The sequence below is a fragment of the Pseudomonas sp. KBW05 genome (genome assembly GCF_003852405.1).
Classification (GTDB): domain Bacteria; phylum Pseudomonadota; class Gammaproteobacteria; order Pseudomonadales; family Pseudomonadaceae; genus Aquipseudomonas.
Window position 1 is genome coordinate 184,640 of the sequence record NZ_QAJM01000014.1, and the last position, 55,552, is coordinate 240,191.

Here is a 55,552-nt window from a genome sequence, read left to right on the forward strand (position 1 = left end):
CGGCCACAGTCACTGCGGGCAGCAACCAGAGCATCGCGCACCTGGGCTGGATCTACTTTTTATTCGGCTTGGGCTACATCATCCCCGCGACCTTTCTGTCGCAGATGGCCAATGCGCAATTCAAAGGCGCCTGGCAGGCCGATCTGTTCTGGCCGTGTTTTGGCTTGGCGGCAGCGCTGGGCGTAGTCGTCGCCAGCCTGCGCCGTAAGGACCCGAACACCACGCGGCGCTGGCTGATGACGACATTGTGGCTGCAAGCCGCTGGTGTGTTCGCCTGCCTGCTGGGCAATGCCTGGGGCCTGGCACTGGGCGTGCTGCTGTGTGGCGCGCCGTTCCTGGCATGCATGCAGTTGGTCATGACGCGACTGCGCGACATCGCCCCCCACGGCTATCAGCGCAGCACCGGTTTGCTCACCGCCAGTTTTGCCATCGGCCAGTTGAGCGGGCCGTTGCTGGCGTCGGTGAGTAGCCACCTGAGCGGCGGCCTGCACCCGGCATTGCTGATCGCCGGATGCGGCCTACTCGTGGCGGGTGTGTTGCTTAGCCAGCCACCAAGGGCACAGGCACGCGAAGCTGTTCACGGCGTGCCAGCACCAGGAAAAACAGCCCACCCAGGAAGCACCCGGTAAACCAGGCGAAGTTGGCCATGCCCTGCAACGCCGGGGTGAAGGTGATTGCGACACCCACCAAAGTGGCCGGCACCAACGCCTTGACCGCCGTCCAGTTCACGCCGCCGTCGAAGTAATAGCGCCCGCTGGGGCTGTCATCGAACAACGCGTCCACGTCGATCTTCTGCTTTTTGATCAGGTAGAAATCCACCAGCAGGATGCCGAACAACGGCCCGATGAATGCGGCGAGGATGTCCAGGGTGTAATGGATCATCAGCGGGTTGTTGAACAGGTTCCACGGAGTGATGAAGATCGACGCCACGGCGGCGATCATGCCGCCAGCGCGCCAGCTGATCTTGCTGGGGGCGACGTTGGCGAAATCAAACGCCGGGGAAACAAAGTTGGCGACGATATTGATGCCGATGGTGGCGGTCACAAAGGCAAAGGCGCCGAGCAGCACGGCCATGCTGTTGTCGATGCGCGACACCGTGGCAATCGGGTCATGGAGCATTTCGCCAAACACCGGCAAGGTGCCCGACACGATCACCACGGTGACCAGCGAGAACGCCAGGAAATTCACCGGCAGCCCCCAGAAATTGCCCCGTCGTACGTCGTGCATGCTGCGGCAATAACGGCTGAAGTCGCCGAAGTTCAGCGTCGGCCCGGAGAAGTAAGACACCACCAGCGCCGTCGCAACGATCACCTGACCGAACGCCTGCCAGCCTGACAGTGATTTTTCCGACAGGGTAAAGCTGATATTCGCCCAACCGGCTTTCCACACGATCCAACCGGCCAGGGCAAACATGACCGCATACACCACCGGCCCCGCCCAATCGATAAAACGCCGGATGGACTCCATGCCAGCCCAGAACACAGCCGCTTGCAGCACCCATAGGCTGAGGAAGCCGAACCAACCAAGGTAGGACAGGCCCGCGAAATGCGGTTCTGCGTATACCGCCATCTGTGGGAAAAAGCGCAGCACTACGATGATCAGCGCGCTGGAAGCCAGATAGGTCTGAATCCCATACCAGGCCACGGCGATCAGGCCGCGAATCACTGCGGGAATATTCGCGCCGAACACCCCAAACGCCAGCCGGCAAATCACCGGGTATGGCACCGCGGCTTGCTGGCTCGGCTTGGCCACCAGGTTGGCGATCAACTGCACGATGCAGATACCGGCAAGCAAGGCGATCAACACCTGCCAACTGGCCAGGCCCAGCGCGAACAGGCTGGCGGCAAACACGTAGCCGCCGACGCTGTGCACATCGCTCATCCAGAAGGCGAAGATGTTGTACCAAGTCCACTTTTGCGGCAGTGGGCCAAGGTCCTCGTTGTACAGGCGTGGGCTGTAGCCTTTGGGCAATTGTTCGGTCATCGCTGGGCTCCTCGTCATACCGGCCTGCGCTGCCGTAGCGGTGTGCATACGGGAGGCGGCATGGTTTGTATACGAAGCAGTCAGCAGAATGCGTGCCAATGGCACACAATCCCCTTGGAACGGCGCTCCAAAGGCAAGAGTCAGGGTTTGGGAGCTGGGTGCCGCTCAGCAACGGTGCATGAAAATCCTGTACACAATCATTGCCGCACCCGATGTGCACACAAATATCCAACCGTGCAGCAAGCCGCCGTCAGGCAGGTGCCCCAGGCCATATCCATTAAGGCCAACCCGGCAGACCAGCCGTGCAGCGTGGCCCAGTTGCTCAAGTCATAGGTGCCATAGGCCACCAGGCCCAACAAGGCGCCCAGACGCGCCGCGCGCTGCCAACTGACGCTGGGCAGGACGACGAGTACGACGCAACCGAGGACATACAGGAGATAGAAGAGTGTGGCGGGCAACAACTGTGGCTGATCAAGCATCAGCGGGCCCAGCAGGGTTTTGTAGGTCGGGCCCATGAGGACGCCGAGCCAGAGGCCGTCGAGCACCAGAAAGGCGAGCAAGGTACCGAGGTAGGCGAACAACGACTTTTTGGACATGACGCACCTCTGTAGGAGACGGCTTTATGTGGCGAGGGAGCTTGCTCCCGCTGGAGTGCGAAGCGCTCCCAAAATCGTGGGGCCGCTACGCAGCCCAGCGGGAGCAAGCTCCCTCGCCACAACTAGCCCGTTCCTACAGAGAGAAACTTCAATCAGCTTAGTTCAATGCGATCCGCGTGAATCACGATCTGGCCCTGCTTATATAGGGCGCCGATGGCCTTCTTGAAGTTGCCCTTGCTCACGCCGAACAAGTTGCTGATCACCGCCGGGTCGCTCTTGTCGCTGACCGGCAGGCTGCCGTTGTTTTCACGCAACTTGGCAAGGATCTTCGAGTTCAGGCTGGAGGCCGCTTCCTGGCCCACGGGCTGCAGGCTCAGGCTGATGTTGCCATCGGCGCGGATCTCTTTGATAAAGCCTTTCTCTTCCTTGCCCGGGCGCAGGAACTTGAACACTTCATTCTTGTGGATCAAGCCCCAGTGCTTGTTGTTGATGATCGCCTTGAAGCCCATGTCGGTGGCTTCGGCCACCAGCAGATTGACTTCCTGGCCCACCTGGTAATTCGCCGGGGTCTTGTCCAGGTAGCGATCCAGGCGCGCGGTCGCGGTGATGCGCTTGGTGTGCTTGTCGAGGTAGACGTGCACCACGCAATATTCACCAGCGGTCATCTGGCGCTTTTCTTCCGAATACGGCAGCAACAGGTCCTTGGGCAAACCCCAATCGAGGAATACACCGATACTGTTGACTTCCACCACTTTCAAACTGGCAAACTCGCCCACTTGAACTTTCGGCTTTTCAGTCGTGGCGATAAGTTTGTCATCGCTGTCCAGATAAATAAAAACGTTCAGCCAGTCTTCATCTTCACTGGGAATATCTTTGGGGATATACCGGTTGGGCAAGAGGATTTCACCGTCTTGCGCGCCGTCCAGATACAGACCAAAGTTAGTGTGTTTAACCACTTGCAAGCTGTTGTAGCGACCGACCAAAGCCATTTTTCAATACCCTCATTACGTGGGCGGCATTCTACCCGAGTTGCGCCCGCCACGCGCGCGCCCCTGAAAAATCGCGGGCTGGCGTGGCGTGCTGATGGCCCTGCCCCGCTCGTCCGATCGATCGCCTCAATTTTACCGCTACGTACGCCGCCACCAGCCCGATGGTTTTGAGTTAAAACAGTAAGTTAGAGGCTTATTTCAAAGATATACCTGGGTTGTTTCCAGGTGCACTGCTTATTCCCGGGGGATATTTGCCAAGCAATTGTCAAGTATTTCCTGTACGATGCCTGGCCAAGTTAATTTTCTACAGGTTAGTGGCCGCCATGCGCGTAAAAGCATCCAACAGCAAAGCAAAGCCAGCTCCCGCCGTTGAAACCAGCGAATCGATCAACAGCCAGATTGCTGCTTTCCTCAAGTCCGGCGGCGAAATCCAGCAAATTGCCAAGGGCGTGAGCGGCCAGACTTTCGGCCCGTCCAAGCAGATCAGCCTGGGCAAGAAGTAATACCGCGCAACACACCTGGTCCCTAAGCGCCTTGCCATCAAGGCGCTAGGACTAGAGCCCGCAACACCCTCCCGACACATTCAATCTCGCACCAATCGACGAACGGGGCTCAAACCCAGGCATTCGCCGGTATGCTTGCACACGTCTAGCACGGGCATCTTCCCGACTTTTTCAGTTATTGCTCCTCGCTTTTCATGGAGTGACGCATGTTCAAACCCTGCATTTTCCTGCTCACGGCCCTGGTCGCCAGCCCCCTTGCCGAAGCGCAGATCTTTCAGCGCGAACTGGGCGACTTCGACTTGAAGTTGGGTACCACCCCCAGCCGCAGCATGGCCCAGGGCCTGGTCAAGCCCACCTCGCCGGGCAGCGATTCATTCCATGGCGGGCTCGACCTGAGCCACGACAGCGGCCTGTATTTCGGCCAGTTCTCACCGAGCATGGGCCTGTCGCCGGACAGCACCCTCGAAGTCGACTCCTACCTGGGCTTCAAACACCCCTTCGACCAGACCCTGGGCTACGAAGTCGGCCTGATCCACTACAGCTACCCCAAGCTCAGCCCCCTCGACAGCCAGGAGTTCTACGGCGGCCTGAACCTGCTGGGCAACCGCTTCGGCGCGTCCTTCAGCAACGACCCGGGCCGCCAGGACAGCACCCTGTTTGCCGACCTCGGCGGCACGCAACCCTTCGGCATCGGCGTCAGCATGAAGTACACCACTCATCAGTTGGGCAGCCCGGTCGCGGTCGACGGGGGCTCCATCCGCAGCTTCAGCGATTGGTCGGTGCAATTCTCCCGAGCCTGGATGGGCGTTGACCTGAACCTGATCTACAGCGACTCCAGCCTCAGCGGCGGCGATTGCTCGGCCTACTCCGGACACAACTCGCAATGCGATGGCCTGTTGACGCTGAAGGCCGCGCGGTCGTTTTATTGATGGGCTGAACTGTCGCACCCCGCGCAGGTTCACATGCACACACCTTCTCTGCGCAAGGACCCGCCCATGCTGCGTCGGCTCAAACTCCTGGTGGTATTGCTGGCCCTCAGCCTGGTGCTCGCTGGCTGCAACCGTGTCGGCCTGGCCTATCGCAACCTCGATGTGATCATCCCCTGGACCCTCAGCGACTACCTGGACATGAATGCCGGGCAGAAGAGCTGGTTCAACGACAACCTCAAGGCACACCTGGCCTGGCACTGCACCACCCAACTGCCGGGCTACGTCGACTGGCTGGACCGCCTGCAACAGATGGCCGACAACCGCGAGGTCAGCGACGCCGCCCTGCAAGCCCGTACTGCCGAAGCCAAGCAGGCGATCGGTGAAATCGCCCGGCAAATCACCCCGTCGGCCATCGAACTGTTGCAAGGTCTCGACGACCAGCAGGTGCAGGACATGAACAACGCCCTGGCCAAGGACCTGCGCAAGCGCCAGGACGACTACCTCAAGCCATCATTGGCCGAGCAGATCAAGGCGCGCGCCGAGCGCATGAGCAAGCGCCTGGACGACTGGATCGGCCCGCTCAGTGCCAGCCAGCAGAGTCGGGTCAACGCCTGGTCCGTCGCGCTGGGCGAACAGAACCAGGCCTGGGTCGGCAACCGCGCCCGCTGGCAGGCGCATTTCATCGCGGCCGTGCAGCAACGCCACGACGCGGACTTCCCACAGAAAATCGAGCAACTGCTGGTGGACCGCGAAAGCCTGTGGACCCCGCAATACCGCAGCGCCTACGCACAAACGGAAACCGCAGCGCGCAGCCTGATTGTCGATCTGATGGCCGAAAGCACCCCGGCGCAACGCCAGAAACTCACCCGAAAAATCGACAAGGTACGCAGCGATTTCCAGTCGCTCAAATGCCTCAAGAGCACGCCGTCCTAGCTGGGCGCCAAAGTGCCCAACCACGCGACCAGCCCCAGGATCACCACCCCCGACGCCAACTCCAGGGCGATGCTGCGGCGCAACGCCTTGAGCGCCACCCCATGTTCGCCCGCTGCCAGGGACCGTTGCAGCGACGGCGCCAGGTGCACACGATTGAGCGCCGCCAACCCCAGCATCAGGCCGAACAATCCCAACTTGAAGCACAACAGCAGCCCATACAGCCCAGCCGTGATGCCATCCAGATTCGGCCCGACCACAAACACATAATTGGCCACACCGGTGATAATCAGCACCAGCACAAACCCGCTGCCGATACGCGCAAACCCTGCCAACGTGCGCGCCAGCGCCTGCACACGCCCGGCCTGCGGCAATGACCGCCTCACCAGCAACAGTCCGAACGCCGCCAACGCCCCGACCCAACCCGCCGCCGCCAGCAGGTGCGCGCTGTCGCTGAGCACATGCCAGAGCCGCAACGTGCCTTCGTGCATCGCGCCATGCCCGGTCCACGTCAGCGTGACCAGCGCGATACCGCCGCACAGCGTGGCCAGCCTCGTGTCCAGCACAACCAACACCAGCGCAACCACGCGCAACCACCACGTCCAGCCCAGTTCGGTCTGCCCCAGCATCATGTGCAGGTGCGCCCACAACGTCGGCCAATCCTCGGCGCCGCTCATGGCCTGGGTCATGGACAGCATCGACAGCACCGAAAACAGCACCCCCAGGCCCGCCAACACACGCAGCAAGGGCTGCGCACTCAACAGTCGGGGCTCGGCATAAAAGCCAAACAACCCCAGGCCAAACACCAGCATCAAGTCCGAATACAACGCAAAGCGCAGCAACACCGGGATCAGTTCACTCATGGCTGGACGCTGAACACCACATTGCCGAGGATCGGGTGTGTATCCGACGACACAGCACGCCAGTCCACCTGATAGGTGCCGGCCGTCAGTGCGGAGGCGGGCTTGATCAGCATCACTTTGGGGTCGGTACTGGCAGCGACGCTGGCCTTCACCGGCATTGGCGCGTGGGCCATGCCTTGCATGCCGGTCATGCTCAGCTTGGCGCCGGAAAACTGCGTCAGCAGGTTTTCCGAGAAGTGCAGTTCAATCACTGCGGGCGCAGGGCCCTGGGCGCCCGCTGCCGGAATGGATGAGAGCAGTTTGGGATGGGCTGTGACCGAAAGGCTGGTGAGCAACGCAACGCCCACCAGCGCGGTTTTCAACATCGACATGCAAGGCTCCAGGCCGCTCATGGCGGCGAGTTATAAGAAGAGTGAAACGTCAGAACCACAGGCGCACACCCGCGACCCAGCGCCATTGGCTGGCGTCTTCGCCTTCATCGCGGGCGTATTGCGCGGTCTGGCCATAGCTGCGATGCCAGGTGAAACCCACATAGGGCGCAAACTCGCGGCGCACCTCGTAGCGCAAGCGCAAGCCGACTTCACTGTCGGCCAGGCCGGAGCCGATGCCGCGCTGCGGGTCATTGCGCCCGTAGAAGTTGAGTTCGGCGGTCGGTTGCAGGATCAGGCGGTTGGTCAGCAGGATGTCGTAGTCACCTTCCAACCGTGCGGCGGTGCGCCCGGCTTCGCCGATGAACAGCGTCGCTTCGGCCTCGAAGTTGTAGAGCGCCATGCCCTGCGCGCCGAAGGCGGCCCAGGTCTGCCCATCACCCGGCTTGAAGTCCTGGCGCACGCCGCCGACCAGGTCCCACCAAGGGCTGATGGCATGCCCCCAGAGGGCCTGGGCCTCAGCGCTGTCTGTGCGGCCGGCGCTGCGCTCGCCCTCGGTACGCAGCCACAGGCGGTCGATGTCGCCGCCAAGCCAGCCCTTCATATCCCAGCTCAGCGCCCCTTCACCGCCGCCGCCCTGCCACTCCAACTGGTTGATCAACAGCATCGAATTGACGCCGCTGTCATGCACCCTGTGCCCGCCGGGCGCGGTGTACACCGCAGCGCGATCAGCATCGGTCAGCACTGGGATCGGTGTACGGCTCTCGGTGAGTGCCGGTGTCGCCGGGCTCATGCCTTGAAACTCATCCGCCAGCACCCACGGGCTGCACCCCAGCGCGATGACCACAGCAACCACACGACGGCTCATCCTCAGGTCCTTATTCATGCACGCGCACCTCACGGAACATGCCCATTTCCATGTGGTACAGCAGGTGGCAGTGATAGGCCCAGCGGCCCAGGGCATCGGCGGTCACACGGTAGCTGCGCCGGGAGCCGGGCGGCATGTCGATGGTGTGCTTGCGCACCTGGAACTGGCCGTTCTCGTCTTCCAGGTCGCTCCACAGGCCGTGCAGGTGAATCGGGTGGCTCATCATGGTGTCGTTGACCAACACCAGCCGCACCCGCTCGCCGTAAGTCAGTTGCAACGGCTCGGCAGCGGAGAACTTCACCCCATTGAATGACCAGGCGAACTTCTCCATATGCCCGGTGAGATGCAGCTCAATGGTGCGACTGGGGTCGCGGCCGTCGGGGTCTTCAAAAGTGCTGCGCAGGTCGGCGTAGGTGAGGACCCGGCGGCCATTGTTGCGCAGGCCGATGCCCGGGTCGTCGAGCTTGGGCACCGGGCTCATGGCTTGCATGTCCACCAGCGGGTTGTTCTGTTCGCTGGCCGGATGGCTTTGCATTGCCATGGTGCTGTGATCCATGCCTTCCATATCCGCCATGGCGCCGTGGTCCATGCCGCCCATGCCCATGTCGTCCATGGTGATCCACGGGCGCGGATCGACGGCCGGGACCGGCGCGGTCAAGCCGACTTGCCGGGCCAGCGTGCCCCGGGCAAAGCCGCTACGGTCCATGGCCTGGGCAAACAGCGTGTAGGCCGGCGCCGTAGGCTCGACCAGCACGTCAAACGTCTCTGCCACGGCAATGCGCAACTCATCGACGCTGACCGGTTGGACCGGCTGGCCATCGGCGGCCACCACGGTCATTTTCAGACCGGGGATGCGCACGTCGAAATAGCTCATCGCCGAGCCGTTGATAAAGCGCAGGCGAATCGTCTCCCCCGCCGCGAACAGCCCGGTCCAGTTGCGCTCGGGCGGCTGGCCGTTGAGCAGATAGGTGTAGGTCTCGCCGCTGACGTCCGCCAGGTCAGTGGGATTCATCTTCATTTGCGCCCACATCAGGCGGTCGGCAGCTGTGGCAGACCAGCCCTTTGCCCCCACATCACGCACAAAGTCGCCCACGGTGGGTTTGTGCAGGTTGTAGTAATCGGACTGTTTCTTCAGGGTCTTCATCAGTGCGACGGGGTCTTCATCCGTCCAATCCGACAGCATCACCACGTAGTCACGCTGGTAACTGAAGGGCTCGGGCTCTTTCGGATCGATCACCAGCGGGCCGTATACACCTTGCTGTTCCTGGAACCCGGAATGGCTGTGGTACCAGTAGGTGCCGTGCTGCTTGACGGTGAACTGGTAGACAAACACCCCGCCCGGCTCGATGCCCTTGAAGCTCAGGCCGGGCACGCCGTCCATGGTCGAGGGCAGCAAAATGCCGTGCCAGTGGATCGACGTGGGCTCGGCCAGGCGGTTTTTCACGCGCAGGGTCACGGTGTCGCCTTCGCGCCAGCGCAGCAACGGGCCGGGCAGGCTGCCGTTGATGGTCAGCGCGGTGCGGTGGCGGCCGGTGAGGTTGACCGGGGTCTGGTCGATAAACAGGTCAAATTCGCTGCCCGCCAACACGCTGGGTTGGCCAGGGCTGGTCAAGGCCCAGACCGGGCTGCGCCAAAGCCCGAGCCCGCCCAGCAGGCCGCCAACGGCGAGGCCTTTGACAAAGGTGCGTCTGGAGGGTGTGGAATGCATGCCGATTCACGTCCGTCGGGGGAATGGCAGCAGATTAGGGGTGGCCGGCTGTCAGCCACCTTAGCGGCAGATTACCGATCTGACAGGTTCGCCTGGCACCGCAGCGGGTGCCGGGCGCAGTTAAGGTCAGGCGATCTGGGCCTTGGACGCGACTTCGGCGAAGGTGGCTGGGTCCAGCGCATCGCCTTGCTCGTCCAGCACTTGACGCGGGTGGTCGTTGCCCGGGATCGAACTGTCGATCAACGCCAGCAACTGCGCGCCCAACGGCGTCAGGATGAAATTCTCGCCGGTGCCGCCCTCGGCCTCTGGCCGCGGCTCGATGAAACCGCGCTTGAGCAACAACGCTTCATAATCCGCAGCGGTCTTTTTCAACGCGTCCAGATTGCCCGTGGATTCACCTGCCGTGGCCTTTTCGGCCGCCTCCTGCTCGGCATACTGGCGCGGTGCAAAACTGCCTTCACCATTCTGCACTTCGTGCAGCAAGCGCTCGATCAGATCCCAATTGTAAGTCGTCATCCTGATTCCTCCTGCGGGCGAGTGGAAAGTAGCCCGTCTAAAGGTGTGACCGGGCACGTCACTGGCCGTTCAGCCCAATGGACGAGCGTCATTTTTGTGAACTTTCCAGGCGGCGGCGACCTCCACAGAGATATCCCTGCCAAGGAGGTCCACCCATGAAAACCCTGATGAACCTGGCCATCGCGGCCGCGTTGCTGGCCGCCCTGCCCGCCTGGGCCTGTACGCCGGAAGAGGCCACGGCGAAGCGCGAGCAACTGGGCCAGGAAGTGGCCAAGCTGACCGAACAGAACGCGACCCAAGCCAAGGAGATGAACGACGAGCTGCAGAAGATGGATCTGGATACGGAAAGTGCGCAGTTCCCTGACAAGTGCCAACTGATCGACGCCCGGCTCAAGGAACTCAAGGAAGCAGCGGCCAAAGCCAAGAACTGAAGGCATAAAAAAACCGGACATATGTCCGGTTTTTTCACATCAGCCCAACCTTACTCGGCAGCCGGTGCTTCTGGCTTGCGGCGCTTGAGCGGGGCCATGCCGTCCTTGCTGACGAGCGACAGGTTGTCGGTCTTCGGCCGGTTGGCGATCTTGCGCTTGGTCGGCGACTTGGCGCCGGTTTTCTTCTTGTCACCCTTGGCGTCAGTCTTTTTCTTCTTCACGCCAACAGCCTTGCCCGACGCCTTGACCTTCTTCGGCCCAGTGTAGGTGCCTTTGACTTCCTTGATGGTACGGCGCTCGAACGACTGCTTGAGGTAGCGTTCGATGCTCGACATCAGGTTCCAGTCGCCGTGGCAGATCAGCGAGATGGCCAGGCCATCGTTGCCGGCACGCCCGGTACGGCCGATACGGTGCACGTATTCGTCGCCGCTGCGGGGCATGTCGAAGTTGATCACCAGGTCCAGGCCATCCACGTCGAGGCCGCGGGCGGCAACGTCGGTAGCCACGAGGATTTTCACGCCGCCGGCCTTGAGGCGGTCGATGGCCAGCTTGCGGTCCTTCTGGTCTTTCTCGCCGTGCAGCACGAACGCCTTGTATTCCTGGGCAACCAGGCGGCCGTAGATACGGTCGGCGGCGGCACGGGTGTTGGTGAACACGATGGCCTTCTGATAGGTCTCGTTGGCCAACAGCCAGTTGAGGATCTGCTCTTTGTGCACGTTGTGGTCGGCGGTGATGATCTGCTGACGCGTGGTGGCGTTCAGGTCGCTGACGTTGTTGACCTGCAAGTGCTCAGGGTTGTTCAGGACCTTGGCGACCATCTCGCGCAGGGTCGAACCGCCGGTGGTGGCGGAGAACAGCATGGTCTGCTGGCGGTTGACGCACTCGGCCACCAGGCGCTGCACGTCGTCGGCAAAGCCCATGTCGAGCATGCGGTCGGCTTCGTCCAGCACCAGTACTTCGACTTCCTTGAGGTCAAGGTTGCCGGCGTTGAGTTGCTCGATCATGCGGCCCGGGGTGCCGATCAGGATGTCCGGGACCTTGCGCAGCATGGCGGCCTGGACCTTGAAGTCTTCACCGCCGGTGATGATGCCGGACTTGATGAAGGTGAACTGGGAGAAACGCTCCACTTCCTTCAGAGTCTGCTGGGCCAGCTCGCGGGTTGGCAGCAGGATCAGGGTCTTGATGCTGACGCGAACCTTGGCCGGGCCGATCAGGCGGTTCAGCACCGGCAGGACGAAAGCGGCAGTCTTGCCGCTACCGGTTTGAGCTGTCACCCGCAGGTCACGCCCTTCGAGCGCGAGCGGGATGGCCGCTGCTTGCACAGGCGTTGGCTCGACAAATTTAAGCTCGGCCACGGCTTTGAGCAGGCGTTCGTGCAGGGCGAATTGGGAAAACACGGGTGCTACCTCGAAGAAATACAAAATATCAGCGGCATAGGGTACCGGTTTCGGGCGGCCAAACCGAGTTTCTTTACGCGAACGGTGCTAATCAGCTGCTTTTTTGTGAGCACTTTTGTCTGTGAAGCCAACTTTGTAGCACTTCAATGCTCTAATCGCCCCGTCTTGTCTTACAGAAGAATCGGTTTCACCCATGGATATCAAACAGCTCTGGCTCAACGTCCAAGACCTTTGGGGCGCCCTCGATGAACACCCGCTGCTGCACGCCAGCCTCGGCTTTGTGGTGCTGCTGGTGGTGGCGCTGTTGCTCGGACGGGTGGCGCGCTACCTGATCCTGCACACCATCAAATTGCTCGGCCGGCAGCCGGCGCTGCACTGGCTCAATGACCTGCGGCACAACAAGGTCTTCCACCGCCTGGCGCAAATGACGCCATCGCTGGTGATCCAGTTCGGCCTGTATTTGGTGCCGGACCTGAGCAAAACCGCGATCCTGTTCATCGGCAACGTGGCCCTGGCAATCAGCATCCTGTTCCTGATGTTGGCCATGAGTGCCCTGCTCAACGCCCTGCTGGACATCTACGCCCGCACCGAACACGCCCGCACCCGCTCGATAAAGGGCTATGTGCAGCTGGCGAAGATGGTCTTGTACGTGTTTGGCGCAATCATCATCGTCGCCACCCTGATCGACCGTTCGCCACTGTTGTTGCTGTCGGGTCTGGGTGCGATGTCGGCGGTGATCCTGTTGGTGTACAAGGACACCCTGCTGTCGTTCGTCGCCAGCGTGCAACTGACCAGCAACGACATGCTGCGGGTTGGCGACTGGATCGAAATGCCCCAGGTCGGCGCCGATGGCGACGTGGTGGACATCACCTTGCATACGGTCAAGGTACAGAACTTCGACAAGACCATCGTCTCCATCCCCACCTGGCGCCTGATGTCCGAGTCGTTCAAGAACTGGCGCGGCATGCAGGCGTCGGGCGGGCGGCGAATCAAGCGTAGCCTGTTTATCGACGCCAGTGGCGTGCGCTTCCTGCGCGACGACGAAGAAGTGCGCATGACCCAGGTGCACCTGCTCACCGACTACATCGGGCGCAAGCAGGCCGAGCTCAAGGCCTGGAACGAAGCCCAGGGCCACAGCGCGCAACTGTCGGCGAACCGTCGGCGCATGACCAACCTCGGCACCTTTCGCGCCTACGCCCTGGCCTACCTGAAAAGCCACCCGGACATCCAGCCCAACATGACCTGCATGGTGCGCCAGATGCAAACCACGGCGCAGGGTGTGCCGCTGGAGATCTACTGCTTTACCCGCACCACGGCGTGGGCGGATTACGAGCGGATCCAGGGGGATATTTTTGATTATCTGCTGGCGGTGTTGCCGGAGTTTGGCCTGAGCCTGTATCAGCAGCCGAGTGGCAATGATTTGCGCGCGGGGGTGCTGCCGGCCTTGCTCGGCGCCAGTCATTTACCGCCCCTGGAAAACAAATCTGCCTAACACCACCAACCCACTGTGGGAGCGGGCTTGTGTGGGAGCGGGCTTGCTCGCGAAGGCGGTTTTTCAGAAAAGGATGTGCTGACTGATACACCGCTTTCGCGAGCAAGCCCGCTCCCACTGAAGCCCTCTCCAACAGGGGCTTCAATGGAGGATCGGCTGCTTGCGCACACCCAACCGACTGATCCACACCGCCGCCAAAATCACCAACCCGCCCAACGCCAACCTCCCCAGCGGCTCATGCTGGTTCCAGATCAGCAGGTTCAGCAACAACCCCACCGGCACGTGGAGATTGTTCATCACCGCCAACGTGCCGCCCTGCACCAGGCACGCGCCCTTGTTCCACCAGTACATGCCCAGCGCCGTGCTGACCAACCCAAGGAACACCAGCACGCCCCATTGCAGCGGCGCATCCGGCAGGAAGTTGGCCTTGCCGAACAGCAGGAACGCCGGCAGCACCACCAGCACTGCGCCCACATAGAAGAAGCCAAAACGCCGGTAATGCGGCAGGTCGCTCGGGTAGCGTTTCACCAGATGCTTGTACATCACCTGCCCGGCGGCGTAGGTGAAGTTGGCCAGTTGCAGCAGCAAGAAGCCGCCGAGGAAGTGCGGAGTGATCTGGTCGAAGCGAATCACCGCCGCGCCCGCCACCGCCACCAGTGCGGCGACCAGCGCCCACGGATTGAAGCGCCGGTTGAGGGCGTCTTCGATCAGGGTCACATGCAGCGGCGTGAGGATGGTGAACAGCAGCACCTCCGGCACCGTAAGCACGCGAAAGCTCAGGTACAAGCACACGTAGGTCACGCCAAATTGCAGCGCGCCGATCACCAGCATGCCGCGCATGAACCCCGGTTCCACCGAGCGCCAGCGGGTCAGCGGGATAAACACCAGCCCGGCCAACAGCACACGCACCAGCACGGCGAAGTAGCTGTCGACGTGACCGGCGAGGTATTCGCCGATCAAGCTGAAGGAAAATGCCTGAATCAGGGTGACAACCAGTAGATAGCCCATGCGCGCCTCGTTTCGAATGGGCGGGACATTAAAGGTTTTCGGCGGTTGAAGAAACTCAAGGCAAAAAAAACCCGACCTCGCTAAAGCGGCAGTCGGGTAGGAGCACTCAGGAGCAAAAAGTGCAAAGGGAGGTTCATTACGCGTACTTGAAGGGTTTGCGTGGGGCTAGATAAACACGGCGCGATTATCTGGCGATTAAAGGATCAGGCCACCTGTGCCAGCAAGGCCTTGGCGTGGTTGATGCCTTTTTCCTGGAAGTCGCCACTCAGGTTCACCCCTTCGGCATGAATGAAGGTGACGTCATGGATGCCGATAAAGGCCATAACCTGACGCAGGTACGGTTCCTGGTGGTCCGACGTCGCGCCGGTATGGATGCCGCCGCGGGCGGTCAGCACAATGGCACGCTTGCCGGTGAGCAAGCCCTGCGGGCCGGTGGCGGTGTACTTGAAGGTCACACCGGCGCGCAGCACGTGGTCCAGCCAGGCTTTCAGGGTGCTGGGGATGGCGAAGTTGTACATCGGCGCAGCCATGACCAGCACATCGGCGGCCAGCAGTTCGTTGGTCAATTCGTTGGAGCGGTCGAGGGAGGCTTGTTCGCTGCCATTGCGCTGGTCCGCAGGTTTCATCCAGCCGCCGAGCAGGTTGGCGTCCAGGTGGGGAACCGGGTTAAGGGCCACGTCACGCACGGTAATCTGATCCGCTGGATGCGCAGCCTGCCATTGGCTGATGAACTGCTGAGTCAGCTGGCGGGAGATCGAATCCTGCTGACGGGCACTGCTTTCGATGATCAGAACGTTGGACATGGCTGGGTAAGCTCCATCGGTAAATGCTGTAAGGCGATGGAGTAGAGATTAAACAGAGCCAATTCGATAAAAAAGCGCAAAAAACTGCTATAACCCATCTATAAATTTGTTTATAAGCGGAGTATTCCTATGGACATGCTCCGCTGTCAGGTTATTTCGGGCTGCACGCCAGGGCGATGCGCATCTTGAGAATGGCGCGGTTGAACTTGACCGTGGTGTCGGTGCTTTTACCCGCCGGCACCGTGACCTTGCGATTGCGCGGCGCTTCCGGGCCGTTGGTGAAGGTTACCGAACACACTGCATCGTTGGTGCCGTAGTTATTCAGGCGGATCGAACTGATGTCGCCGTCCACATCAGAGGCCGTGTAGTCGATGCTCACGCCGTCGATCTTTTTTGTCACGTCGATGGGGTAGGCAAACGCGCTCATCGGCAGCAGCGCCAGCAACACACAACAGAATTTTCTCATTCGGCAGTCTCCAATAAGGACCGCCAGCTTAGGACAAGAGGAACCCATCTTGAAAGCGCCCCGCGTTACCCTCGATCAATGGCGCACGCTGCAGGCCGTGGTCGACCATGGCGGCTTCGCCCAGGCGGCTGAAGCGCTGCACCGTTCGCAGTCCTCGGTGAGCTATACCGTGGCCCGCATGCAAGACCAGCTTGGCGTGCCGCTGCTGCGCATCGACGGGCGCAAGGCCGTGCTCACCGACGCTGGTGAAGTGCTGCTGCGCCGCTCGCGGCAGCTGGTGAAAAACGCCAGCCAACTGGAGGACCTCGCCCACCATATGGAACAAGGCTGGGAAGCCGAAGTGCGCCTGGTGGTGGACGCCGCCTACCCGAATGCGCGCCTCGTCCGTGCCCTCTCCGCCTTTATGCCGCAAAGCCGTGGTTGCCGCGTGCGCCTGCGCGAAGAGGTGCTGTCCGGCGTCGAAGAATTGCTGATAGAAGGCGTGGCCGACCTGGCGATCTGCGGTTTCAGCATTCCCGGCTACCTGGGCACGGAGATGAGCGATGTGGAATTTGTCGCCGTGGCCCACCCCGACCATGCGTTGCACCGCATGCATCGCGAATTGAGCTTCCAGGACCTGGAAAGCCAGATGCAGGTGGTGATCCGCGACTCCGGCCGCCAGCAACCGCGCGATGTCGGCTGGCTCGGCGCCGAACAGCGCTGGACCGTCGGCAGCCTGGCCACCGCTGCGGCCTTTGTCGGCAGCGGCCTGGGCTTTGCCTGGTTGCCCCGGCACATGATCGAACGCGAACTCGCCGAAGGCGTGCTCAAGCAGCTACCCTTGGAACAGGGCGGCAGCCGCCACCCGACGTTCTTCCTGTACTCAAACAAGGACAAACCCTTGGGGCCGGCAACGCAGATCCTCGTGGAGCTGCTGCGCACCTTTGACACCGCCCCCTTGGACGCGCCTTTCGCCGCCCCCCAGCAAGCCTGAAACGGAGTTCACGCATGGCCTGGTTCGACCACGAAGGATGCAGCCTGCACTACGAGGAATACGGCCATGGCACGCCGCTGATCCTGATCCACGGCCTGGGCTCCAGCAGCCAGGATTGGGAGTTGCAGATCCCGGTGCTGGCCAGGCATTACCGCCTGATCGTGGTGGATGTGCGCGGTCACGGCCGCTCGGACAAACCCCGCGAGCGCTACAGCATCCAGGGCTTCACGTTCGACCTGCTGGCCCTGATCGAACACCTGGACTTGCCGCCCGCCCACGTGGTGGGTTTGTCCATGGGCGGCATGATCGCCTTTCAATTGGCGGTGGACGAACCGGCCCGGGTCAAGAGCCTGTGCATCGTCAACAGCGCCCCCGAGGTCAAGGTGCGCAGTGCCAACGACTATTGGCAGTGGGCCAAGCGCTGGAGCCTGGCGCGCGTGCTCAGCCTGGCCACGATTGGCAAGGCATTGGGCGACCGACTATTCCCCAAGCCCGACCAGGCCGACCTGCGCCGCAAGATGGCCGAGCGCTGGGCAAAAAACGACAAACGTGCTTATCTCGCCAGCTTCGATGCAATTGTGGGCTGGGGCGTGCAGGAACAACTTTCGCGGATCACCTGTCCAACCCTGGTCATCAGCGCCGACCACGACTACACCCCCGTGGCGCAAAAACAAAACTATGTAAAACTGCTGCCCGATGCGCGGCTGGTGGTGATCGAAGATTCCCGCCATGCCACGCCCTTGGACCAACCCGAAGTCTTTAACGCTACCTTGCTCGATTTTCTAAAGACAGTCGAAACCACTACCCAGGATCACTGACCCATGCTGAAAAAAATCGCCTTCTTTGCCGGTTCTGTTCTGTTCGCTGCCAACCTGATGGCGGCCGAGCCTGCCAAGGCGCCCCATGTGCTGATCTCCACCACCAACGGCGACATTGAAATCGAACTGGACCCGGTCAAGGCGCCGATCAGTACCAAGAACTTCCTGGCCTACGTGGACAAGGGTTTCTACACCAACACAATCTTCCACCGCGTGATTCCCGGCTTCATGGTCCAGGGCGGCGGGTTCACCGCGCAAATGTCGCAAAAGCCGACCGAAGCGCCGATCCGCAACGAAGCCAGCAATGGTTTGCATAACGTGCGCGGCACCTTGTCCATGGCCCGCACCAACGACCCGAACTCGGCCACCAGCCAGTTCTTCATCAACGTCGCCGACAATGCGTTCCTCGACCCGGGCCGCGACGCCGGTTATGCCGTGTTCGCCAAAGTGGTCAAGGGCATGGACGTCGTCGACATCATCGTCAACTCCCAGACCACCACCAAACAGGGCATGCAGAACGTGCCAATCGATCCTGTCCTGATCAAGTCGGCCAAGCGCATCGACTGAGGTCTACAGGGCTGTCCGCGCATGGCCCACAAGGCCATGCGCGCCTTTGAAAGGAGAGCCCGCCCCGCGGGCGTCATACCTAATGCTCTATCGTCGTTTTGAACAACTGATCGATATTTTCCGCGACGCCCCCAGCGAAGCCCCGCCCGATAAAGTCCTGCCCTTCTACCTCTATTACCTGCGCCAGGTATGGCCGCATTTTGCCGCCCTGCTGGTCGTCGGCCTGATCGGTGCATTGATCGAGGTCGCGCTGTTCAGCTACCTCAGCCGCATCATCGACCTGGCCCAGGGCACGCCGCCCGCGAATTTCTTCCAGGTGCACAGCACCGAGCTGATCTGGATGGCCGTGGTCGCCCTGCTGTTGCGCCCGATCTTCGGCGCCTTGCACGACCTGTTGGTCCACCAGACCATCAGCCCCGGCATGACCAGCCTGATCCGCTGGCAGAACCACAGCTACGTGCTCAAGCAGAGCCTGAATTTCTTCCAGAACGACTTCGCCGGGCGCATCGCCCAGCGCATCATGCAAACCGGCAATTCCCTGCGCGACTCCGCCGTGGCGGCAGTGGACGCAATCTGGCACGTGGCGATCTACGCCATCAGTTCCCTGGTGCTATTTGCCGAGGCCGACTGGCGCCTGATGATCCCGCTGGTGACCTGGATCATCTGCTACAGCCTGGCCCTGCGCTACTTCGTGCCACGGGTAAAGGAGCGCTCGGTGATTTCCTCCGAGGCGCGCTCCAAGCTGATGGGCCGCATCGTCGACGGCTACACCAATATCACCACCTTGAAGCTGTTCGCCCATACCCAATATGAGCAGCAGTACGCCAAGGAAGCGATCATCGAGCAGACCGAAAAAACCCAGCTGGCCAGCCGCGTGGTCACCAGCATGGACATCGTCATCACCAGCATGAACGGCCTGCTGATCGTGACCACCACCGGCCTGGCCCTGTGGCTGTGGACGCAGTCGCTGATTTCCGTGGGCGCGATTGCCCTGGCGACCGGCCTGGTGATCCGTATCGTCAACATGTCCGGCTGGATCATGTGGGTGGTCAACGGCATCTTCGAAAACATCGGCATGGTGCAGGACGGCTTGAAAACCATCGCCCAGCCCCTGGCCGTGGTCGACCGCGAAAACGCCCCGCGCCTTGCGGTGCCCCGTGGCGAAGTGCGCTTTGAACGGGTGGATTTCCACTATGGCAAAAAGAGCGGGATCATTGGCGGGCTGAACCTGGAGATCAAGGCTGGCGAGAAAATCGGCCTGATCGGCCCGTCCGGCGCCGGAAAATCCACCCTGGTCAACCTGTTGCTGCGCCTGTACGACCTGCAAGGCGGGCGCATCCTGATCGACGGGCAGAACATCGCCGAGGTTGCGCAGGAGTCCTTGCGCGAACAGATCGGCATGATCACCCAGGACACTTCCCTGCTGCACCGCTCGATCCGCGACAACCTGTTGTACGGCAAGCCGGACGCTACCGACGAAGAACTCTGGGCTGCCATCCACAAGGCCCGTGCCGATGAGTTCATCCCCCTGCTGTCGGATTCCGAAGGACGTACCGGGCTGGACGCCCACGTGGGCGAGCGCGGGGTGAAACTCTCCGGTGGGCAACGCCAGCGCATCGCCATTGCCCGCGTGCTGCTCAAGGATGCGCCGATCCTGATCATGGACGAAGCCACCTCGGCCCTGGACTCGGAAGTGGAAGCGGCGATCCAGGAAAGCCTGGAAACTCTGATGCAAGGCAAGACCGTGATTGCGATTGCGCATCGGTTGTCGACCATCGCGCGCATGGACCGCCTGGTGGTGCTGGAGAAAGGCCAGATTGCCGAGACGGGCAGCCATGCCGAGTTGCTGGCCCATGGTGGGTTGTATGCGCGGTTGTGGCAGCACCAGACTGGGGGGTTCGTCGGCATCGACTGAACATTTCAGGGCATACACAAATCAAAAATGTGGGAGCGGGCTTGCTCGCGAAAGCGGTGAATCAGTCAATATATCTGGCGACTGGCACACTGCATTCGCGAGCAAGCCCGCTCCCACATTTGATCAGTGCCAGGCGCCAGATTTCATCGGGCCCTTCCCCATTTGGGCACTGGATTTGTGCCACATCCCTGCTGTAATCAACGCAGTGCCCAGACAGGCGCTGTAGTAAGTGCAGGGAGCATCACGGTTTTACTGATTCGGTAGAGCGATCTATCAAGGACGTGTTCCATGTCTTTGTTCAAGCGTTCAGTCACGGAGAGTCTAGGTACGTTTTGGCTGGTGTTGGGCGGTTGCGGGAGCGCGGTGTTGGCCGCGGCGTTTCCGGCAGTCGGGATCGGTTTGCTGGGGGTGTCCCTGGCGTTCGGGCTCACCGTGTTGACCATGGCGTTTGCCATCGGCCATATCAGTGGCTGTCACCTCAACCCGGCAGTGTCGGTGGGGCTGGTGGTGGGCGGCAGGTTCCCGGCCAAGGAGTTACCGGCGTACATCATCGCCCAGGTCATCGGCGGCACGATTGCCGCGGCCTTGCTGTACTTCATTGCCAGCGGCAAGCCAGGCTTTGAACTGGCGTCGGGCCTGGCGTCCAACGGCTATGGCGAGCATTCGCCCGGCGGTTATTCGATGGCGGCGGGGTTTGTCTGTGAGCTGGTGATGACGGCGATGTTCGTGCTGATCATCCTCGGTGCCACCGACCACCGCGCCCCGAAGGGCCTCGCGCCCATCGCCATCGGCCTGGCCTTGACGCTGATCCACCTGATCTCCATTCCCGTCACCAACACCTCGGTCAACCCCGCGCGCAGTACGGGGCCCGCCTTGATCGTTGGCGGGTGGGCGATCCAGCAATTGTGGATGTTCTGGCTCGCGCCGATCCTGGGTGCGGTGATCGGTGGTTTTACTTATCGATGGCTGGGCAAGGAGGAGCCGGCCTGAAGCACAGCGGGCTCAGCCCTGCCGATAAGGCAGGGCTGAAATTCCTGAACTGTTTTCAGCCTTGATGGGCCTGCATGTACTGGCGCAATAGCTGATTAATACGCGTCTGATAGCCAGTACCCTGACCTTTGAACCACTCCAGGACATCCGCATCAAGTCGAATCGTGACGGCTTGTTTTACCGGAACACGTAAATCCGCACGCTTGAAAAAGTCGGCGTCCAACTCAGGAATATCACTGGTATCGATGTCTTCGTCATTCATCTTGGCCAGGCGCTCCCAATCAGTTTTCGATGTTTGCGTCATAATATTTGGCCTCCTTCTTGGTTGCTTTTCGGGCGGAAATGATACGAATCACATCACCACTCCGTTCGGTGTATACGACCACACCCATTAACATTTTGATCCAGCCAATACTGATCCAACGCTCCTCGCCATAATCCACTCGATCATCGCGCAAGGCCAGCATTGGATGCCGAAAGATATCGGGAACGTCATTGAAATCGATGCCGTGCTTAGCAATATTGGCCTCATTCTTGGATTCATCCCATTCAAAAAGCATGGCACATCCTGTATGTACTTTTGTACATACAGGATGTGCTATTTCTTTCTTCCTTAAAAGGGCTACCAGACCACTGGCTTAGTTCTGCCGATACGGCAACGCCGCCCGCGCCTCTTCGGCATACGCCACAATCCCCACCCGTTCACGGTCCAGGAAGTCCTCCACGGCGCTCTTCAATCCCGCATGCCGCAAGTAGTGCCACGACCGCGTAATCACCGGCTCAAACCCGCGAATCAACTTGTGCTCACCCTGTGCGCCAGCATCAAAGCGTTGCACGCCATGGGCGATGGCGTAGTCCATGCCCTGGTAGAAACAGGTTTCAAAGTGCAAGCGGTCGAACTCCGCCAGGCAGCCCCAGTAACGGCCGTAGAAGCTGTCGCCGCCGATCAGGCTGAACGCCATGGCCACCGGCCGTGTGCCTTGCTTGGCCAGCACCACGCGGATCGCCTCGGGCATGCGCTCGGCGAGCAGGCTGAAAAACGCGCGGGTCAGGTACGGCGATTGGCGGCGCACCGCATAGGTATTGGCGTAGCAGGCGTAGACAAAATCCCACTGCGCCTCGCTCAGCTCATGGCCGTGCAACCATTCGAAATCGATGCCCTGCCCGGCCACTTGTTCGCGCTCTTTGCGCATCTGTTTGCGCTTGCGTGAGCTGAGGGCGTCGAGGAAGTCCTGGAAGTCGCGGTAGCCACGGTTCTGCCAGTGAAACTGACAGCCCAGACGCTGCAACCAGCCCGGTTGCTGGGCCAATGCATCATCGGCCAAACCGTCGGTGAAGTTGATATGGGCGCTGGAGAGCCCTTCGATTTCCAGGTAACCCGGCAGGCTTTTGAGCAGTTCAAAACCGTCCTCGACACTCGCCGCCAGCAGGCGTGGCCCGCTGACCGGGCTGAACGGCACGGCGGTGAGCAGCTTGGGATAGTAGTCGATGCCGGCCCGCTCGCAGGCGTCGGCCCAGCCGTGATCGAACACGTACTCGCCATAGGAGTGCCACTTGCGATAACTGGGCAGTGCCGCCACCAGCCGCTCGCCTTCCCAATGCAGCAAATGTTCCGGTTGCCAGCCCGAGTGCGGGCCAACGCTACCGCTGTCTTCCAGCGCACTGAGGAACGCGTGCCGCACAAACGGCTGGGCGTCTGCCACCAGTGCATCCCAGGTCTGTGGGGCGATTTCGGACAGGCTGGTCAGACGTTGCAGCGGCATCGGAATCCTCATTGCTCAGGGGCGTGAAAGCCCCGCGAGTATCGCTTATCGCCGGCCTTCGCACACCCTCGAATCGCCGGACAAGGCTCTAAAGCAATAGTTCCAATCATGAATAATTTGTCATGTAGATGACATCACTTCGCCACTGCTCCGTCATAAACGATCGCGATACTGACGCCTGTTTTTAGAGCGTCTGGTGCTACCAGGCGGCTATTTTTCCGTCCGTCATCGGTCGGTTGTGTCCTGGATGGTTTGCCATCCCTCCTCACTTTCGGAGATTGATATGCGTCTTGCTTCCACTAAAACTGCGGCGATCCTGTGCGGCGGCCTGTTGCTGGCCCTGAGCGTACCGGCCAACGCTGCAGTCGACGCTAAATTGCTCGACATGCTCAAGGCCAACGGCCAGATCACCAATGCCCAGTACAGCGAATTGCAAGCTGAGCTGGCACGGGATCAGAAAGAACAGCAGATCGCACGGCAAGCTCAACAAGAGACCAACGAACAGATCGCGGCCACCGCGAAGAAAACCAACGAACTGAGCAGCTTCGACCAGAAGCTGGCCTGGGCGGCCAAGACTCAATTCAAAGGCGACGTGCGCGTGCGCCAGGAGACCGTCAAGGTCGAAGGCTCGCCAAACAACGGTGGCAAGGACAAGGATCGCCAGCGTCTGCGTGCCCGCCTGGGTGCCTACACCGAGATCAACTCGCAAGTCGACACCGGTATCCGTATCGCCACCGGCAGCAGCGACGACGCCCGTTCCACCAACGTGGACCTGGACGGCTACTTCAACAAGAAAGCGCTGTGGCTGGACCTCGGCTACATCGACTACCACCCTGACCAGATCAAGAACCTGCACGTGATCGGCGGCAAGATGCTGCAACCGTGGGTCAGCATGGGCGACGTGATCTGGGACACCGACGTGAACCCGGAAGGTCTGGCACTGACCTACAAATACCCACTGGGTGGCAGCGCCGAGCTGTTCGGTAGCGCGGGTAACTACAGCCTCAAAGACAACGTCAACGGCGAAGGCGTGCAATTTCGCAACGACATGCGCATGACGTCCGGCCAGTTGGGCGCGCGTTTCGCCGTGACCGACAACCTGAAAGTGACCCTGGGCGGTAGCGTCTACGCGTTCCAGAACGACGAAGACAGTCGCTGCCCGACTGCCGGCTCCACCGCCTGCCTGACCCCACAGGAAACCATCCTGAACACCGTGGCCGGCAATGCCAGCGAATACCGCTTGTATGAAGGCTTCAGCCAGATCGACGTCGGCGGCCTGGCCGTACCGTTGTCGTTCTACGGTCAGTACGTGCAAAACACCAAAGCCACTGAAAGCGACAAGGACACGGCCTGGTTGGTGGGTGCCAAGTCCAAAGTGTTTGGCTTGAACCTGGACTACAACTACCGCGACATCCAGCGTTACGCGGTGGTCGGTGGCTTCACCGACTCGGACTTCGCTGGCGGCGTCACCGGTTCGCGCGGTCACAAGTTCAAGGTCGGCTACGACATCGACAAGAACTTCGCGATCGGTGCCACTTACTTCCTGACCAAGGCCGATTACTCCAGCGCGACAAACTACCGCGATGCCAAGGTCAACACCTTGCAGCTGGACGCAGAAGCCAAGTTCTAAATGTGAGTGCTTGAAGCCTTGGGCCAGGACGGCCCGAGGTGGCTGCAACAGTCTTGCGTGGTTGGATCGGTCCCCATCATCCGTTCGCTCCCGCCACGCGAGCCTGCCTACTCCCCGCCTTTCTGATCCTTGAGCCGCTCGGCAGCCAACTGCTGCGCCAAGGCATCCACATCCCCCACCGGCTCGTCCGGCAGTATTTTCAGCGTGGCCTGCATCAAGCGCATCTGGCGGATAAACCGTCGGCAGTTCGGGCAAAACATCAGGTGATGACGCACCAACAGGCGTTCGCGAAAGGTCAGTTGCCCATCGAGATAGTCACTGGAACGTGCCACTTGTTCTTTACAGGTCAACATTCGCCCGTTTCCTCAAAATGCTCCACCGTGGCGAAGACTTTAAGCCGTGCTCGATGCAGCAGCACACGGACATTGGAGAGTGAGAGCGTCAGAAGATTACAGATCTCTTCCAACTCCAGGCCTTGGCGTTCACGCAATACCAGCACGCTGCTTTGCAACTCCGACAGGCTCAGCAAGGTGTGCTCCAGACAATCGCGCAGTTCATCCTCGGTAAGCAGGGCTTCCGGGGTGTCCTGGTGCCAGGCGTACGGGGCGACGGCCCAGTGGCCATCATCGGGGGTAAAACGATCATCACCAATCGTGCCATGGGGTGACGGCAGATCATCCAGCAGCACTTCGCGACGGTTCTGCTTGTAACGGCCCTTGGCGGCGTTGGCGGTGATGGTCAGCAGCCAGGTCTTGAGGCTGGAGCGTCCTTCGAACTTGGACAAGTTACGGACCACCGACAGCCAGGCGTCCTGGACGATTTCATCGGCATGGCGCTGGCCGACGATGGCATAGGCCACCGCGCGCATGGCGCTCTGGTAGGTGGTGACCAACTCCTTGTAGGCCCGCTGCTCACCCTTGAGCAGGCGTTCAAGCAGGTGCGCGTCGTCGGCTGCTGCCATTGTCTACCTCAATTTCACTTCGAGAATGCGATCAATGTGGGGCCGGGCCTGAAAACTGAATACACCGCCAATCCCCTGTGGGAGCGGGCTTGCTCGCGAAGGCGGTGTGTCTGTACCGAATGCATCAACTGACACACCGCCTTCGCGAGCAAGCCCGCTCCCACATTTTTGACCGCGTACTCCCGACCAATCAGCGTTTGCGCAGGATCACGCTGCCGATCGAATAACCCGCGCCAAACGAGCTGAGCACCGCAACGGAGCCCTTGGCCAGATCATCCTGGTATTTATGGAACGCAATCACCGACCCCGCCGAACTGGTGTTGGCATAAGTATCAAGGATCACCGGCGCCTCTTCCACCGTGGCTTCGCGGCCCAGCAGTTTCTTCACGATCAGGTGGTTCATGCTCAGGTTGGCCTGGTGCAACCAGAAGCGCTTCACGTCCGCCACGTCCAACTGGTTTTCCGCCAGGTGCACGCCGATCAGTTCGGCGACCATCGGGCACACGTCGCGGAAGACTTTGCGGCCTTCCTGCACGAACAGCTTGTCGGGCGCACCGATGCCCTCTTCCGCCGCGCGGTTGAGGAAGCCGAAGTTGTTGCGGATGTTATTGGAGAACTTGGTCAGCAGCTTGGTGCTGACCACGTCGAACTGGTGCTCGGACGTCGCCAGGTCGGCACGCTCCAGGATCACGGCAGTTGCCGCGTCGCCAAAGATGAAGTGGCTGTCACGGTCACGGAAATTCAGGTGGCCGGTGCAGACTTCCGGGTTGACCATCAGGATCGCCCGGGCCTGGCCCAGCGCGATGCTGTTGGCGGCGTTCTGGATGCCGAAGGTGGCCGAGGAACACGCCACATTCATGTCAAAACCGAAACCGGCGATGCCCAGGGCTTCCTGGACTTCGATGGCGATGGCCGGGTAAGCGCGCTGCAAGTTGGAACAGGCGACGATCACACCGTCGATATCGGCAGCCGTCTTGCCGGCACGTTGCAGGGCCTGTTCGGCAGCGCCGACGGCCATCTGGCAGAGCACCGACCATTCGTCATTGCTGCGCTCAGGCAAGCGTGGGGCCATGCGCTTAGGGTCGAGGATGCCTTCCTTGTCCATCACGAAACGGCTCTTGATGCCCGAGGCTTTTTCGATGAAGGCGGCGCTGGATTCAGTCAGCGCCTGTACTTCACCGCGCTCGATGGCGGCGGCGTTGTCGCTGTTGAACTGTTGCGCGTAGGTATTGAAGGACTGCACCAGCTCTTCGTTGGAGATGCTGTTGGCAGGGGTGTACAGGCCAGTGCCGCTGATGACGACGTTATGCACGGTCGTTCCTCTAAATCTGTCAGGCAGAAGATATTGGTACCGTCGTACCAAACTTTAAGTAGTTTTATTCCGCCCGGCGGACATCAAACTGGCATCGCTTTATTCCATCGCGCCGTGGCTGCAGCAGCCAGCCTGTAACGACGATCCCGGCATTTATAGGCGCGAAGTTTGCCACAAACCTAACAATTTGGCGCTATTTCCCAGATAAGCACTGAATTCTCAGAGGCCCCCTGGATCAATTGTGGGAGCGGGCTTGCTCGCGAATGCGGTGTGTCAGTCACCGCATACATAGCTGATATACCGCATTCGCGAGCAAGCCCGCTCCCACATTGGAACTGTTTTGCCTTGGGAACCGAGGCAGGTCTCAGGCCTCGACCAGGCTCCATTGCTTGCTCAAACGCTTGTCGGAAATCGGCACCTTGGTGCCCAACTGCTGACCAAACAACGACACCCGATATTCCTCCAACCACCAGCGATACAGCTCCAGTTGCGGGTCGCGCTTGCCTTCCTGGGCGTGCTTTTTCAGGCGATTCTCGTACTGCGCCCACAAACCCGCCAACTCGCCGCTCCACACCCGGTCCTTTTGCACCTGGCTCGGCAGTTTCTCCAGGCGCAGTTCGATGGCCTTGAGGTAACGCGGCAGTTCCTTGAACCACTGCGCCGGGGTTTCGCGGACAAACCCGGGATACACCAGGTTGCTCAGTTGCAGCTTGATATCGTTCAAGGCCACAGCCTGGGCCAGGTCGATCTTGCCTTTGAAACGCTTTTGCAGCGCGTGCCAGAGCTTCAGCACTTCCAGGGTCAAGCGTGCCAGGCGCTCGGCGTGTTCGGTCCAGCTGCCACGCTTGCGCTCGGCCAAGGCGGCCAAGCCTGCGCCATCGCGGGGCAGGCTGGCTTCGCCTTCCAATACACAGGTGTCGAGGCTGGCCAGCAGGATATCTTCCACCAGGGCGTCGATGCGCCCCAGTTCGCGGTACATCAGCCCCAATTCCGTCAGACCGGGCAATTTGCCCCGCAGGAATTTGGCCGGTTCCGCCAGTTGCTGCATCAGCAAGCGTTGCAAGGCGCGGCGATGTTGGAATTCAGCTTCAGCGGCCGTGGAGAAACGCCCCTCCTTGACCGTGCCGTTTTCTTCCACCAGTGCCGGATAGACCGTCATCGACAGGCCGGCAATCTTCTGTTGCGTCTTCTCGGCGACAGCGGCGAACACCTTGGCTTCCACCGGCTGTTGGCTTTTCGCGGTTTGCGGCACGGCCAACGCCGCCTGGCTGGCTTCGGCGAAACGCGCGGTCAGCTCGGCCAAGTCGCGGCCCTCGCCAAGGAACTTGCCTTGGCCGTCGACCACTTCCAGGTTCATCTTCAGGTGGCTGTCCACCTGCTGCGCCGCCTCGGCCCAGGCTTCATCGCTGACCCGCGCACCGGTCATGCGCAGCAGCTCACGCCCCAGCGCCTGGGGCAGCGAGCCCTGGCCAAATTCGATGCGTTGCAGGGCCGCCTTGACGAAGTCCGGCACCGGCACGAAGTTCTTGCGCAGGGCCTTGGGCAGGTTGCGCACCAGGGCGATGCACTTGGCCTCGATCAGCCCCGGCACCAGCCATTCCAGACGCTCCGGCGGCAACGCCGGCAGCAGCGGTGCGGGCACGCGCAGGGTCACGCCGTCGCGTGGGTGATTGGGTTCGAAGTGGTAACTCAAGGCCAGGGCCAGGTCGCCCAGATGCAGGGTGTCCGGGTAATGCGCAGCGGTGACTTCACTGGCCTCGCGGGCCAGCACGTCTTCTTCGCGCATGATCAGCAACTGCGGGTCTTTCTGGCTGTGGACCTTGTACCAGCTGTCAAAGGTCGCGGTCTGGTGGATCTCCGCCGGCAAGCGCGCGTCATAAAAGGCGTACAGGGTTTCTTCATCGGCGAGAATGTCGCGACGGCGCGCCTTGGCTTCCAGTTCGTCGAGCTGTTCCAGCAGTTGCTGGTTGGCGGTCAGGCACTTGGCCCGCGACTGAATTTCGCCACGCACCAGGCCTTCGCGGATAAACAACTCGCGCGACACCACCGGATCGATCGGTCCGTAATGCACCGGCCGGCGCCCGACCACAATCAGCCCGAACAGGGTGATCTGCTCAAACGCTACCACTTGGCCGCGCTTCTTCTCCCAATGGGGTTCGAAGTGGTTCTTCTTGATCAAGTGCCCGGCCAGCGGCTCGATCCAATCGGCGTCGATCTTGGCGACCATGCGTGCATACAGCTTGGTGGTTTCCACCAATTCTGCGGTCATCAGCCATTGCGGGCGCTTCTTGCCGATGCCCGACGACGGGTGAATCCAGAAGCGTCGCTGGCGCGCACCGAGGTAATCGCCGTCTTCGGTCTTCTGGCCGATCTGGCTGAGCAGGCCGGACAGCACCGCCTTGTGCAGTTTCGCGAAATCCGCCGGTTCTTTATTGACGGTCAACTGCATGTCGCGGCAGATCAGGCTGAGCTGGCGATGGGAGTCGCGCCATTCGCGCAGGCGCAAATAGTTGAGGAAGTTCTTGCGGCACCAGTTACGCAGCGGGCTGGCGGTCAACTCCTGGCGCTGCTCTTCAAAGCCGCGCCATAGATTGACCAGGCCGGCGAAGTCCGAATCCGCGTCTTTCCACTGTGCGTGGGCCTGGTCGGCGGCTTGCTGACGTTCCGGTGGGCGCTCGCGCGGGTCCTGGATCGACATGGCGCTGGCGACGATCAGCACTTCCTGCAAGCTGCCGAGCTTGGCTGCTTCCAGCAGCATGCGGCCCATGCGCGGATCCACCGGCAGGCGCGCCAACTGGCGGCCCAGCGGCGTGAGCTGGCTGTTGCGGTCCACTGCCGAGAGTTCTTGCAGCAGGTTGAAACCGTCGCTGATGGCCTTGCCGTCTGGCGGTTCGATAAACGGGAAGTCGGTAATTTCGCCAAGGCGCAGGTGCAGCATCTGCAAGATCACGGCGGCGAGGTTGGTGCGCAGGATTTCCGGGTCGGTAAATTCCGGGCGGCCGATAAAGTCTTCTTCGCTGTACAAGCGGATGCAGATCCCCGGCTCGACCCGGCCACAGCGGCCTTTACGCTGGTTGGCGCTGGCCTGGGAAATCGCCTCGATAGGCAGGCGCTGCACCTTGGCGCGGTAGCTGTAGCGGCTGATGCGCGCGGTGCCGCTGTCGATCACATAACGAATGCCCGGCACGGTCAGCGAGGTTTCTGCGACGTTGGTCGCCAGCACCACGCGCCGGCCCGGATGGGACTGGAAAATCCGCTGCTGCTCGGCCGGCGACAGGCGTGCGTACAGCGGCAGGATTTCGGTGTGCTTGAGCTGGGCCTTGCGCAGCATCTCGGCGGCGTCGCGAATCTCGCGCTCGCCGGGCAAGAACACCAGCACGTCGCCAGGGCTGCGCCGCTCGCTACGCTCGTAGGCGGCGATTTCATCGAGGGTGGCGAGGATCGCCTGGTCGACAGTCAGGTCGTCCTCGACGCGGTTGCCCTCCTCGTCCTGCTCCAGGGTCAGCGGGCGATACCAGGTGTCTACCGGGAAGGTGCGGCCCGACACTTCGACAATCGGCGCATCGTCGAAGTGCTTGGAGAAGCGCTCCAGGTCGATGGTCGCCGAGGTGATGATGACTTTCAGGTCCGGGCGACGGGGCAACAGGGTTTTCAGGTAACCCAGCAGGAAGTCGATGTTCAGGCTGCGTTCGTGGGCTTCGTCGACGATGATCGTGTCGTAACGTTCCAGGTAGCGGTCGTTCTGGGTTTCCGCCAGCAGGATGCCGTCCGTCATCAGCTTGATCAGGGTGTTGGAGTCGCTCTGGTCTTCAAAGCGCACCTGATAGCCGACCAACGCGCCCAATGGCGTGGCCAACTCTTCGGCAACCCGGCTGGCGACGCTGCGCGCAGCGATCCGGCGCGGCTGGGTGTGGCCGATCAGGCCGAATTGACCGCGACCGATCTCCAGGCAGATCTTCGGCAACTGCGTGGTTTTACCCGAGCCGGTCTCACCGGCAATGATCAGCACCTGATGCTTGTTCAGCGCTTCTTTGATTTCATCGCGTTTGGCGGCAATCGGCAGGCTGTCGTCGTAACGAATCACCGGCAGGCTGGCGCGGCGCGCCGTGACCTGGGCACAGGACGCCTGCATGCGCGCGACCCACTGCGCCAACTTGTCCTCGTCGGGTTTCTTGCGCAGCTCCAGCAACTGCCGACGCAAGCGGTGGCGGTCGGCGAGCATGGCGTGATCGAGGGTTTTGAGCAGTTGGTCGATAGTGGGCGCTTGGTCAGTCATCAGGTACTTGACGGTTATCTATATAGGCACGGCCGGCAAGTGTGGCAGAAAAGCGGCTCGTCTGGCAGGCGCCTGAGCGGCATCAGCGGTAAACCACGAGCAAATGTGGGAGCGGGCTTGCTCGCGAATGCGGTGGGTCAGTCAACAGATGTATTGGCTGACACTCCGCATTCGCGAGCAAGCCCGCTCCCACAGGGGGTCGGCGTCAAACTGGATCCTTGCGCCGGTACGGGAACACATCGATAACCTTGCCCGCGCGAATCGCATCCTGCAGGCCTTTCCAGTAGTCGGCGTTGTACAGCTCGCCGTGGAGTTCATCGAACAGTTTGCGCTGGCCGGCATCGGCGAACAGGAACGGCGGGAACTCTTCGGGGAACACATCCAGCGGGCCGATGGAGTACCAGGGCTCGGAGGCCATTTCGTCCTCCGGGGTGCGCGGTGCGGGGATATGGCGGAAGTTGGCTTCGGTGAGAAAGCAGATTTCGTCGTAGTCGTAGAACACCACGCGGCCGTGGCGGGTGACGCCGAAGTTTTTCAGCAGCATGTCGCCGGGGAAGATATTCGCCGCCGCCAGTTGCTTGATGGCCAGGCCGTAGTCTTCGAGGGCTTCGCGTACCTGGGCGGGGTTGGCGTTTTCCAGGTAGAGGTTGAGCGGGGTCATGCGCCGCTCGGTCCAGCAGTGGCGGATGAGCACCGTGTCGCCTTCGACTTCGACGGTGCCGGCGGCGACCTCCAGCAGTTCGGCCAGGCACTCGGGTTCGAATTTGCTGAGGGGAAAACGGAAGTCGGCGAATTCCTGGGTGTCGGCCATGCGCCCGACCCGATCAACACTTTTGACCAGGCGGTACTTCTCGATCACCGTGGCGCGGTTGACGTTTTTCGACGGTGAAAAGCGGTCCTTGATGATCTTGAACACGGTGTTGAAGCCCGGCAGCGTGAACACGCTCATGACCATGCCGCGCACGCCGGGGGCCATGATGAACTGATCGTCGGTGGTCGCCAGGTGATTGATAAGCGCGCGGTAGAACTCCGACTTGCCGTGTTTGTAGAAGCCGATGGAGGTGTACAACTCGGCAATGTGCTTGCCCGGCAGGATGCGCCGCAGAAAGCCGATGAACTCCGCCGGTACCGGCACATCGACCATGAAGTAGGAGCGGGTAAACGAAAAGATGATCGACACATCGGCTTCGTCGGTGATCAGCGCATCGATCTGGATGCCCTGCCCTTCGCGGTGCAGCAGCGGGATCACCAGAGGCCATTGTTCGTCGCGGGTGTAGATGCGTCCTACGAGGTAGGCGCCTTTATTACGGTAGAGCACCGAGGAAAACAGCTCGACCTTGAGGTCCGGGTCTTTGCATACCCAGTCCGGCAGGTTCTCGCGCAATTGGGGTTCAAGGCGGCGCAGGTCGGCGGGCAAGTCGGCGTAGGGCTCGCTGAAGCGATAGTCGGCGAAGATTTGCGCCAGCATCGCGGCGATATTGCCCGCGGGTGCGTAAGTGCGCGTTTGCGCCGCGCGCGCCCGGCGCAGGCTGGGCCGGGTGGTGTGGATGAACATGCAGCCGTCGCTGATCAGGTCATGGCTGAACAGGCCGCAGAAGATCGAGTTGTACCAGGTCTCGGACAGTTCATCGTCAAAGCGCAGGTCGATCAGGCCGATGTAGGCGCTTTTCACCAGGGGCCACAGGTCGATGTCCAGCAACTCGCCCTCGGCGAAGCTCGCGTGTAGGCGCGTAGTCACTTCGCTGACCTTCTCTTCATACAGGTTGATCCGCGCCGCCGACGCCGCCTGCCCCTGCTGCCACTGGGCCTTTTCGAAACGCTCGCGGGCGCCATCGGTGATCTGGCGAAAATGCTCGCGGTAATCGTCGAAGCCATCAAGGATCATCCGGGCGATGGCGAGGGCGGGCGTGGATGGCGACATGCGGGAAACCTCTGCGGGTATCTGGAAGACCTGAGCTTAGCCAGTGTAGGAAGGCAGGAGAAGGACGATTTTTCCCGGCGCGTTGTACAACTTTGTTAAATTCGTACATTTATTTTCATTTTTTTAATTCGACCAATCGGTCAAAAAACGCACCAAAAAGTCGCCGGGTCTTTTCTCCGCACGCCTGCAACGGCGCAGCCTGGCGCTGCGCGGGTGAAAAACCCGGCAACGCAATGGCCGCCAGCGCAATGTAACCGTCTTGATACACCGTAAGGGAAACCCTGATTACCTCGTTAGTGGCACTTTGCTATACAGCGCGCCCTTTCCCCCCCTAACAAGGTCTAAAGGCCGGCACGGGAACAGGTTCTAATCGCCCAAGGAGCATTGAGATGTCATTGAGGAATATGAGGATCGGCTTGCGTGCTGGTCTGAGTTTTGGGGTTTTGGCCAGCTTGTTGGTGATCGTTGGTCTGTTTGGCCTGGGACAGATGGCCAAGCTGCGCGAAAGTGCGCTGGTCATCGAGCAATCGTGGATGCCGAGCATCGAGAATATCCACGACAGCGCCGCCTACGTGGCCAGCATCCGCCTGGAGGCCTTGCGCCTGGCCACCACCGATGAATCGCGGATTCGTGACACCAGCAAAAGCCTGCTCGGCCGCCACCGCAGCGAACTGCAAACCCTGCTGCAGCATCACGAAAGCCTGCTCAGCGACGCCGAAGAAGGCGAGAAACTCAAGCAGCTCAAGGTCAACGTAGACGGCTACCTCAGCCTGGTCGGGCAGATCGTCGCGCTGGTGGACAAGGATCAGCAACAAGACGCCATCGACCTGCTCAACACGCGCCTGGCGCCCCAGGGTGTGATCCTCAGCAAAAGCCTGGAAGAGCTGATCACCTTCAACCAGAACGGCGTCGAAGCCGCGGTGGCGTCGGCGGCGCAGATGTATACGAACGCACAATGGGTGGTCGGCCTGATCATCGTGTTCGCGCTGCTTGCCACCTTGGTCCTGGCGTGGCTGCTGACCCGCAGCATTACCGCGCCCCTCGGCCAGGCGCTGACCGTCGCGCGCACCATCGCCGCCGGCGACTTGAGCCAGCCCATCGTGGTGCGCGGCAAGGATGAGCCGGCGCAATTGTTGACGGCCCTGGCCACCATGCAGGAACAGCTGCAAACCACCATTCGCGGCATCAGTGAATCGGCACAACAGTTGGCCTCGGCCGCCGAAGAAATGAGCTCGGTGATGGAACAGAGCACCCGTGGCCTGCAAGCGCAGAACGATGAAATCGAACAGGCCGCGACCGCCGTGACCCAGATGAGCGCGGCGGTGGATGAGGTGGCGGGCAATGCGGTGTCCAGCGCCGAGGCGTCCAAGGCCTCCGATGAAGACAGCAAGCACGGCCACTACCAGATCAGCGAAACCATCAGCTCGATCCAGAACCTGGTGGACGAAGTGCTCGGCGCCTCCAATAAAGCCGAAGGCCTGGCGGTGCAGGCGCAAGACATCAGCAAGGTGCTGGAAGTGATCCGCGGCATTGCCGGGCAAACCAACCTGCTGGCGCTGAACGCCGCCATCGAAGCCGCCCGCGCGGGCGAGGCTGGCCGTGGTTTCGCAGTGGTCGCCGACGAGGTGCGCTCGCTGGCCCAACGCACCCAGAACTCCACCGAAGAAATCGAGCAGATGATCACCGGCATCCAGCAAGGCACCCAGGACACGGTCGGCGCGCTGAACAGCAGCGCCGAACACGCCGGGCAAACCCTGCAACGGGCCAACAGCGCGGGCAGCGCCCTGGAGAAAATCACTGCGGCCATCTCGCAGATCAGCCAACGCAATCTGGTAATCGCCAGCGCCGCCGAGCAACAGGCCCTGGTGGCGCGCGAGGTAGACCGCAGCCTGGTGAACATTCGCGACCTGTCCACCCAGACCGCCGCCGGCGCCACCCAGACCTCGGCCGCCAGCCAGGAACTGTCGCGCCTGGCGGTGGACCTCAATGGGCTGGTGACGCGGTTTGTCCTGTAATCAGTCGAGGTGGCGTGCAACACTCGCCGCCTGATTGATGTAGGAGAACTCCGTGAGACCTGTCGACACCCTGTACCTGCTGGGGCTCGCCGCCATTTGGGGCGCCAGCTTCCTGTTCATGCGCATTATCGCGCCGGAGCTGGGGGCGGTGCCGACCGCGTTTTTCCGGGTGTCGATTGCCGCTGCCGGCTTGTTGGTGATCCTCGCGGTGATGCGTGTGAAGTGGGATTTCCAGGGCAAGTTCAAGACCGTCCTGATGCTGGGGGTAATCAACTCGGGCATCCCGGCGACGATGTACTCGGTGGCCGCCCAGGTGCTGCCGGCGGGTTACTCGGCGATCTTCAACGCCACCACGCCGCTGATGGGCGTGTTGATTGGCGGGCTGTTTTTCAGTGAACGCCTGACCCCGTCGAAACTCGCCGGGGTCAGCCTGGGCCTGCTGGGCGTGGGCGTGTTGACCCGTGCGGGGCCGGTGGCGTTTGACCTGGAGCTGTTGATGGGCGCGCTGGCCTGCCTGGTCGCCACCACCTGTTATGGCTTTGCCGGGTTCCTGGCGCGGCGCTGGCTGGATCAGCGCGGTGGCTTGGACAGTCGTCTGTCGGCCTTGGGCAGCATGCTCGGTGCGACGTTGTTTCTGTTGCCGCTGTTTGCCTACAGCGCCATCAGCCATCCGCCCGCGAGTTGGGGCGGCTGGCCGGTGTGGGGCTCGTTGCTCGGGTTGGGCCTGGTGTGTACGGCGCTGGCCTACGTGTTGTACTTCCGCTTGCTCACTGCCATCGGGCCGGTGCGGTCGATGACCACCACGTTCTTGATCCCACCGTTTGGCGTGCTGTGGGGTGCGCTGTTGCTGGGCGAGCCTTTATCGATGGCGCACTTGTACGGCGGGTTATTGATTGCCGGAGCGTTGTGGATGGTGTTGCGGCCAGGACGGCTGGCTAAAACCTTGTAGGACGATTACCGGAGTTTTCATGTGTCGCCTGTAGGACGGTCGCTATAATGCCGCCCAGATTTTTCCAAGGATTTCCCATGCTCGCACTGCCCTGGCTGTACCTGGCGCTTCTTTCCATTGGCTACGTATTGGCCCTGATCTATGGGCAATTGGGCCTGCTCGCCGGTATCTCGGTCGCCCTGTTGTTGCTGGCCGGGTATGCCGTGCGCCAGCAGCGCACCCCTTGGGCGCGCTACCTGGGCCACGGCTTGTTTATCGTGCTGGCCCTGGGCCTGGCGATGCACTGGCTACCGGGTTTCTACAATGGCCGCGGCATTGCCCCGCAGCGATTTACCGCCGACGCCGTGCCCTTCTCGATGTACCTCAACCAGGACAAGCCGCTGATCGGCTTCTGGCTGCTGCTGGCCTGCCCGTGGATCGTGGCGCGCCGTTCGTTGCGCCTGTCGATCTGCGTCACCGCGCTGGCCTTGACCCTGACCGCCGTTGCCGCGCTGGGCGGCGCCGCGTTGCTGGGCATGATCAGTTGGGCGCCGAAATGGCCGGAACAGGCGTGGCTGTGGGTATTGAACAATCTGCTGCTGGTCACCCTGGTGGAAGAAGCGCTGTTCCGTGGCTACGTCCAGGGGGGGCTGAGCCAACGTTTCAAACAGCTGCCCTACGGTGACAATCTCGCGTTGTTGCTGGCCTCGCTGCTCTTTGGCCTGGTGCACCTGGGCGCGGGTTGGCAGTGGGTGCTGTTGGCGAGCATTGCCGGGGTCGGTTATGGCCTGGCGTATCGCTTCGGCGGTCTGGGTGCGGCGGTTGCCACGCACTTCGGCCTGAATCTGCTTCACTTCGGCTTGTTTACGTACCCGATGCTGGCCGGTTGATTGTTGCAAAAATAAGTTAAATAAACCCCTGCCCGTGCCGATAACCCCTGAAAGCCTTGCGGATTGAACAATCATGCGTAATAACCAACCCGTTACCCAGCGCGAACGTACCTTCCCCGCTCAGCAACGGTTGATCTCCACCACAGATGCCAAGGGCGTGATCACTTACTGCAACGACGCGTTTGTCGAGATCAGTGGGTTCACCCGCGAAGAACTGCTGCGCGCACCACACAACCTGGTGCGTCACCCGGATGTTCCGGGCGCGGTGTTTGCGCATATGTGGACCACGCTCAAACAAGGCTTGCCATGGATGGGCATTGTCAAGAATCGCTGCAAGACCGGTGACCACTACTGGGTTAACGCCTATGTGACGCCGGTTTTCGAAGGCAACCAGGTGGTCGGCTACGAATCGGTGCGCATCAAGCCCACCGCCGAGCAGATCCGCCGCGCCGAAGCGCTCTATCAACGCATCAACCAGGGCAAGTCGGCGATCCCCCAGAAAGACAAGTGGCTGCCGGTGCTGCAAGACTGGCTGCCGTTTATCCTGGTCAGCCAGTTGAGCTTCATGATCGGCGCGTCACTCAACTCCCACTGGGGCTTTGCCCTGGCGGCGGGGTTGTCGGTGCCACTGGGCCTGCTGGGCCTGAGCTGGCAGCAGCGCGGCCTCAAGCGTTTGCTGCGCTTGGCCGAGCAGACCACCTCCGACCCGTTGATCGCGCAGATGTACACCGACAGCCGTGGCGCCCAGGCACGCCTGGAGATGTCGATCCTCAGCCAGGAAGCCCGTCTGAAGACGTGCCTGACGCGCTTGCAGGACACTGCCGAACACCTCAACGACCAAGCGGCGCAATCCAACACCCTGGCGCACAACAGCTCCAGCGGCCTGGAACGCCAGCGCGTGGAAACCGAACAAGTGGCCACCGCCGTCAACCAGATGGCCGCGACGACCCAGGAAGTCGCCAGCCATGTCCAGCGCACGGCCGATGCAACCCAGGAAGCCAACCGCCTGACCGGCCGCGGCCGCGATATCGCCGGGGAAACCCGCGAGGCGATTCAGCGCCTGTCGGTGGCCGTGGGCGAGACGGGCGTGACCGTCACCCAACTGGCCAAGGACAGCGATGAAATCGGCGGCGTGGTCGATGTGATCAAAGGCATCGCCGACCAGACCAACCTGCTAGCGCTCAACGCCGCCATCGAAGCGGCGCGTGCCGGTGAGATGGGCCGTGGTTTTGCCGTGGTGGCCGACGAAGTGCGCCAACTGGCCCAGCGTACCGCCGAGTCCACCGGGCAGATCCACGCCCTGATCGCCAAGCTGCAGCAGACCGCTGCCGCTGCCGTGCAAACCATGGACGCCGGGCATCGCCAGGCCGAAGAAGGTGTAGCGCGGGTGATGGAGGCGGATCAGGCGTTGGTGGGGATCAGTGAAGCGGTCGCACATATCACCGACATGACCACGCAGATCGCGGCAGCGACCGAAGAACAAAGCTCGGTGGCCGAAGAGATCAGCCGCAATATCAGCACGATTGCATTGTTGGCGGACCAGACGTCGGAGCAGGCGTTGAATTCGGCGCAGTTGAGTGAAGAGCTGACGCATACCGCGAATACCCAGTATTCGCTGGTGGAGCGCTTCAACCGGTAAACCACTGTGGCGAGGGAGCTTGCTCCCGCTGGAGTGCGAAGCGCTCCCAAGATTTTGGGGCCGCTGCGCAGCCCAGCGGGAGCAAGCTCCCTCGCCACAGGTTTTACTCAGTGCTCATAAGAAAGCTGGAAACCTTCACCGCCGCAGCCGCCAAATGCTGCTCATGACTAAACCCCGAAACCTTCAACGGTTTCAAATCATGATCCCCCGCCACCAGCCACATCACCTCGATGCTCGGTGCTAACACATACCCCTCCACCGCCGCCCGATTGCCCAAGGCATCGCGCTCGCCCTGCACGATCAAGGTCCGCGTCTTCAGCCCGGCCAGATGCTCCACCCGTGGTTTTTCCGGCTTGCCCACCGCATAGAACGGATACCCCAGGCACACCAGCCCATCAGCGCCCAACTCGTCAGCCAACAGACTGGCCATGCGCCCGCCCATGGACTTGCCGCCAATCGCCAGTTTCCCAGCGACATGACGTCGCACTTGCGCATACACCTCGCGCCATGCCTCCAGCAGTTTCGGCGCCGGGTTGGGTGGGCGTTTGCCGCCGTCCACACGACGTTGGGCCATGTAGGGAAACTCGAAGCGCAACACGTTGACGCCGTGCCCGGCAAGGCGTGCAGCCATGTCGTTCATGAAGGCCGAGTCCATCGGTGCGCCGGCGCCGTGGGCCAGGATCAGCGTCACAGGTTCATGCCCTGCAACGTTCGCCGCGACATCCCACAACCAGCCATGTTCCCGCACACACTGCGCCCATTGATCCCCGTCAATACTGGCCTTGTGCTCTTTGCCCATGCTTGCCTCGCTATTTAGTCTGCCTATAACTCCAGCCCAAGTGCCGCATTTGCTTGGGTTGAACCGTGGATGGGGAACCATGAACACTACTTTAAGTACCGCCTATAACTACAAGGTGGTCCGCCAATTCGCCATTATGACGGTGGTGTGGGGCATCGTCGGCATGGGGCTCGGGGTTTTTCTCGCCGCCCAATTGGTCTGGCCTGCTCTGAATTTCGATTTACCCTGGACCAGCTTCGGCCGCCTGCGCCCGTTGCACACCAACGCGGTGATCTTCGCGTTCGGTGGCTGCGCGCTGTTCGCCAGCTCCTTCTACTCGGTGCAACGCACCTGCCAAACCCAGCTGTTTGCGCCGAAAATCGCCGCGTTCTGCTTCTGGGGCTGGCAGTTGGTCATCCTGTTGGCCGCGATCACCTTGCCGCTGGGCTACACCAGCTCCAAGGAATACGCCGAGCTGGAATGGCCGATCGACATCCTCATCACCATTGTCTGGGTGGCCTACGCCATCGTGTTCTTCGGCACGGTGATGAAGCGCAATACCAAGCACATCTACGTCGGTAACTGGTTTTTCGGTGCGTTCATCATCACCGTGGCCATTTTGCATATCGTCAACAACCTGGAAATCCCGGTCAGCCTGACCAAGTCCTACTCCCTTTACGGTGGTGCGACGGATGCCATGGTGCAGTGGTGGTATGGGCATAACGCGGTAGGCTTTTTCCTCACCGCCGGCTTCCTCGGGATGATGTACTACTTCGTGCCGAAACAGGCCGAGCGTCCGGTGTATTCCTATCGCTTGTCCATCGTGCACTTCTGGGCACTGATCACCCTGTACATCTGGGCAGGTCCCCACCACTTGCATTACACCGCGCTGCCGGACTGGGCACAGTCCCTGGGCATGGTGATGTCGCTGGTGCTGCTGGCACCGAGCTGGGGCGGGATGATCAACGGCATGATGACCCTGTCGGGCGCCTGGCATAAGTTGCGCAGCGACCCGATCCTGCGCTTCCTCGTGGTCTCCCTGGCGTTCTACGGCATGTCGACGTTCGAAGGCCCGATGATGGCGATCAAGACCGTCAACGCCCTCTCCCACTACACCGACTGGACCATCGGCCACGTACACGCCGGCGCCCTCGGTTGGGTAGCGATGATCTCCATCGGCGCGCTGTACCACATGATCCCGAAAATCTTCGGTCGCGAGCAGATGTACAGCCTCGGCCTGATCAACGCGCATTTCTGGCTGGCCACCATCGGCACCGTGCTCTACATCGCCTCGATGTGGGTCAACGGCATCGCCCAGGGCCTGATGTGGCGTGCGGTCAACGAAGACGGCACCTTGACCTACTCCTTCGTCGAAACCCTGGTGGCCAGCCACCTTGGCTTCATCGTGCGATTGGTGGGCGGTGCAGTGTTCCTCAGCGGCATGTTCCTGATGGCTTACAACACTTGGCGCACCGTGCGCTCGGCACAACCTGTCGAAGCCGCCACCGCCACGCAGATGGCCTGAGGAGTCAGTGATGAAACACGAAACGATTGAAAAGAACGTCGGCCTGCTGATGCTGCTGATGGTGCTGGCCGTGAGTATCGGCGGCCTGACCCAGATCGTCCCGCTGTTCTTCCAGGACGTCACCAACAAGCCGGTGGAAGGCATGAAGCCCTACACCGCGCTGCAACTGGAAGGCCGTGACATCTACATCCGCGAAGGCTGTGTGCAGTGCCACTCGCAGATGATCCGCCCATTCCGCGCCGAGACCGAACGCTACGGCCACTACTCGGTAGCGGGCGAAAGCGTGTGGGATCACCCGTTCCTGTGGGGCTCCAAGCGCACCGGGCCGGACCTGGCGCGCGTCGGCGCACGCTACTCGGACGACTGGCACCGCGCGCACTTGTACAACCCGCGCAACGTCGTGCCCGAGTCGAAAATGCCGGCCTACCCGTGGCTGGTCACCGCCGCGGTCGACAGCAGCCACACCGAGACCAAGTTGAAAGTGATGCGCACCCTCGGCGTGCCATACACCGACGACGACATCAGTGGCGCCGTCGCCAGCCTCAAGGGCAAGACCGAGATGGACGCGCTGGTGTCGTACCTGCAAGTGCTCGGCACTGCCATCAAGAGCAAGAGGTGAGCCATGGGATTTGAATTCGATGCGGGCACCATCCGCGGCCTTGGCACGCTGGTCGTCGCCATCGCCTTTATCGGCCTGTCGCTGTGGGTGTTCAACAACCGGCGCAATGCGGAATTCGAGCAGGCGCGCCTGCTGCCCTTCGCCGATGAACCCTCTCCATCCGACGCTCAAGAAGAGCCTGCAATAAGGAGCACTCGGCCATGACCCTATTTTGGAGTACATGGATCTGCGTACTGACCCTGGGCAGCCTGATCGGCCTGACCTGGCTGTTGATCGGCACCCGCAAGGGCGAGACCAAGGGCAGTGTGGACCAGACCATGGGCCACGCCTTCGACGGGATCGAGGAGTACGACAACCCCCTGCCCCAGTGGTGGTTCATGCTGTTCGCCGGCACCCTGGTGTTTGCGGTCGGCTACCTGATCCTCTACCCGGGCCTGGGCAACTGGAAAGGCGTGTTGCCCGGCTACGAGGACGGCTGGACGCAGAACAAGGAATGGGACAAGGAAATGGCCAAGGCCGACGCCAAGTTCGGGCCGATCTTCGCCAAATTCGCAGCCATGCCCGTGGAAGAAGTGGCCAAAGACCCGCAAGCGTTGAAAATGGGCGGTCGCCTGTTTGCCTCCAACTGCGCGGTGTGCCACGGCTCGGACGCCAAGGGCGCATATGGCTTCCCGAACCTGGCGGACAACATCTGGCGCTGGGGCGGTTCGGCCGAAGCGATCAAGACCACGATCCTCAACGGTCGCCACGCGGCGATGCCGGCCTGGGGCGAAATCCTCGGTGAAGACGGCGTGAAAAACGTTGCCGCCTATGTGCGTCACGACCTGGCCAAGCTGCCATTGCCGGCGGACAACAGCGCCGACCTGGCCGCCGGCCAAGCCGCGTTCAGCACCACCTGCGTGGCGTGCCACGGCCCGCAAGGCACTGGCATGGAAGCCATGGGTGCACCTGACCTGACCAAACCGGCTGGCTACATCTACGGCACCAGCCTGGCGCAGTTGCAGCAGACGATCCGTCACGGCCGCCAAGGCCAGATGCCGGCGCAGGATGTGCTGCAAGGGAATGACAAGGTGCACTTGTTGGCGGCGTATGTTTACAGCTTGTCCCATGGGGAGCAGAAGACTGAGCAATAGTCAGTCCTTGTAAACCCGCGAGCCCCGCTCAGTGCAAACTGGCGGGGCTTTTTTGTGGGGACAATATTGCCACTCGCGCCACCAAAGTAGTAACGTGCCTACATTCACCCTGACCCGGGGAGCTATCCCATGACTATCACCACTATTTCCAGCCGCGAATTCAATCAAGACACAAGCGGTGCCAAAAAAGCCACGCGCCAAGGCCCGGTTTTCATCACTGACCGCGGCAAACCTGCTCATGTGCTGCTAAGCATTGAGGACTACCAGAAGTTGACCGGCCTGAACGCCGACATCGTTGACCTGTTGGTCATGCCGGACGCTGCCGATATCGACTTCGAGACCGAACGCGCCGTGATCACTCATCGCCCCGTGGACCTTTCTTGATGTATCTACTCGACACCAACGTTATTTCCGAACTACGTAAACCCCAGGCAGACGCGAACGTCGTCGCCTGGGCCAAAAGCGTCATCGCACCGCGCATGTTCATCTCAGTGATTACGCTGAAGGAGTTGGAAACCGGGGTACTGCGTATGGAGCGGCGCGACCCGGCCCAAGGCAAGGTCCTGCGCACCTGGCTCAAGCGCCATGTGATGCCGGCGTTCGATGCCCGAATCCTGCCAGTGGACGCCGCCGTCGCCCTGCGTTGCGCCCACTTGCATGTTCCCGACCAGGCGAACGAGAGCGACGCCCTGATCGCGGCGACTGCGCTGGTGCACGGACTCACCGTTGTCACACGCAATGTCAGTGACTTCAAATCCAGTGGCGTGACGGTGATCAATCCCTGGGACGAATAACCGGGCTTTCACCCGCCGAGACTTCGCGACCTTTTGTCACACCCCCTCCAAAGCACAACTTTCCCCTCCCGCCATTCGGGTCTACGCTTCCTCCACAGCGGGCCGGTTCTGGTGTACGCGACGACTCCCGTTGCGACCCGAAAAAATTCCTGTCCACTTGATCAGCTTTCCAACTCCGACTTTATCCTTACGTAAAACAGGGAAAGGGCGCAGAATCTGGCGTGGAACGCCTTGACACAGGTCAGCGTTGCGTTGCATTGGCCTCTCGCTTTCTACATACTTGCGGCCGATTTTTACCTATAAAAAAACCTAAACCGTGGAACCTTAGAATGAGCACAGCAATCAGTCCGACTGCTTATAACTATAAGGTAGTCCGCCAGTTCGCCATCATGACGGTGGTCTGGGGGATCCTTGGCATGGGGCTCGGGGTGTTCATCGCCTCGCAACTGGTCTGGCCGGAATTGAATTTCGGCTTGCCCTGGACGACCTTCGGTCGCCTGCGCCCGCTGCACACCAACCTGGTGATTTTCGCCTTCGGTGGATGTGCTTTGTTTGCCACCTCCTACTATGTCGTGCAGCGAACCTGCCAGACGCGACTGATCTCCGATGGCCTCGCCGCCTTCACCTTCTGGGGCTGGCAAGCCGTGATCCTCGGCGCCATCGTCACCCTGCCCCTGGGCTACACCACCACCAAGGAATACGCCGAGCTGGAATGGCCCATCGCCATTTTGCTCGCCATTGTGTGGGTGACCTATGCCGTGGTGTTCTTCGGCACCATCGTCAAGCGCAAGACCAAGCACATCTATGTGGGCAACTGGTTCTACGGCGCCTTTATCCTGGTAACGGCGATGCTGCACATCGTCAACCACGCCTCCCTGCCGGTCAGCCTGTTCAAGTCCTATTCGGCCTACGCCGGGGCGACGGACGCGATGATCCAGTGGTGGTACGGGCATAACGCGGTAGGTTTCTTCCTGACCACGGGTTTCCTGGGGATGATGTACTACTTCGTGCCGAAACAGGCCGAACGTCCTATTTACTCGTATCGCCTGTCCATCGTGCACTTCTGGGCGCTGATCACCCTGTACATCTGGGCAGGTCCCCACCACTTGCACTACACCGCGCTGCCGGATTGGGCGCAGTCGCTGGGCATGGCGATGTCGATCATCCTGCTGGCCCCGAGCTGGGGCGGCATGATCAACGGCATGATGACCCTGTCGGGCGCCTGGCATAAATTGCGCACCGACCCGATCCTGCGGTTCCTGGTGGTGTCGCTGGCGTTCTACGGCATGTCGACGTTCGAAGGGCCGATGATGGCGATCAAGACCGTCAACTCGCTGTCCCACTACACCGACTGGACCATCGGCCACGTACACGCCGGCGCCCTCGGTTGGGTAGCGATGATCTCCATCGGCGCGCTGTACCATATGATCCCGAAACTGTTCGGGCGCCCGCAAATGCACAGCGTCGCGCTGATCAATGCGCACTTCTGGCTGGCCACCATCGGCACCGTGCTCTACATCGCCTCGATGTGGGTCAACGGCATCACCCAGGGCCTGATGTGGCGTGCGATCAACGATGACGGCACCCTCACCTACTCCTTCGTCGAAGCGCTGCAAGCCAGCCATCCGGGTTTCATCGTCCGCGCCCTGGGCGGTGCATTCTTTGCCTCCGGCATGTTCCTGATGGCCTACAACGTCTGGCGCACCGTGCGTGCCGCCGACCCTGTAGAAGCTGAAGCCGCCGCCAAGATCGCCGTAGTGGGAGCGCACTGATGAAGCATGAAGTAGTCGAGAAGAATATCGGCCTGCTGGCCTTCTTCATGGTCATCGCCGTGAGTATCGGCGGCCTGACCCAGATCGTTCCGCTGTTCTTCCAGGACGTGACCAACAAGCCGGTCGAAGGCATGAAGCCGCGCACCGCCCTTGAACTGGAAGGCCGTGACGTCTACATCGCCAACGGTTGTGTCGGCTGCCACTCGCAGATGATCCGCCCGTTCCGCGCCGAAACCGAACGCTACGGCCACTACTCGGTCGCCGGCGAAAGCGTGTGGGACCACCCGTTCCTGTGGGGCTCCAAGCGCACCGGCCCGGACCTGGCCCGTGTCGGCGGACGTTACTCTGATGACTGGCAGCGCGCGCACTTGTACAACCCGCGCAACGTGGTGCCTGAGTCGAAAATGCCGGCGTACCCGTTCCTCGTGGAAAACAAGCTCGACGGCAAGGACACCGCGAAGAAAATGGAAGTCTTGCGCACCCTGGGCGTGCCCTACACCGATGAAGACATCGCCGGTGCAGCCGCAGCCGTGAAGGGCAAGACCGAAATGGACGCATTGGTGGCCTACCTGCAAGGCCTTGGCACCATCATCAAAAGCAAACGGTGACCTACATGGATATCGGGATGATTCGAGGCCTGGGCACCGTTGTGGTGATGGTGGCCTTTATCGGCCTGGCGCTGTGGGTGTTCAGCCCCCGCCGCAAGTCGGAGTTTGACGACGCAACCATGCTGCCCTTTGCGGATGATCCCGAAGCCATCAAGCACGTCGAGCAAGCTTCTAGGAGTAACAAAGAATGACTACGTTCTGGAGTCTGTACGTCACAGTCCTCAGTCTGGGAACCATCTTCGCCCTGACCTGGCTGTTGCTGTCGACCCGCAGGGGGCAGCGCAGCGAACAAACCGACGAAACCGTCGGCCACTCGTTCGACGGCATCGAGGAGTACGACAACCCGCTGCCAAAGTGGTGGTTCATGCTGTTCGTCGGCACCATCGTCTTCGCCCTCGGCTACCTGGCGCTGTACCCGGGCCTGGGCAACTGGAAAGGCGTGCTGCCGGGCTACAACTACCTCGACAACGACAAGCAAACCCCCTTCGCCAACGGCCAGACCGGCTGGACCGGCGTGCACGAATGGGAAAAGGAAATGGCCAAGTCGGAGGCCAAGTTCGGGCCGATCTTCGCCAAGTTCGCGTCGATGCCGATTGAAGAAGTGGCCAAGGACCCGCAAGCCTTGAAGATGGGTGGCCGTTTGTTCGCCTCCAACTGCTCGGTGTGCCACGGTTCCGACGCCAAGGGCGCCTACGGCTTTCCCAACCTGACCGACGCCGATTGGCGCTGGGGCGGCGAGCCGGCAACCATCAAGGAAACCATCCTGAAAGGCCGCCACGCAATCATGCCGGCCTGGGCTGAAGTCATCGGCGAACAAGGCGTGGCCGACGTGGCCGGCTTCGTGCTGACCAACCTCGACGGCCGTAAGCTGCCGGAAGGCGCCAAGGCCGACGTGGCCAACGGCGAGAAACTCTTCGCCACCAACTGCGTGGCCTGCCACGGCCCGGCCGGCAAAGGCACCCCAGCGATGGGCGCGCCCGACCTGACCCACCCGGGTGCGTTCATCTACGGTTCAAGCTTCGCTCAACTGCAACAGACCATCCGTTACGGCCGCCAGGGCCAGATGCCTGCGCAGGAGCAAATGCAGGGCAACGACAAGGTGCACTTGTTGGCGGCGTATGTTTACAGCTTGTCCCATGGGGATAAGAAAGCCGAAGAGCAGTAACCCTCGTAAAATATCAAGCCCCATGCGGTGACACCGCATGGGGCTTGAGGGTTACCGGCGTTCGTATCGCACTCGCTGAAACTACACATCTCCTGATGTATTAGCAGGGAAATGCTTCAGGTCACGCTACAAACGTAGGTGAGTTCAAGACTCCAACTTCACAGCCGATTGCCTAAAGGGAAACTCACCGCCCGGCCAAGGCATTTGAGCGCGCCGCTCTGGTTTGGCTTGCCTTTGCTGTGCAATGGAGTCCTGAATACTTTGCTCACTTATTTTATTGTCCAGCCACTTATTACCATCACTATCGAGCTTATCGAATAGCGTCTCACGACTCAGTAGCTCTTGTGCAAACTCTTTCACTTCGCTCGGCAGGTTTGTATCTTTAGACATTGTTTCGAGATGACGCTGTGTAACGAAACCAGCGTTTTTAGGGTCTTCAAATACTTTAAAGTCACCGGCCAGCTGCCTGGACATCCGCAAGTCACTCCAAGCAGAGTATTGCGTGTGAACAGGGCTGGAGTTTGGGGGCGGCGGCAGGCGCTCCAACACTGGAGACTCAACAGGAAGGAAAGTATGCAAAGAATTATTGACAGTCATAGGAACTCCTCAGATTAGTAACCGCCTGACATCGGCGGCTATTAATATGTGAAAAACAAACGTAACGAGTTCCATTAAATCGATATTACAAAGCCCCATAAATCAGCACAATTTATTGCTAACTTTTGGAAATCATTACATAAAGAAAACATCGCCCCCCCCCTAACAGCATTTGCCAACGACCAATAATGGATACCGCACACATAGCGGTATATATCTAAAGCATGCAATCCGAAAAACCTCTACCGCCTGGCGCTTCGGAATATTCAAATGCGTCATGAATTTAGGGCGACTCAACAGCTCACGCGCAAACATCTTCGCTTCCTCAGTGGAACTCGGCGAAACCGTGATACGTTCAAACCAATCGAGTGACAGCCACTCATTGAAACTTCTTAAATTAAAAAATTACACAGCGTGAAACCTGCCTGAGGCACAGACACTTGCAACGCTCCCAGCGACAAAAAACCATATAGATACAAACGTCTCCTAAAGTTGCCGCTGCGTTCCCCCTACGACAATTTATTTCATTCAATACGCCTACACAGACCCATCCAAGAGACGAATGACCCGTCTGCCGGCAAAAACCGGCCATACTCATCAAGTCAATTGATCCAGGTCACTACACCATCAATTGATTTCCCCCAACGCGACCAAAGGTCGCACCCTTTGCGCGCCACCGGGGGCGTATCATTAGGCCACTGCAACACCCCCATTTGACCCCGGCTGGCACGTACTGGCCGAGGCAAATCTCCACCGCCGTGGGATGCAATGATGAGCGACCAGATACCGGTACATAACGTTACCCCCCCTGCCAAAACCGTTGACCTCTACGCCTCGCGAGAGAAAATCTACACCCGCGCCTTCACCGGCCTGTTCCGCAACCTGCGCATGCTCGGCGGCGCCGGCCTGTTCCTGCTCTACTTCGGCACGGTGTGGCTGAACTGGGGTGGTCACCAGGCTGTGTGGTGGAATCTGCCGGAACGTAAATTCTTTATTTTTGGCGCGACCTTCTGGCCCCAGGATTTCATCCTGCTCTCGGGCATCCTGATCGTTGCGGCCTTTGGCCTGTTCTTTATCACGGTGTACGCCGGCCGCGTGTGGTGCGGCTACACCTGCCCGCAAAGCGTGTGGACGTGGATCTTCATGTGGTGCGAAAAGGTCACCGAAGGCGATCGCAACCAGCGCATCAAGCTCGATAAAGCGCCGATGGGTGCGAACAAGTTCCTGCGTAAATTCAGCAAGCACACCTTGTGGCTGCTGATCGGTTTTGTCACCGGCATGACCTTTGTCGGCTATTTCTCGCCGATCCGCGAACTGGTGTTCGACTTCTTCACCGGCCAGGCCGATGGCTGGTCGTATTTCTGGGTCGGTTTCTTCACCCTCGCCACCTACGGCAACGCCGGCTGGCTGCGCGAGCAGGTGTGTATCTACATGTGCCCGTACGCACGTTTCCAGAGCGTGATGTTCGACAAGGACACCCTGATCGTGTCCTACGACCCACGCCGTGGCGAACTACGCGGCCCGCGTAAAAAAGGCAGCGACTACAAGGCCGAGGGCCTGGGCGACTGCATCGACTGCACGATGTGCGTGCAGGTGTGCCCCACCGGGATCGACATCCGCGACGGCCTGCAAATCGAGTGCATCGGCTGCGCGGCGTGTATCGACGCCTGCGACAACATCATGGACAAGATGGACTACCCACGCGGCCTGATCAGCTACACCACCGAGCACAACCTGTCGGGGCAGAAAACCCACAAGCTGCGCCCGCGCCTGATTGGTTATGCATTGGTGTTATTGGCGATGATCAGCCTGTTGGTGGCCGCGTTCTTCATGCGCTCGCTGGTGGGTTTCGACGTGAGCAAGGACCGCGTGCTGTACCGCGAAAACGCCGAAGGCCGCATCGAAAACGTCTACAGCCTGAAGATCATGAACAAGGACCAACGCGACCACACCTATGTGCTCGACGCCGCCGGCCTGCCCGACCTCAAGCTGCAAGGCCGCCGCGAAATCAAGGTCGCCGCGGGTGATATCGTCAGCATGCCGGTGGAGTTGTCCAGTGCGCCGGAGCAATTGCCGTCAAGCACCAACGAGGTCAAATTCATCCTCACCGACGCCGATGACCCCGACGTTCGTATTGAAGCCAAGAGCCGATTCATCGGCCCTCAAGTCCGTTAAGTTAAATAGAGAGCAGAACAATGCCCGTAGCGACTGCCGCAAGCCCCTGGTACAAGCACCTCTGGCCCTGGATCATCATTGCCATCCTGGCCTGCTCGGTGACCTTGACCTTGTCCATGGTGACCATCGCGGTGAACAACCCGGACAACCTGGTCAACGACAACTACTACGAGGCCGGCAAAGGCATCAACCGCTCGCTGGACCGCGAGCTGCTGGCCCAGACCCTGCAACTGCGTGCCAAGGTGCACCTGGACGAGCTGACCGGTGAAGTCGAGCTGCACCTGACCGGCAACAGCAACCCGACCACCCTGGAACTCAACCTGATTTCCCCGACGCAGCCCGAGAAGGATCGCAAGATCAACCTGGCCCGCAGCGACAGCGAACCCGGCCGCTACATCGGCCAGGTCACCGACAAGGTCGAAGGCCGCCGCTTCGTCGAACTGCTTGGCGTGGAAGGCGACCGCACCTGGCGCATGTTCGAAGAGGAACAGGTCAGCCACGACAAGGACTTGCTGCTGGGGGATGAACCGCTGCAAGGTGCCGAAGACCTGAAGAAGTAAAAAGCCTGCGCTTCGCGCTTCGCGAGCAAGCCCGCTCCCACATTTGAAATGCATTCCAAATGTGGGAGCGGGCTTGCTCGCGAAGAGGCCCTAACAGCCACTACAGATTCCAAACCATGACCACCCCCTGCTACCACTGCGCCCTGCCCGTCCCCGCCGGCAGCCGTTTCACAGCGGTCATCCTCGGCGAACGCCGCGAACTCTGCTGCCCCGGCTGCCAGGCCGTGGCCGAAGCCATCGTGGCCGGCGGCCTGGAAAGCTATTACCAGCACCGCAGCGAAGCCTCGGCCAACCCCGACGCGTTGCCGGTGCAGCTGGTGGACGAACTGGCGCTGTACGACCGCGCCGACGTGCAAAAACCCTTCGTACGCCACGACGGCGAACTCGCCGAAACTACCCTGCTGATGGAAGGCATCAGCTGCGCCGCCTGCGGCTGGCTGATCGAAAAACACCTGCGTCGCCTGCCCGCCGTGGCCGAGGCGCGGCTGAACCTGTCCAACCATCGCCTGCAAGTGCGCTGGGCCGACGGGCAATTGCCGCTGAGCCAACTGCTCGGCGAGCTGCGCCAGATCGGCTATGCCGCCCACCCCTATCAAGCCGACCGCGCGGCCGAGCAATTGGCCAGCGAAAACCGCCTGGCCTTGCGCCAGCTGGGCGTAGCCGGGCTGCTGTGGTTCCAGGCGATGATGGCGACCATGGCCACCTGGCCGGAATTCAACATCGACCTGAGCCCCGAGTTGCACGTGATCCTGCGCTGGGTGGCGATGTTCCTGACCACGCCCATCGTGTTCTACAGCTGCGCGCCGTTTTTCAAAGGTGCGATGCGCGACCTGCGCACGCGCCACCTGACCATGGACGTGTCGGTGTCCCTGGCCATCGGCGGGGCGTATCTGGCGGGGATCTGGACCGCAATCACCGGCGTCGGCGAGTTGTATTTCGACGCAGTGGGCATGTTCGCCCTGTTCCTGCTCGCCGGGCGCTACCTGGAGCGCCGTGCCCGGGAACGGACGGCCGCTGCCACCGCGCAATTGGTCAACCTCTTGCCCGCGTCTTGCCTGCGCTTGCAACGCGACGGCCAGAGCGAACGCATCCTGCTCAGCGAACTGGCCCTCGGCGACCGCGTGCTGGTACATCCCGGCGCAGTGTTGCCGGCAGACGGCGTGATTCTCGACGGCCAATCCAGCATCGATGAATCCCTGCTCACCGGCGAGTACCTGCCGCAACCGCGCCAGGTCGGCGATAGCGTCACCGCTGGCACCCTCAACGTCGAAGGCGCGCTGACCGTCGAAGTGCGCGCCCTCGGCCACGACACGCGCCTGTCCGCCATCGTGCGCCTGCTGGAACGGGCCCAGGCGGAAAAACCACGCCTGGCGCAAATCGCCGACCGCGCCGCGCAGTGGTTCCTGTTGTGCTCGCTGATTGCCGCCGCCGTGATCGGCCTGGTGTGGTGGGAGCTGGATTCATCCCGCGCGTTCTGGATCGTCCTGGCCATGCTCGTTGCGACCTGCCCCTGCGCTCTGTCGCTGGCCACGCCCACCGCCCTCACTGCCGCCACCGGCACCCTGCACAAACTCGGGCTGTTGCTGACCCGTGGCCATGTGCTGGAAGGCCTGAACCAGATCGACACGGTGATTTTCGACAAGACCGGCACCCTCACCGAAGGCCGCTTGGCCCTCCGCGCGATCCGGCCCCTGGGCACGCTGGACAGCGATGCCTGCCTGGGCCTCGCCGCCGCCCTCGAAAACCGCTCCGAACACCCGATTGCCCGCGCCTTTGGCCGCGCCCCGCTGGCCGCCGACGAGGTGCTCAGCACCCCGGGCCTGGGCCTGGAGGGCCGTGTCGGCGAGCACCAACTACGCATCGGCCAGCCCGGGTTTGTCTGCGCCCTCAGCGGTTGCCCGATCCCCGCCTCACCGGGCGAAGCCGGGCAATGGCTGCTGCTGGGCGATACCCACGGCGCCCTCGCCTGGTTTGTCCTCGATGACCGTTTGCGCAGCGACGCCCCGGCCCTGCTGGCAGCGTGCAAGGCGCGCGGTTGGCGCACCTTGTTGCTGTCGGGAGACAGCTCGCCGATGGTCGCCAGCGTGGCGGCCGAACTGGGCATCGACGAAGCCCGTGGCGGCCTGCGCCCGGACGACAAGCTGCAGGTGTTGCAACAGTTGCACCAGCAAGGCCGCAAGGTGCTGATGCTCGGCGACGGGGTCAACGATGTGCCGGTCCTCGCCGCCGCCGATATCAGCGTAGCCATGGGTTCGGCCACCGACCTGGCCAAGACCAGCGCCGACGCGGTGCTGCTGTCCAACCGCCTCGACGCCCTGGCCCAGGCCTTTACCCTGGCGCGACGCACCCGGCGCGTGATCATTGAAAACTTGCTGTGGGCCGGGCTATACAATGGCCTTATGCTGCCGTTTGCCGCCCTGGGTTGGATCACGCCGATCTGGGCGGCGATCGGCATGTCCCTCAGTTCGTTGACCGTGGTGCTCAACGCCCTGCGCCTGACTCGCCAGCCGAGCGCGCCGGCCACCAGCGCCCCTACAGTCACCCGCCCGCTGCCGGCATAAGCCGGGCGGGCATGGAGTACCGATGCCAGCTCTCTACGTGATGATTCCAGCGGCGCTGCTGTTAGTGGGCGTGGCCATCTACATCTTCTTCTGGGCGGTGGACAGCGGCCAGTACGACGACCTTGATGGTCCGGCACACAGCGTGCTGTTTGACGACCAGGACCCCAACCACCTGGCCGCTGTCGACGAGGCCAACGGCCCCGAACAGCCGCCCAAAGACCCGCCCCATGCTTGAATTGGCGCCGCTGCTGGTCTCCGCGCTGATCCTTGGCCTGCTCGGCGGCGGCCACTGCCTGGGCATGTGTGGCGGGCTGATGGGCGCGCTGACCCTGGCAATCCCCAAGGAGCAACGCAGCCGGCGCTTTCGCCTGCTGCTGGCGTACAACCTGGGGCGCATCCTCAGCTATGCCACGGCCGGCATCTTGATCGGCCTGGCGGGCTGGGCCGTGGCGAACAGCCCGGCGGCGATGTTCATGCGCGTGCTGGCCGGGTTGCTGCTGATCAGCATGGGCTTGTACCTGGCCGGCTGGTGGAGCGGCCTGACCCGCATCGAAAGCCTCGGGCGCGGCCTGTGGCGGCATATCCAGCCGATTGCCAACTGTTTGCTGCCGGTGTCCAGCCTGCCGCGCGCCTTGCTGCTGGGCGCGCTCTGGGGCTGGTTGCCGTGCGGATTGGTCTACAGCACCCTGCTGTGGGCGGCGAGCCAGGGCAATGCGCTGGACAGCGGGTTGTTGATGCTGGCGTTTGGATTGGGCACGTGGCCGGTGCTGCTGGCGACCGGGCTGGCGGCCGAGCGGGTCACGGCGCTGTTACGCAAACGCAGCGTAAGAATGACCGGTGGCCTGCTGGTGATTCTGTTTGGAATTTGGACATTGCCCGGTCCGCATCAGCACTGGCTAATGGGCCACTAAATCGCCATGTGGCATAGCGCCGCTCCCCGTTGATGCAAATCAAGATGCCATCTGCGCCACGCCCCTAGACTCGGCCCATTAGCCTATCCGGGGGAACGCCCGCATGCTCGACGCCATTCGTTGGGACACCGATCTGATTCACCGCTACGACTTGGCGGGGCCGCGCTACACGTCCTACCCCACCGCCGTACAATTCGACAGCCAGGTCGGCACATTCGACCTGCTCCACGCCCTGCGCGACAGCCGCAAGGCCGCGCGGCCGTTGTCGTTGTATGTGCATGTGCCGTTCTGCGCGAACATCTGCTACTACTGCGCCTGCAACAAGGTCATCACCAAGGACCGTGGCCGTGCCCATGCCTACCTGCAACGGCTGGAGCAGGAGATCCAACTGGTGGCCTGCCACCTCGACCCGAAACAGCCGGTTGAGCAACTGCACTTCGGCGGCGGCACCCCGACCTTTCTCAGCCACGACGAACTGCGTCAAGTCATGGGCTGCCTGCGCAAGCACTTCAATCTGCTCGACGATGACTCCGGCGACTACGGCATCGAGATCGACCCGCGCGAAGCCGACTGGGCCACCATGGGCCTGTTGCGCGAGTTGGGTTTCAACCGCGTGAGCATTGGCCTGCAAGACCTCGACCCCGAGGTGCAACGGGCGGTCAATCGCCTGCAAAGCCTGGAAGAAACCCGCGCCGTGATCGACGCGGCGCGCACCCTGCAATTTCGCTCGATCAATATCGATCTGATCTACGGCCTGCCCAAGCAAACCCCGCTCAACTTTGCACGCACCGTGGAAGAAGTGATCAAGCTGCAACCCGACCGCCTGTCGGTGTTCAACTACGCCCACCTGCCGGAGCGCTTCATGCCGCAGCGGCGGATCAACACCGACGACCTGCCCTCCCCGGCGGAAAAACTGCTGATGCTGCAAACCACCATCGAGCAGTTGACCCAGGCCGGCTACCGCTACATCGGCATGGACCACTTCGCCCTGCCGGACGACGAGCTGGCCATCGCCCAGGAAGAAGGCACCTTGCAACGTAACTTCCAGGGCTACACCACCCATGGCCATTGCGACCTGATCGGCCTCGGCGTGTCGGCCATCAGCCAGATCGGCGACCTGTACTGCCAGAACACCAGCGACCTCAACGCTTACCAGAACACCTTGGCCAGCGCACAACTGGCCACCAGCCGTGGCTTGGTATGCACCACGGACGATCGGCTGCGCCGGGAAGTGATCCAGCAGTTGATCTGCAATTTCAGCCTGGCATTCGACAAGGTCGAACAGGCCTTCAACATCGATTTTCGCGGGTATTTCGACGATATCTGGCCCCAGCTTGAGGCCATGGCCGCCGACGGCCTGATCGCACTGGATGCCCAGGGCATTCGCGTATTGCCGGCCGGGCGCCTGCTGGTGCGTTCGGTGTGCATGGTGTTCGATGCCTACCTGGAGCACCAGAATAGGCAGCGGTTTTCACGGGTGATTTGAGCGCGGTTATTTCATCGCCAGGCCGGCGGCCTTGATCGCGTCGCCAGCACTCATATCTTTCATCGCCTTGGTCAAGGACGCCTGGGCACTGGTCAGGCTGGCCTGCAGCGCACCCAACGCCGATTGCAGGGCAGTGGCCTTGGCCCTGGCCTGATCGGGACTGAGGCTCTTGTCAGCCATGACCGCCGCCATTTCCGCCTGTTTCTCGGCGATCTGCTTCTTGATCTCGCGGATCATCTTCAACAGCTGTTTGACGTTGTCCGCCAGGCCGCTGTCGTCGATGTCGCTGTTGGAAGTTTTCTCGGCCGCCGCCGCTTTCATCGCCGCACCGGAAATAACCACCGAGACCGCAGGTTTGGTTTCATCGGCGGCCTTGGGATCGGCGGCGTCGGTTTTAGCAACGGGCTTTTTTGTATCTGG

Annotated in this window: 56 protein-coding genes (2 of these 56 cut by a window edge); 32 read left to right on the forward strand and 24 right to left on the reverse strand. The window is 61.3% G+C overall.

Features of this window, described 5'->3' with window-relative positions; translation table 11 throughout:
• Positions 1-629: the 3' portion of an MFS transporter gene (locus DBR46_RS13395; RefSeq protein ID WP_124526573.1), read on the forward strand. The gene continues 568 nt to the left of window position 1, outside the view; the window shows 629 of its 1,197 coding nt (coding positions 569-1,197); the start codon falls outside the window, past its left edge; the stop codon is at positions 627-629.
• Here the strand turns inward: DBR46_RS13395 and DBR46_RS13400 are convergent.
• The 3 genes from DBR46_RS13400 to DBR46_RS13410 form a co-directional block, all read right to left on the reverse strand.
• Complete coding sequence (locus DBR46_RS13400) at positions 541-1,983, reverse strand: NCS1 family nucleobase:cation symporter-1 (RefSeq protein ID WP_124526574.1); 1,443 nt, start codon at positions 1,981-1,983, stop codon at positions 541-543. The genes DBR46_RS13395 and DBR46_RS13400 overlap by 89 nt on opposite strands.
• Positions 1,984-2,180: 197 nt before the next feature.
• Positions 2,181-2,579 (reverse strand): DUF2177 family protein, encoded by a 399-nt coding sequence (locus DBR46_RS13405; protein WP_124526575.1) that lies wholly within the window; start codon positions 2,577-2,579, stop codon positions 2,181-2,183.
• A gap of 152 nt (positions 2,580-2,731) precedes the next feature.
• Positions 2,732-3,568: a S1 RNA-binding domain-containing protein gene (locus tag DBR46_RS13410; protein WP_017735376.1), complete on the reverse strand. Its 837-nt coding sequence runs from the start codon at positions 3,566-3,568 to the stop codon at positions 2,732-2,734.
• 323 nt (positions 3,569-3,891) lie between these two features.
• Here DBR46_RS13410 and DBR46_RS13415 point away from each other — a divergent pair, with 323 nt between their 5' ends.
• From DBR46_RS13415 to DBR46_RS13425, 3 genes are all read left to right on the forward strand, one after another.
• Positions 3,892-4,071 (forward strand): hypothetical protein, encoded by a 180-nt coding sequence (locus tag DBR46_RS13415; protein ID WP_003193095.1) that lies wholly within the window; start codon positions 3,892-3,894, stop codon positions 4,069-4,071.
• A gap of 206 nt (positions 4,072-4,277) precedes the next feature.
• The gene (locus DBR46_RS13420) at positions 4,278-5,000 is read left to right on the forward strand and encodes a TorF family putative porin (RefSeq protein WP_124526576.1); all 723 of its coding nucleotides are present in this window, start codon (positions 4,278-4,280) and stop codon (positions 4,998-5,000) included.
• A 66-nt stretch (positions 5,001-5,066) separates the two neighbouring features.
• The gene (locus DBR46_RS13425) at positions 5,067-5,933 is read left to right on the forward strand and encodes a DUF6279 family lipoprotein (RefSeq protein ID WP_124526577.1); all 867 of its coding nucleotides are present in this window, start codon (positions 5,067-5,069) and stop codon (positions 5,931-5,933) included.
• On the opposite strand, the gene copD is transcribed toward DBR46_RS13425, so the two are convergent.
• From copD to DBR46_RS13450, 5 genes are all read right to left on the reverse strand, one after another.
• A complete protein-coding gene (gene copD / locus DBR46_RS13430; protein WP_124526578.1) occupies positions 5,930-6,793 on the reverse strand; it encodes a copper homeostasis membrane protein CopD in 864 nt (287 codons plus the stop codon). The two genes, DBR46_RS13425 and copD, sit on opposite strands and share 4 nt — an antisense overlap.
• Positions 6,790-7,164 carry a copper homeostasis periplasmic binding protein CopC gene (gene copC / locus DBR46_RS13435; RefSeq protein WP_124526579.1) on the reverse strand — a complete coding sequence of 125 codons (375 nt, stop codon included), beginning with the start codon at positions 7,162-7,164 and terminating at the stop codon, positions 6,790-6,792. Before copC ends, copD begins: the two co-directional genes overlap by 4 nt.
• Positions 7,165-7,213: 49 nt before the next feature.
• Positions 7,214-8,029 (reverse strand): copper resistance protein B, encoded by an 816-nt coding sequence (locus tag DBR46_RS13440; protein ID WP_124526725.1) that lies wholly within the window; start codon positions 8,027-8,029, stop codon positions 7,214-7,216.
• Between the two features lie 10 nt (positions 8,030-8,039).
• A complete protein-coding gene (locus DBR46_RS13445; RefSeq protein ID WP_124526580.1) occupies positions 8,040-9,737 on the reverse strand; it encodes a copper resistance system multicopper oxidase in 1,698 nt (565 codons plus the stop codon).
• 126 nt (positions 9,738-9,863) lie between these two features.
• A complete protein-coding gene (locus DBR46_RS13450) occupies positions 9,864-10,253 on the reverse strand; it encodes a transcriptional regulator (RefSeq protein WP_124526581.1) in 390 nt (129 codons plus the stop codon).
• A 155-nt stretch (positions 10,254-10,408) separates the two neighbouring features.
• Here DBR46_RS13450 and DBR46_RS13455 point away from each other — a divergent pair, with 155 nt between their 5' ends.
• On the forward strand, positions 10,409-10,684 hold the full coding sequence (locus DBR46_RS13455) for a hypothetical protein (protein ID WP_124526582.1): 276 nt from the start codon (positions 10,409-10,411) through the stop codon (positions 10,682-10,684).
• Between the two features lie 50 nt (positions 10,685-10,734).
• Here DBR46_RS13455 and DBR46_RS13460 read toward each other — a convergent pair whose 3' ends face one another.
• A complete protein-coding gene (locus tag DBR46_RS13460; RefSeq protein WP_124526583.1) occupies positions 10,735-12,081 on the reverse strand; it encodes a DEAD/DEAH box helicase in 1,347 nt (448 codons plus the stop codon).
• Positions 12,082-12,274: 193 nt separating this feature from the next.
• On the opposite strand from DBR46_RS13460, the gene DBR46_RS13465 reads away from it, so the two are divergent.
• Positions 12,275-13,573, forward strand: a complete 1,299-nt coding sequence (locus tag DBR46_RS13465; RefSeq protein WP_124526584.1) for a mechanosensitive ion channel family protein — start codon at positions 12,275-12,277, stop codon at positions 13,571-13,573.
• 141 nt (positions 13,574-13,714) lie between these two features.
• Here DBR46_RS13465 and DBR46_RS13470 read toward each other — a convergent pair whose 3' ends face one another.
• The 3 genes from DBR46_RS13470 to DBR46_RS13480 all read right to left on the reverse strand — a co-directional run bounded on the left by DBR46_RS13470 (position 13,715) and on the right by DBR46_RS13480 (position 15,850).
• A complete protein-coding gene (locus DBR46_RS13470; protein ID WP_124526585.1) occupies positions 13,715-14,581 on the reverse strand; it encodes a carboxylate/amino acid/amine transporter in 867 nt (288 codons plus the stop codon).
• Between the two features lie 203 nt (positions 14,582-14,784).
• Positions 14,785-15,384 carry an FMN-dependent NADH-azoreductase gene (locus DBR46_RS13475; RefSeq protein ID WP_124526586.1) on the reverse strand — a complete coding sequence of 200 codons (600 nt, stop codon included), beginning with the start codon at positions 15,382-15,384 and terminating at the stop codon, positions 14,785-14,787.
• A 151-nt stretch (positions 15,385-15,535) separates the two neighbouring features.
• The gene (locus tag DBR46_RS13480; protein ID WP_124526587.1) at positions 15,536-15,850 is read right to left on the reverse strand and encodes a 3-phosphoglycerate kinase; all 315 of its coding nucleotides are present in this window, start codon (positions 15,848-15,850) and stop codon (positions 15,536-15,538) included.
• Between the two features lie 49 nt (positions 15,851-15,899).
• Here DBR46_RS13480 and DBR46_RS13485 point away from each other — a divergent pair, with 49 nt between their 5' ends.
• The 5 genes from DBR46_RS13485 (at position 15,900) to aqpZ (ending at position 21,113) form a co-directional block, all read left to right on the forward strand.
• The gene (locus tag DBR46_RS13485; protein WP_124526588.1) at positions 15,900-16,823 is read left to right on the forward strand and encodes a LysR family transcriptional regulator; all 924 of its coding nucleotides are present in this window, start codon (positions 15,900-15,902) and stop codon (positions 16,821-16,823) included.
• A 14-nt stretch (positions 16,824-16,837) separates the two neighbouring features.
• On the forward strand, positions 16,838-17,641 hold the full coding sequence (locus tag DBR46_RS13490) for an alpha/beta fold hydrolase (RefSeq protein ID WP_124526589.1): 804 nt from the start codon (positions 16,838-16,840) through the stop codon (positions 17,639-17,641).
• 3 nt (positions 17,642-17,644) lie between these two features.
• A complete protein-coding gene (locus DBR46_RS13495; RefSeq protein ID WP_124526590.1) occupies positions 17,645-18,208 on the forward strand; it encodes a peptidylprolyl isomerase in 564 nt (187 codons plus the stop codon).
• 82 nt (positions 18,209-18,290) lie between these two features.
• Positions 18,291-20,123 (forward strand): ABC transporter ATP-binding protein, encoded by a 1,833-nt coding sequence (locus DBR46_RS13500; protein ID WP_124526591.1) that lies wholly within the window; start codon positions 18,291-18,293, stop codon positions 20,121-20,123.
• Positions 20,124-20,411: 288 nt separating this feature from the next.
• On the forward strand, positions 20,412-21,113 hold the full coding sequence (aqpZ, locus tag DBR46_RS13510) for an aquaporin Z (protein WP_124526592.1): 702 nt from the start codon (positions 20,412-20,414) through the stop codon (positions 21,111-21,113).
• Between the two features lie 55 nt (positions 21,114-21,168).
• Here the strand turns inward: aqpZ and DBR46_RS13515 are convergent, their stop codons facing one another.
• The 3 genes from DBR46_RS13515 to DBR46_RS13525 form a co-directional block, all read right to left on the reverse strand.
• Positions 21,169-21,417, reverse strand: coding sequence for a BrnA antitoxin family protein (locus tag DBR46_RS13515; protein WP_026136614.1), 249 nt, complete (start codon positions 21,415-21,417; stop codon positions 21,169-21,171).
• Positions 21,395-21,673 carry a BrnT family toxin gene (locus DBR46_RS13520; RefSeq protein ID WP_124526593.1) on the reverse strand — a complete coding sequence of 93 codons (279 nt, stop codon included), beginning with the start codon at positions 21,671-21,673 and terminating at the stop codon, positions 21,395-21,397. The genes DBR46_RS13515 and DBR46_RS13520 overlap by 23 nt, the downstream gene beginning before the upstream one ends.
• 78 nt (positions 21,674-21,751) lie before the next feature.
• Positions 21,752-22,876: a GNAT family N-acetyltransferase gene (locus DBR46_RS13525; protein ID WP_124526594.1), complete on the reverse strand. Its 1,125-nt coding sequence runs from the start codon at positions 22,874-22,876 to the stop codon at positions 21,752-21,754.
• A 283-nt stretch (positions 22,877-23,159) separates the two neighbouring features.
• Between DBR46_RS13525 and DBR46_RS13530 the strand changes: the two genes are divergently transcribed.
• The gene (locus tag DBR46_RS13530; protein ID WP_124526595.1) at positions 23,160-24,506 is read left to right on the forward strand and encodes a putative porin; all 1,347 of its coding nucleotides are present in this window, start codon (positions 23,160-23,162) and stop codon (positions 24,504-24,506) included.
• 107 nt (positions 24,507-24,613) lie between these two features.
• Here the strand turns inward: DBR46_RS13530 and DBR46_RS13535 are convergent, their stop codons facing one another.
• From DBR46_RS13535 to DBR46_RS30215, 6 genes are all read right to left on the reverse strand, one after another.
• On the reverse strand, positions 24,614-24,859 hold the full coding sequence (locus tag DBR46_RS13535; RefSeq protein WP_017735354.1) for an anti-sigma factor: 246 nt from the start codon (positions 24,857-24,859) through the stop codon (positions 24,614-24,616).
• On the reverse strand, positions 24,853-25,467 hold the full coding sequence (locus tag DBR46_RS13540) for an RNA polymerase sigma factor (RefSeq protein WP_124526596.1): 615 nt from the start codon (positions 25,465-25,467) through the stop codon (positions 24,853-24,855). Before DBR46_RS13540 ends, DBR46_RS13535 begins: the two co-directional genes overlap by 7 nt.
• Positions 25,468-25,657: 190 nt before the next feature.
• Complete coding sequence (locus tag DBR46_RS13545) at positions 25,658-26,779, reverse strand: beta-ketoacyl-ACP synthase III (RefSeq protein ID WP_124526597.1); 1,122 nt, start codon at positions 26,777-26,779, stop codon at positions 25,658-25,660.
• A gap of 364 nt (positions 26,780-27,143) precedes the next feature.
• Entirely contained in the window at positions 27,144-31,055 is a 3,912-nt protein-coding gene (gene hrpA, locus DBR46_RS13550) for an ATP-dependent RNA helicase HrpA (protein WP_124526598.1), read from the reverse strand.
• Between the two features lie 205 nt (positions 31,056-31,260).
• Positions 31,261-32,976 carry a bifunctional isocitrate dehydrogenase kinase/phosphatase gene (gene aceK, locus DBR46_RS13560; RefSeq protein WP_124526599.1) on the reverse strand — a complete coding sequence of 572 codons (1,716 nt, stop codon included), beginning with the start codon at positions 32,974-32,976 and terminating at the stop codon, positions 31,261-31,263.
• A 115-nt stretch (positions 32,977-33,091) separates the two neighbouring features.
• Positions 33,092-33,244, reverse strand: coding sequence for a hypothetical protein (locus DBR46_RS30215; protein ID WP_158619153.1), 153 nt, complete (start codon positions 33,242-33,244; stop codon positions 33,092-33,094).
• Positions 33,245-33,365: 121 nt separating this feature from the next.
• Between DBR46_RS30215 and DBR46_RS13565 the strand changes: the two genes are divergently transcribed.
• From DBR46_RS13565 to DBR46_RS13580, 4 genes are all read left to right on the forward strand, one after another.
• Positions 33,366-34,991 (forward strand): methyl-accepting chemotaxis protein, encoded by a 1,626-nt coding sequence (locus DBR46_RS13565; RefSeq protein ID WP_124526600.1) that lies wholly within the window; start codon positions 33,366-33,368, stop codon positions 34,989-34,991.
• A gap of 52 nt (positions 34,992-35,043) precedes the next feature.
• On the forward strand, positions 35,044-35,940 hold the full coding sequence (locus tag DBR46_RS13570; RefSeq protein ID WP_124526601.1) for a DMT family transporter: 897 nt from the start codon (positions 35,044-35,046) through the stop codon (positions 35,938-35,940).
• A gap of 77 nt (positions 35,941-36,017) precedes the next feature.
• Positions 36,018-36,809, forward strand: a complete 792-nt coding sequence (locus DBR46_RS13575; protein ID WP_124526602.1) for a CPBP family intramembrane glutamic endopeptidase — start codon at positions 36,018-36,020, stop codon at positions 36,807-36,809.
• Positions 36,810-36,882: 73 nt separating this feature from the next.
• Positions 36,883-38,448 (forward strand): PAS domain-containing methyl-accepting chemotaxis protein, encoded by a 1,566-nt coding sequence (locus DBR46_RS13580; RefSeq protein WP_124526603.1) that lies wholly within the window; start codon positions 36,883-36,885, stop codon positions 38,446-38,448.
• Positions 38,449-38,551: 103 nt separating this feature from the next.
• On the opposite strand, the gene DBR46_RS13585 is transcribed toward DBR46_RS13580, so the two are convergent.
• Positions 38,552-39,247 (reverse strand): alpha/beta family hydrolase, encoded by a 696-nt coding sequence (locus DBR46_RS13585; RefSeq protein ID WP_124526604.1) that lies wholly within the window; start codon positions 39,245-39,247, stop codon positions 38,552-38,554.
• 79 nt (positions 39,248-39,326) lie between these two features.
• Here DBR46_RS13585 and ccoN (DBR46_RS13590) point away from each other — a divergent pair, with 79 nt between their 5' ends.
• From ccoN (DBR46_RS13590) to ccoP (DBR46_RS13635), 10 genes are all read left to right on the forward strand, one after another.
• On the forward strand, positions 39,327-40,751 hold the full coding sequence (gene ccoN / locus DBR46_RS13590) for a cytochrome-c oxidase, cbb3-type subunit I (protein WP_124526605.1): 1,425 nt from the start codon (positions 39,327-39,329) through the stop codon (positions 40,749-40,751).
• Between the two features lie 10 nt (positions 40,752-40,761).
• Positions 40,762-41,370, forward strand: coding sequence for a cytochrome-c oxidase, cbb3-type subunit II (ccoO, locus tag DBR46_RS13595; protein WP_017735321.1), 609 nt, complete (start codon positions 40,762-40,764; stop codon positions 41,368-41,370).
• Between the two features lie 3 nt (positions 41,371-41,373).
• On the forward strand, positions 41,374-41,574 hold the full coding sequence (locus DBR46_RS13600) for a cbb3-type cytochrome c oxidase subunit 3 (protein WP_010208563.1): 201 nt from the start codon (positions 41,374-41,376) through the stop codon (positions 41,572-41,574).
• Entirely contained in the window at positions 41,571-42,503 is a 933-nt protein-coding gene (gene ccoP / locus DBR46_RS13605) for a cytochrome-c oxidase, cbb3-type subunit III (protein WP_124526606.1), read from the forward strand. Before DBR46_RS13600 ends, ccoP (DBR46_RS13605) begins: the two co-directional genes overlap by 4 nt.
• Positions 42,504-42,632: 129 nt before the next feature.
• Positions 42,633-42,887: a type II toxin-antitoxin system Phd/YefM family antitoxin gene (locus tag DBR46_RS13610; protein WP_124526607.1), complete on the forward strand. Its 255-nt coding sequence runs from the start codon at positions 42,633-42,635 to the stop codon at positions 42,885-42,887.
• Positions 42,887-43,297 carry a type II toxin-antitoxin system VapC family toxin gene (locus DBR46_RS13615; protein ID WP_124526608.1) on the forward strand — a complete coding sequence of 137 codons (411 nt, stop codon included), beginning with the start codon at positions 42,887-42,889 and terminating at the stop codon, positions 43,295-43,297. The genes DBR46_RS13610 and DBR46_RS13615 overlap by 1 nt, the downstream gene beginning before the upstream one ends.
• A gap of 329 nt (positions 43,298-43,626) precedes the next feature.
• A complete protein-coding gene (ccoN, locus tag DBR46_RS13620) occupies positions 43,627-45,069 on the forward strand; it encodes a cytochrome-c oxidase, cbb3-type subunit I (protein WP_124526609.1) in 1,443 nt (480 codons plus the stop codon).
• Positions 45,069-45,677, forward strand: coding sequence for a cytochrome-c oxidase, cbb3-type subunit II (gene ccoO, locus DBR46_RS13625; RefSeq protein WP_003193167.1), 609 nt, complete (start codon positions 45,069-45,071; stop codon positions 45,675-45,677). The genes ccoN (DBR46_RS13620) and ccoO (DBR46_RS13625) overlap by 1 nt, the downstream gene beginning before the upstream one ends.
• A 5-nt stretch (positions 45,678-45,682) precedes the next feature.
• Positions 45,683-45,868 (forward strand): CcoQ/FixQ family Cbb3-type cytochrome c oxidase assembly chaperone, encoded by a 186-nt coding sequence (locus DBR46_RS13630; RefSeq protein WP_003193169.1) that lies wholly within the window; start codon positions 45,683-45,685, stop codon positions 45,866-45,868.
• Positions 45,865-46,842, forward strand: coding sequence for a cytochrome-c oxidase, cbb3-type subunit III (ccoP, locus tag DBR46_RS13635; protein ID WP_124526610.1), 978 nt, complete (start codon positions 45,865-45,867; stop codon positions 46,840-46,842). The genes DBR46_RS13630 and ccoP (DBR46_RS13635) overlap by 4 nt, the downstream gene beginning before the upstream one ends.
• Positions 46,843-46,986: 144 nt before the next feature.
• Here the strand turns inward: ccoP (DBR46_RS13635) and DBR46_RS13640 are convergent, their stop codons facing one another.
• Complete coding sequence (locus tag DBR46_RS13640; protein WP_124526611.1) at positions 46,987-47,439, reverse strand: hypothetical protein; 453 nt, start codon at positions 47,437-47,439, stop codon at positions 46,987-46,989.
• 771 nt (positions 47,440-48,210) lie between these two features.
• On the opposite strand from DBR46_RS13640, the gene ccoG reads away from it, so the two are divergent.
• From ccoG to hemN, 6 genes are all read left to right on the forward strand, one after another.
• Complete coding sequence (gene ccoG, locus DBR46_RS13645; RefSeq protein WP_124526612.1) at positions 48,211-49,614, forward strand: cytochrome c oxidase accessory protein CcoG; 1,404 nt, start codon at positions 48,211-48,213, stop codon at positions 49,612-49,614.
• Positions 49,615-49,634: 20 nt separating this feature from the next.
• Entirely contained in the window at positions 49,635-50,174 is a 540-nt protein-coding gene (locus DBR46_RS13650; protein ID WP_124526613.1) for a FixH family protein, read from the forward strand.
• Positions 50,175-50,290: 116 nt separating this feature from the next.
• Entirely contained in the window at positions 50,291-52,735 is a 2,445-nt protein-coding gene (locus DBR46_RS13655) for a heavy metal translocating P-type ATPase (protein ID WP_124526614.1), read from the forward strand.
• A 22-nt stretch (positions 52,736-52,757) separates the two neighbouring features.
• Positions 52,758-52,970, forward strand: a complete 213-nt coding sequence (ccoS, locus tag DBR46_RS13660; RefSeq protein WP_017735332.1) for a cbb3-type cytochrome oxidase assembly protein CcoS — start codon at positions 52,758-52,760, stop codon at positions 52,968-52,970.
• Positions 52,963-53,646: a sulfite exporter TauE/SafE family protein gene (locus DBR46_RS13665; protein WP_124526615.1), complete on the forward strand. Its 684-nt coding sequence runs from the start codon at positions 52,963-52,965 to the stop codon at positions 53,644-53,646. The genes ccoS and DBR46_RS13665 overlap by 8 nt, the downstream gene beginning before the upstream one ends.
• Before the next feature lie 103 nt (positions 53,647-53,749).
• Positions 53,750-55,132 carry an oxygen-independent coproporphyrinogen III oxidase gene (hemN, locus tag DBR46_RS13670; protein ID WP_124526616.1) on the forward strand — a complete coding sequence of 461 codons (1,383 nt, stop codon included), beginning with the start codon at positions 53,750-53,752 and terminating at the stop codon, positions 55,130-55,132.
• Between the two features lie 6 nt (positions 55,133-55,138).
• Here the strand turns inward: hemN and DBR46_RS13675 are convergent, their stop codons facing one another.
• Positions 55,139-55,552: the 3' portion of a hypothetical protein gene (locus tag DBR46_RS13675; RefSeq protein ID WP_124526617.1), read on the reverse strand. The gene runs 51 nt beyond the window's last position; the window shows 414 of its 465 coding nt (coding positions 52-465); its start codon lies beyond the right edge, outside the window — the gene reads right to left on this strand; its stop codon occupies positions 55,139-55,141.

What these genes read in the sequence shown, in the direction of transcription:
- DBR46_RS13400 (WP_124526574.1), bottom strand. Translation starts at nt 1,983, where the DNA reads ATGACCGAACAATTGCCCAAAGGCTACAGCCCACGCCTGTACAACGAG.
- DBR46_RS13405 (WP_124526575.1), bottom strand. Translation starts at nt 2,579, where the DNA reads ATGTCCAAAAAGTCGTTGTTCGCCTACCTCGGTACCTTGCTCGCCTTT.
- DBR46_RS13410 (WP_017735376.1), bottom strand. Translation starts at nt 3,568, where the DNA reads ATGGCTTTGGTCGGTCGCTACAACAGCTTGCAAGTGGTTAAACACACT.
- DBR46_RS13415 (WP_003193095.1), top strand. Translation starts at nt 3,892, where the DNA reads ATGCGCGTAAAAGCATCCAACAGCAAAGCAAAGCCAGCTCCCGCCGTT.
- DBR46_RS13420 (WP_124526576.1), top strand. Translation starts at nt 4,278, where the DNA reads ATGTTCAAACCCTGCATTTTCCTGCTCACGGCCCTGGTCGCCAGCCCC.
- DBR46_RS13425 (WP_124526577.1), top strand. Translation starts at nt 5,067, where the DNA reads ATGCTGCGTCGGCTCAAACTCCTGGTGGTATTGCTGGCCCTCAGCCTG.
- copD (WP_124526578.1), bottom strand. Translation starts at nt 6,793, where the DNA reads ATGAGTGAACTGATCCCGGTGTTGCTGCGCTTTGCGTTGTATTCGGAC.
- copC (WP_124526579.1), bottom strand. Translation starts at nt 7,164, where the DNA reads ATGTCGATGTTGAAAACCGCGCTGGTGGGCGTTGCGTTGCTCACCAGC.
- DBR46_RS13440 (WP_124526725.1), bottom strand. Translation starts at nt 8,029, where the DNA reads ATGAGCCGTCGTGTGGTTGCTGTGGTCATCGCGCTGGGGTGCAGCCCG.
- DBR46_RS13445 (WP_124526580.1), bottom strand. Translation starts at nt 9,737, where the DNA reads ATGCATTCCACACCCTCCAGACGCACCTTTGTCAAAGGCCTCGCCGTT.
- DBR46_RS13450 (WP_124526581.1), bottom strand. Translation starts at nt 10,253, where the DNA reads ATGACGACTTACAATTGGGATCTGATCGAGCGCTTGCTGCACGAAGTG.
- DBR46_RS13455 (WP_124526582.1), top strand. Translation starts at nt 10,409, where the DNA reads ATGAAAACCCTGATGAACCTGGCCATCGCGGCCGCGTTGCTGGCCGCC.
- DBR46_RS13465 (WP_124526584.1), top strand. Translation starts at nt 12,275, where the DNA reads ATGGATATCAAACAGCTCTGGCTCAACGTCCAAGACCTTTGGGGCGCC.
- DBR46_RS13470 (WP_124526585.1), bottom strand. Translation starts at nt 14,581, where the DNA reads ATGGGCTATCTACTGGTTGTCACCCTGATTCAGGCATTTTCCTTCAGC.
- DBR46_RS13475 (WP_124526586.1), bottom strand. Translation starts at nt 15,384, where the DNA reads ATGTCCAACGTTCTGATCATCGAAAGCAGTGCCCGTCAGCAGGATTCG.
- DBR46_RS13480 (WP_124526587.1), bottom strand. Translation starts at nt 15,850, where the DNA reads ATGAGAAAATTCTGTTGTGTGTTGCTGGCGCTGCTGCCGATGAGCGCG.
- DBR46_RS13490 (WP_124526589.1), top strand. Translation starts at nt 16,838, where the DNA reads ATGGCCTGGTTCGACCACGAAGGATGCAGCCTGCACTACGAGGAATAC.
- DBR46_RS13495 (WP_124526590.1), top strand. Translation starts at nt 17,645, where the DNA reads ATGCTGAAAAAAATCGCCTTCTTTGCCGGTTCTGTTCTGTTCGCTGCC.
- DBR46_RS13500 (WP_124526591.1), top strand. Translation starts at nt 18,291, where the DNA reads ATGCTCTATCGTCGTTTTGAACAACTGATCGATATTTTCCGCGACGCC.
- aqpZ (WP_124526592.1), top strand. Translation starts at nt 20,412, where the DNA reads ATGTCTTTGTTCAAGCGTTCAGTCACGGAGAGTCTAGGTACGTTTTGG.
- DBR46_RS13515 (WP_026136614.1), bottom strand. Translation starts at nt 21,417, where the DNA reads ATGACGCAAACATCGAAAACTGATTGGGAGCGCCTGGCCAAGATGAAT.
- DBR46_RS13520 (WP_124526593.1), bottom strand. Translation starts at nt 21,673, where the DNA reads ATGCTTTTTGAATGGGATGAATCCAAGAATGAGGCCAATATTGCTAAG.
- DBR46_RS13525 (WP_124526594.1), bottom strand. Translation starts at nt 22,876, where the DNA reads ATGCCGCTGCAACGTCTGACCAGCCTGTCCGAAATCGCCCCACAGACC.
- DBR46_RS13530 (WP_124526595.1), top strand. Translation starts at nt 23,160, where the DNA reads ATGCGTCTTGCTTCCACTAAAACTGCGGCGATCCTGTGCGGCGGCCTG.
- DBR46_RS13535 (WP_017735354.1), bottom strand. Translation starts at nt 24,859, where the DNA reads ATGTTGACCTGTAAAGAACAAGTGGCACGTTCCAGTGACTATCTCGAT.
- DBR46_RS13540 (WP_124526596.1), bottom strand. Translation starts at nt 25,467, where the DNA reads ATGGCAGCAGCCGACGACGCGCACCTGCTTGAACGCCTGCTCAAGGGT.
- hrpA (WP_124526598.1), bottom strand. Translation starts at nt 31,055, where the DNA reads ATGACTGACCAAGCGCCCACTATCGACCAACTGCTCAAAACCCTCGAT.
- aceK (WP_124526599.1), bottom strand. Translation starts at nt 32,976, where the DNA reads ATGTCGCCATCCACGCCCGCCCTCGCCATCGCCCGGATGATCCTTGAT.
- DBR46_RS13565 (WP_124526600.1), top strand. Translation starts at nt 33,366, where the DNA reads ATGTCATTGAGGAATATGAGGATCGGCTTGCGTGCTGGTCTGAGTTTT.
- DBR46_RS13575 (WP_124526602.1), top strand. Translation starts at nt 36,018, where the DNA reads ATGCTCGCACTGCCCTGGCTGTACCTGGCGCTTCTTTCCATTGGCTAC.
- DBR46_RS13580 (WP_124526603.1), top strand. Translation starts at nt 36,883, where the DNA reads ATGCGTAATAACCAACCCGTTACCCAGCGCGAACGTACCTTCCCCGCT.
- DBR46_RS13585 (WP_124526604.1), bottom strand. Translation starts at nt 39,247, where the DNA reads ATGGGCAAAGAGCACAAGGCCAGTATTGACGGGGATCAATGGGCGCAG.
- ccoN (WP_124526605.1), top strand. Translation starts at nt 39,327, where the DNA reads ATGAACACTACTTTAAGTACCGCCTATAACTACAAGGTGGTCCGCCAA.
- ccoO (WP_017735321.1), top strand. Translation starts at nt 40,762, where the DNA reads ATGAAACACGAAACGATTGAAAAGAACGTCGGCCTGCTGATGCTGCTG.
- DBR46_RS13600 (WP_010208563.1), top strand. Translation starts at nt 41,374, where the DNA reads ATGGGATTTGAATTCGATGCGGGCACCATCCGCGGCCTTGGCACGCTG.
- ccoP (WP_124526606.1), top strand. Translation starts at nt 41,571, where the DNA reads ATGACCCTATTTTGGAGTACATGGATCTGCGTACTGACCCTGGGCAGC.
- DBR46_RS13610 (WP_124526607.1), top strand. Translation starts at nt 42,633, where the DNA reads ATGACTATCACCACTATTTCCAGCCGCGAATTCAATCAAGACACAAGC.
- DBR46_RS13615 (WP_124526608.1), top strand. Translation starts at nt 42,887, where the DNA reads ATGTATCTACTCGACACCAACGTTATTTCCGAACTACGTAAACCCCAG.
- ccoN (WP_124526609.1), top strand. Translation starts at nt 43,627, where the DNA reads ATGAGCACAGCAATCAGTCCGACTGCTTATAACTATAAGGTAGTCCGC.
- ccoO (WP_003193167.1), top strand. Translation starts at nt 45,069, where the DNA reads ATGAAGCATGAAGTAGTCGAGAAGAATATCGGCCTGCTGGCCTTCTTC.
- DBR46_RS13630 (WP_003193169.1), top strand. Translation starts at nt 45,683, where the DNA reads ATGGATATCGGGATGATTCGAGGCCTGGGCACCGTTGTGGTGATGGTG.
- ccoP (WP_124526610.1), top strand. Translation starts at nt 45,865, where the DNA reads ATGACTACGTTCTGGAGTCTGTACGTCACAGTCCTCAGTCTGGGAACC.
- DBR46_RS13640 (WP_124526611.1), bottom strand. Translation starts at nt 47,439, where the DNA reads ATGACTGTCAATAATTCTTTGCATACTTTCCTTCCTGTTGAGTCTCCA.
- ccoG (WP_124526612.1), top strand. Translation starts at nt 48,211, where the DNA reads ATGAGCGACCAGATACCGGTACATAACGTTACCCCCCCTGCCAAAACC.
- DBR46_RS13650 (WP_124526613.1), top strand. Translation starts at nt 49,635, where the DNA reads ATGCCCGTAGCGACTGCCGCAAGCCCCTGGTACAAGCACCTCTGGCCC.
- DBR46_RS13655 (WP_124526614.1), top strand. Translation starts at nt 50,291, where the DNA reads ATGACCACCCCCTGCTACCACTGCGCCCTGCCCGTCCCCGCCGGCAGC.
- ccoS (WP_017735332.1), top strand. Translation starts at nt 52,758, where the DNA reads ATGCCAGCTCTCTACGTGATGATTCCAGCGGCGCTGCTGTTAGTGGGC.
- DBR46_RS13665 (WP_124526615.1), top strand. Translation starts at nt 52,963, where the DNA reads ATGCTTGAATTGGCGCCGCTGCTGGTCTCCGCGCTGATCCTTGGCCTG.
- hemN (WP_124526616.1), top strand. Translation starts at nt 53,750, where the DNA reads ATGCTCGACGCCATTCGTTGGGACACCGATCTGATTCACCGCTACGAC.